52 protein-coding genes and 3 pseudogenes (1 of these 55 cut by a window edge) are annotated in these 56,290 nt (G+C 70.3%); 20 read left to right on the top strand and 35 right to left on the bottom strand.

Going from position 1 to position 56,290, the window contains the following annotated elements; genetic code table 11:
• The 4 genes from ACF1FZ_RS20155 to ACF1FZ_RS20140 all read left to right on the top strand — a co-directional run.
• Positions 1-193 carry the 3' end of an SsgA family sporulation/cell division regulator gene (locus tag ACF1FZ_RS20155; RefSeq protein ID WP_391774750.1) on the top strand. 224 nt of this gene lie to the left of the window's left edge, so the window shows 193 of its 417 coding nt (coding positions 225-417); the start codon falls outside the window, past its left edge; the stop codon is at positions 191-193.
• A gap of 221 nt (positions 194-414) precedes the next feature.
• Positions 415-2,058 carry an ATP-binding cassette domain-containing protein gene (locus ACF1FZ_RS20150; protein ID WP_391774749.1) on the top strand — a complete coding sequence of 548 codons (1,644 nt, stop codon included), beginning with the start codon at positions 415-417 and terminating at the stop codon, positions 2,056-2,058.
• 155 nt (positions 2,059-2,213) lie between these two features.
• Entirely contained in the window at positions 2,214-3,191 is a 978-nt protein-coding gene (locus tag ACF1FZ_RS20145) for an acyl-ACP desaturase (RefSeq protein ID WP_391774748.1), read from the top strand.
• 138 nt (positions 3,192-3,329) lie between these two features.
• Complete coding sequence (locus tag ACF1FZ_RS20140; protein ID WP_391774888.1) at positions 3,330-4,217, top strand: chitosanase; 888 nt, start codon at positions 3,330-3,332, stop codon at positions 4,215-4,217.
• Between the two features lie 66 nt (positions 4,218-4,283).
• Here the strand turns inward: ACF1FZ_RS20140 and ACF1FZ_RS20135 are convergent, their stop codons facing one another.
• The 3 genes from ACF1FZ_RS20135 to ACF1FZ_RS20125 all read right to left on the bottom strand — a co-directional run bounded on the left by ACF1FZ_RS20135 (position 4,284) and on the right by ACF1FZ_RS20125 (position 6,653).
• Positions 4,284-4,526 carry a WhiB family transcriptional regulator gene (locus ACF1FZ_RS20135; RefSeq protein ID WP_391774747.1) on the bottom strand — a complete coding sequence of 81 codons (243 nt, stop codon included), beginning with the start codon at positions 4,524-4,526 and terminating at the stop codon, positions 4,284-4,286.
• A gap of 100 nt (positions 4,527-4,626) precedes the next feature.
• Positions 4,627-5,424 (bottom strand): VOC family protein, encoded by a 798-nt coding sequence (locus ACF1FZ_RS20130; RefSeq protein WP_391774746.1) that lies wholly within the window; start codon positions 5,422-5,424, stop codon positions 4,627-4,629.
• 239 nt (positions 5,425-5,663) lie between these two features.
• Positions 5,664-6,653 (bottom strand): multicopper oxidase domain-containing protein, encoded by a 990-nt coding sequence (locus tag ACF1FZ_RS20125; protein ID WP_391774745.1) that lies wholly within the window; start codon positions 6,651-6,653, stop codon positions 5,664-5,666.
• 232 nt (positions 6,654-6,885) lie between these two features.
• Between ACF1FZ_RS20125 and ACF1FZ_RS20120 the strand changes: the two genes are divergently transcribed.
• Together ACF1FZ_RS20120 and ACF1FZ_RS20115 are read left to right on the top strand one after the other, a co-directional pair.
• The gene (locus ACF1FZ_RS20120; RefSeq protein ID WP_391774744.1) at positions 6,886-9,384 is read left to right on the top strand and encodes a ThuA domain-containing protein; all 2,499 of its coding nucleotides are present in this window, start codon (positions 6,886-6,888) and stop codon (positions 9,382-9,384) included.
• Positions 9,381-11,615 (top strand): OmpL47-type beta-barrel domain-containing protein, encoded by a 2,235-nt coding sequence (locus ACF1FZ_RS20115; protein WP_391774743.1) that lies wholly within the window; start codon positions 9,381-9,383, stop codon positions 11,613-11,615. The genes ACF1FZ_RS20120 and ACF1FZ_RS20115 overlap by 4 nt, the downstream gene beginning before the upstream one ends.
• A gap of 14 nt (positions 11,616-11,629) precedes the next feature.
• Here ACF1FZ_RS20115 and ACF1FZ_RS20110 read toward each other — a convergent pair whose 3' ends face one another.
• Positions 11,630-12,709, bottom strand: coding sequence for an ABC transporter permease (locus tag ACF1FZ_RS20110; protein ID WP_391774742.1), 1,080 nt, complete (start codon positions 12,707-12,709; stop codon positions 11,630-11,632).
• Positions 12,706-13,713 (bottom strand): non-homologous end-joining DNA ligase, encoded by a 1,008-nt coding sequence (gene ligD / locus ACF1FZ_RS20105; protein WP_391774887.1) that lies wholly within the window; start codon positions 13,711-13,713, stop codon positions 12,706-12,708. Before ligD ends, ACF1FZ_RS20110 begins: the two co-directional genes overlap by 4 nt.
• 94 nt (positions 13,714-13,807) lie before the next feature.
• On the opposite strand from ligD, the gene ACF1FZ_RS20100 reads away from it, so the two are divergent.
• The gene (locus ACF1FZ_RS20100; RefSeq protein WP_391774741.1) at positions 13,808-14,869 is read left to right on the top strand and encodes an ATP-dependent DNA ligase; all 1,062 of its coding nucleotides are present in this window, start codon (positions 13,808-13,810) and stop codon (positions 14,867-14,869) included.
• Between the two features lie 4 nt (positions 14,870-14,873).
• Here ACF1FZ_RS20100 and ACF1FZ_RS20095 read toward each other — a convergent pair whose 3' ends face one another.
• From ACF1FZ_RS20095 to ACF1FZ_RS20010, 18 genes are all read right to left on the bottom strand, one after another.
• The gene (locus tag ACF1FZ_RS20095) at positions 14,874-16,100 is read right to left on the bottom strand and encodes a lytic transglycosylase domain-containing protein (protein WP_391774740.1); all 1,227 of its coding nucleotides are present in this window, start codon (positions 16,098-16,100) and stop codon (positions 14,874-14,876) included.
• A gap of 19 nt (positions 16,101-16,119) precedes the next feature.
• The gene (locus ACF1FZ_RS20090) at positions 16,120-16,854 is read right to left on the bottom strand and encodes a hypothetical protein (protein ID WP_391774739.1); all 735 of its coding nucleotides are present in this window, start codon (positions 16,852-16,854) and stop codon (positions 16,120-16,122) included.
• Between the two features lie 38 nt (positions 16,855-16,892).
• Positions 16,893-17,420 carry a hypothetical protein gene (locus tag ACF1FZ_RS20085; protein WP_391774738.1) on the bottom strand — a complete coding sequence of 176 codons (528 nt, stop codon included), beginning with the start codon at positions 17,418-17,420 and terminating at the stop codon, positions 16,893-16,895.
• A 12-nt stretch (positions 17,421-17,432) separates the two neighbouring features.
• The gene (locus ACF1FZ_RS20080; RefSeq protein WP_391774737.1) at positions 17,433-18,014 is read right to left on the bottom strand and encodes a hypothetical protein; all 582 of its coding nucleotides are present in this window, start codon (positions 18,012-18,014) and stop codon (positions 17,433-17,435) included.
• Complete coding sequence (locus ACF1FZ_RS20075; RefSeq protein WP_391774736.1) at positions 18,011-18,532, bottom strand: hypothetical protein; 522 nt, start codon at positions 18,530-18,532, stop codon at positions 18,011-18,013. The genes ACF1FZ_RS20080 and ACF1FZ_RS20075 overlap by 4 nt, the downstream gene beginning before the upstream one ends.
• A complete protein-coding gene (locus tag ACF1FZ_RS20070; protein ID WP_391774735.1) occupies positions 18,529-19,764 on the bottom strand; it encodes an MCE family protein in 1,236 nt (411 codons plus the stop codon). The genes ACF1FZ_RS20075 and ACF1FZ_RS20070 overlap by 4 nt, the downstream gene beginning before the upstream one ends.
• Positions 19,764-20,906 (bottom strand): MCE family protein, encoded by a 1,143-nt coding sequence (locus ACF1FZ_RS20065; RefSeq protein WP_391774734.1) that lies wholly within the window; start codon positions 20,904-20,906, stop codon positions 19,764-19,766. Before ACF1FZ_RS20065 ends, ACF1FZ_RS20070 begins: the two co-directional genes overlap by 1 nt.
• Positions 20,903-22,045 carry an MCE family protein gene (locus ACF1FZ_RS20060; RefSeq protein WP_391774733.1) on the bottom strand — a complete coding sequence of 381 codons (1,143 nt, stop codon included), beginning with the start codon at positions 22,043-22,045 and terminating at the stop codon, positions 20,903-20,905. Before ACF1FZ_RS20060 ends, ACF1FZ_RS20065 begins: the two co-directional genes overlap by 4 nt.
• A gap of 1 nt (position 22,046) precedes the next feature.
• On the bottom strand, positions 22,047-23,066 hold the full coding sequence (locus ACF1FZ_RS20055) for an MCE family protein (RefSeq protein ID WP_391774732.1): 1,020 nt from the start codon (positions 23,064-23,066) through the stop codon (positions 22,047-22,049).
• On the bottom strand, positions 23,063-24,094 hold the full coding sequence (locus ACF1FZ_RS20050; RefSeq protein ID WP_391774731.1) for an MCE family protein: 1,032 nt from the start codon (positions 24,092-24,094) through the stop codon (positions 23,063-23,065). Before ACF1FZ_RS20050 ends, ACF1FZ_RS20055 begins: the two co-directional genes overlap by 4 nt.
• Complete coding sequence (locus tag ACF1FZ_RS20045; RefSeq protein WP_391774730.1) at positions 24,091-25,398, bottom strand: MCE family protein; 1,308 nt, start codon at positions 25,396-25,398, stop codon at positions 24,091-24,093. Before ACF1FZ_RS20045 ends, ACF1FZ_RS20050 begins: the two co-directional genes overlap by 4 nt.
• The gene (locus ACF1FZ_RS20040) at positions 25,398-26,201 is read right to left on the bottom strand and encodes an MlaE family ABC transporter permease (RefSeq protein ID WP_391774729.1); all 804 of its coding nucleotides are present in this window, start codon (positions 26,199-26,201) and stop codon (positions 25,398-25,400) included. Before ACF1FZ_RS20040 ends, ACF1FZ_RS20045 begins: the two co-directional genes overlap by 1 nt.
• 3 nt (positions 26,202-26,204) lie before the next feature.
• The gene (locus ACF1FZ_RS20035; RefSeq protein WP_391774728.1) at positions 26,205-27,053 is read right to left on the bottom strand and encodes an MlaE family ABC transporter permease; all 849 of its coding nucleotides are present in this window, start codon (positions 27,051-27,053) and stop codon (positions 26,205-26,207) included.
• Positions 27,050-28,033, bottom strand: a complete 984-nt coding sequence (locus tag ACF1FZ_RS20030) for an ABC transporter ATP-binding protein (protein ID WP_391774727.1) — start codon at positions 28,031-28,033, stop codon at positions 27,050-27,052. Before ACF1FZ_RS20030 ends, ACF1FZ_RS20035 begins: the two co-directional genes overlap by 4 nt.
• 696 nt (positions 28,034-28,729) lie before the next feature.
• Entirely contained in the window at positions 28,730-29,683 is a 954-nt protein-coding gene (locus ACF1FZ_RS20025; RefSeq protein WP_391774726.1) for a hypothetical protein, read from the bottom strand.
• Between the two features lie 71 nt (positions 29,684-29,754).
• Positions 29,755-31,239: a DUF6801 domain-containing protein gene (locus tag ACF1FZ_RS20020; RefSeq protein ID WP_391774725.1), complete on the bottom strand. Its 1,485-nt coding sequence runs from the start codon at positions 31,237-31,239 to the stop codon at positions 29,755-29,757.
• A 112-nt stretch (positions 31,240-31,351) separates the two neighbouring features.
• Positions 31,352-31,660, bottom strand: coding sequence for a hypothetical protein (locus tag ACF1FZ_RS20015; protein WP_391774724.1), 309 nt, complete (start codon positions 31,658-31,660; stop codon positions 31,352-31,354).
• A 449-nt stretch (positions 31,661-32,109) separates the two neighbouring features.
• Positions 32,110-32,751, bottom strand: coding sequence for a hypothetical protein (locus tag ACF1FZ_RS20010; protein WP_391774723.1), 642 nt, complete (start codon positions 32,749-32,751; stop codon positions 32,110-32,112).
• A 661-nt stretch (positions 32,752-33,412) separates the two neighbouring features.
• Between ACF1FZ_RS20010 and ACF1FZ_RS20005 the strand changes: the two genes are divergently transcribed.
• The 5 genes from ACF1FZ_RS20005 (at position 33,413) to ACF1FZ_RS19985 (ending at position 38,038) form a co-directional block, all read left to right on the top strand.
• The gene (locus tag ACF1FZ_RS20005; RefSeq protein ID WP_391774722.1) at positions 33,413-34,627 is read left to right on the top strand and encodes a helix-turn-helix domain-containing protein; all 1,215 of its coding nucleotides are present in this window, start codon (positions 33,413-33,415) and stop codon (positions 34,625-34,627) included.
• 199 nt (positions 34,628-34,826) lie between these two features.
• Positions 34,827-35,090, top strand: a complete 264-nt coding sequence (locus ACF1FZ_RS20000; RefSeq protein WP_391774721.1) for a hypothetical protein — start codon at positions 34,827-34,829, stop codon at positions 35,088-35,090.
• Positions 35,091-35,162: 72 nt separating this feature from the next.
• On the top strand, positions 35,163-35,636 hold the full coding sequence (locus ACF1FZ_RS19995; RefSeq protein ID WP_391774720.1) for an SCP2 sterol-binding domain-containing protein: 474 nt from the start codon (positions 35,163-35,165) through the stop codon (positions 35,634-35,636).
• Between the two features lie 4 nt (positions 35,637-35,640).
• The gene (locus tag ACF1FZ_RS19990; protein WP_391774719.1) at positions 35,641-36,855 is read left to right on the top strand and encodes an acyl-CoA dehydrogenase family protein; all 1,215 of its coding nucleotides are present in this window, start codon (positions 35,641-35,643) and stop codon (positions 36,853-36,855) included.
• A 355-nt stretch (positions 36,856-37,210) separates the two neighbouring features.
• Positions 37,211-38,038: a hypothetical protein gene (locus tag ACF1FZ_RS19985; RefSeq protein ID WP_391774886.1), complete on the top strand. Its 828-nt coding sequence runs from the start codon at positions 37,211-37,213 to the stop codon at positions 38,036-38,038.
• 221 nt (positions 38,039-38,259) lie between these two features.
• Here the strand turns inward: ACF1FZ_RS19985 and ACF1FZ_RS19980 are convergent, their stop codons facing one another.
• From ACF1FZ_RS19980 to ACF1FZ_RS19965, 4 genes and pseudogenes are all read right to left on the bottom strand, one after another.
• Positions 38,260-38,709 carry a YchJ family protein gene (locus ACF1FZ_RS19980; protein ID WP_391774718.1) on the bottom strand — a complete coding sequence of 150 codons (450 nt, stop codon included), beginning with the start codon at positions 38,707-38,709 and terminating at the stop codon, positions 38,260-38,262.
• A 247-nt stretch (positions 38,710-38,956) separates the two neighbouring features.
• Positions 38,957-39,283 (bottom strand): annotated as a pseudogene (locus tag ACF1FZ_RS19975) (hypothetical protein); the annotation flags it as partial.
• Positions 39,283-39,519: a DUF397 domain-containing protein gene (locus tag ACF1FZ_RS19970; RefSeq protein WP_014049581.1), complete on the bottom strand. Its 237-nt coding sequence runs from the start codon at positions 39,517-39,519 to the stop codon at positions 39,283-39,285. The gene ACF1FZ_RS19970 and the pseudogene ACF1FZ_RS19975, both read right to left, overlap by 1 nt.
• Positions 39,519-40,379 carry a helix-turn-helix domain-containing protein gene (locus ACF1FZ_RS19965; RefSeq protein WP_391774717.1) on the bottom strand — a complete coding sequence of 287 codons (861 nt, stop codon included), beginning with the start codon at positions 40,377-40,379 and terminating at the stop codon, positions 39,519-39,521. The genes ACF1FZ_RS19970 and ACF1FZ_RS19965 overlap by 1 nt, the downstream gene beginning before the upstream one ends.
• Positions 40,380-40,584: 205 nt before the next feature.
• Here ACF1FZ_RS19965 and ACF1FZ_RS19960 point away from each other — a divergent pair, with 205 nt between their 5' ends.
• A complete protein-coding gene (locus ACF1FZ_RS19960) occupies positions 40,585-41,043 on the top strand; it encodes an ATP-binding protein (protein WP_391774716.1) in 459 nt (152 codons plus the stop codon).
• A complete protein-coding gene (locus tag ACF1FZ_RS19955; RefSeq protein WP_391774715.1) occupies positions 41,037-41,474 on the top strand; it encodes a hypothetical protein in 438 nt (145 codons plus the stop codon). The genes ACF1FZ_RS19960 and ACF1FZ_RS19955 overlap by 7 nt, the downstream gene beginning before the upstream one ends.
• Before the next feature lie 3 nt (positions 41,475-41,477).
• Here ACF1FZ_RS19955 and ACF1FZ_RS19950 read toward each other — a convergent pair whose 3' ends face one another.
• From ACF1FZ_RS19950 to ACF1FZ_RS19915, 8 genes are all read right to left on the bottom strand, one after another.
• Positions 41,478-42,824 carry a 6-phospho-beta-glucosidase gene (locus ACF1FZ_RS19950; RefSeq protein WP_391774714.1) on the bottom strand — a complete coding sequence of 449 codons (1,347 nt, stop codon included), beginning with the start codon at positions 42,822-42,824 and terminating at the stop codon, positions 41,478-41,480.
• A gap of 82 nt (positions 42,825-42,906) precedes the next feature.
• Entirely contained in the window at positions 42,907-44,430 is a 1,524-nt protein-coding gene (locus ACF1FZ_RS19945) for a cytochrome P450 (RefSeq protein ID WP_391774713.1), read from the bottom strand.
• A gap of 80 nt (positions 44,431-44,510) precedes the next feature.
• On the bottom strand, positions 44,511-45,125 hold the full coding sequence (locus ACF1FZ_RS19940; protein WP_391774712.1) for an ATP/GTP-binding protein: 615 nt from the start codon (positions 45,123-45,125) through the stop codon (positions 44,511-44,513).
• Complete coding sequence (locus ACF1FZ_RS19935; RefSeq protein ID WP_391774711.1) at positions 45,106-45,474, bottom strand: DUF742 domain-containing protein; 369 nt, start codon at positions 45,472-45,474, stop codon at positions 45,106-45,108. Before ACF1FZ_RS19935 ends, ACF1FZ_RS19940 begins: the two co-directional genes overlap by 20 nt.
• Positions 45,471-45,878 (bottom strand): roadblock/LC7 domain-containing protein, encoded by a 408-nt coding sequence (locus tag ACF1FZ_RS19930; protein WP_391774710.1) that lies wholly within the window; start codon positions 45,876-45,878, stop codon positions 45,471-45,473. Before ACF1FZ_RS19930 ends, ACF1FZ_RS19935 begins: the two co-directional genes overlap by 4 nt.
• Entirely contained in the window at positions 45,875-47,479 is a 1,605-nt protein-coding gene (locus ACF1FZ_RS19925) for a sensor histidine kinase (RefSeq protein ID WP_391774709.1), read from the bottom strand. The genes ACF1FZ_RS19930 and ACF1FZ_RS19925 overlap by 4 nt, the downstream gene beginning before the upstream one ends.
• A 628-nt stretch (positions 47,480-48,107) precedes the next feature.
• Positions 48,108-48,617 (bottom strand): MarR family winged helix-turn-helix transcriptional regulator, encoded by a 510-nt coding sequence (locus ACF1FZ_RS19920; RefSeq protein WP_391774708.1) that lies wholly within the window; start codon positions 48,615-48,617, stop codon positions 48,108-48,110.
• Complete coding sequence (locus ACF1FZ_RS19915; protein WP_391774707.1) at positions 48,614-50,317, bottom strand: FUSC family protein; 1,704 nt, start codon at positions 50,315-50,317, stop codon at positions 48,614-48,616. Before ACF1FZ_RS19915 ends, ACF1FZ_RS19920 begins: the two co-directional genes overlap by 4 nt.
• Before the next feature lie 288 nt (positions 50,318-50,605).
• Between ACF1FZ_RS19915 and ACF1FZ_RS19910 the strand changes: the two are divergent.
• The 6 genes and pseudogenes from ACF1FZ_RS19910 to ACF1FZ_RS19885 form a co-directional block, all read left to right on the top strand.
• Positions 50,606-51,162 (top strand): annotated as a pseudogene (locus ACF1FZ_RS19910) (4-carboxymuconolactone decarboxylase); the annotation flags it as partial.
• A gap of 346 nt (positions 51,163-51,508) precedes the next feature.
• Positions 51,509-51,940: a hypothetical protein gene (locus ACF1FZ_RS19905; RefSeq protein ID WP_391774706.1), complete on the top strand. Its 432-nt coding sequence runs from the start codon at positions 51,509-51,511 to the stop codon at positions 51,938-51,940.
• 117 nt (positions 51,941-52,057) lie between these two features.
• Positions 52,058-52,708 (top strand): DUF3105 domain-containing protein, encoded by a 651-nt coding sequence (locus ACF1FZ_RS19900; RefSeq protein ID WP_391774705.1) that lies wholly within the window; start codon positions 52,058-52,060, stop codon positions 52,706-52,708.
• A complete protein-coding gene (locus ACF1FZ_RS19895) occupies positions 52,705-53,352 on the top strand; it encodes a DUF305 domain-containing protein (RefSeq protein WP_391774704.1) in 648 nt (215 codons plus the stop codon). The genes ACF1FZ_RS19900 and ACF1FZ_RS19895 overlap by 4 nt, the downstream gene beginning before the upstream one ends.
• Before the next feature lie 161 nt (positions 53,353-53,513).
• Positions 53,514-54,845 (top strand): phytase, encoded by a 1,332-nt coding sequence (locus ACF1FZ_RS19890; RefSeq protein ID WP_391774703.1) that lies wholly within the window; start codon positions 53,514-53,516, stop codon positions 54,843-54,845.
• A gap of 53 nt (positions 54,846-54,898) precedes the next feature.
• A pseudogene (locus ACF1FZ_RS19885) lies at positions 54,899-56,140 on the top strand (ROK family protein); the annotation flags it as partial.
• Positions 56,141-56,290: the final 150 nt, after the last annotated feature.

The raw sequence follows: 56,290 nt of genomic DNA, 5'->3' as shown, positions 1-56,290 counted from the left end.
GGTCCGGCCGTTCGGGTACGACCGTACGGTGCTGGAGTTCCACGCCGTGGAGGGTGTCGCGATGGTGCACGTCCGGACGTCCGAGCTGCGCCGCTTCCTCGAACGGGCGCAGGAACTGGTCCCGGTGGGGGACGAGTACCGCTTCATGGATCTGGACGGCGATCTGAGCGATCTGCTGGGCGGGGCCTCCTGAGCGTGTCCGCCCCGGGCAGCAGGACGGCCGTAATTCGATTGCGCGGCGGCGGGCCCCGTTCGTAACGTCGCCCGTGTCCTTGTTGTCGTCGGATCGGAGAAGGACGTTGCTCCACGTCTGAGGTGTCCGCACACCGTGCCGCGTGACTGGCACGCGTGCCCCTGTGCCACCTCGGTGTCCGAGCCGTTCTCCGTGATTCCCGACGCGACCGGGAGGCCCTTGTGCCCGCATCCACCCCCCATGTCCTCTGCTCCTCCCTCTCGTTCGCCTGGCCCGACGGCAGCGAGGTCCTCGACGGTTTCCAGCTGGCCGTGGGCCCGGGCCGGACCGGGCTCGTCGGGCTCAACGGCTGCGGTAAATCGACCCTGTTGCGGTTGATCGCCGGGGAACTCACCCCGACCGCCGGACACGTCACGACGTCCGGAGACATCGGGCACCTCCCGCAGGACCTGGTCCTGGACACCGCTCTGCGGGTGGACGAGGCGCTGGGTGTCGCCAGGACGCGCGTGGCGCTCCACGCCATCGAGGCGGGCGATCCCGCCGAAGAGCACTTCGCCGTGGTCGGGGACGACTGGGACGTCGAGGAACGCGTCCACGCCGTGCTCGGCCGGCTGGGCCTGGCCGGTGTCGGGCTCGACCGGACCATCGGCGAGATGTCCGGCGGCGAGTGCGTGCTGCTGCGCCTGGCCGCCCTGCTGCTGGCACGGCCTTCCGTCCTGCTGCTGGACGAGCCGACCGACAACCTCGATCTGCACGCCCGCAGGCGGCTGTACGACGCCGTCGAGGCCTGGACGGGAGTGCTGGTCGTGGTCAGTCACGACCGGGAGCTGCTGGAACGCGTGGACCGGATCGCCGATCTCCGCGACGGCGCGGTCACCTGGTACGGCGGCAGCCTGTCCGCGTACGAGGAGGCGCTGGCCGTGGAGCAGGAGGCGGCCGAACGGGCGGTGCGTGCGGCGGAGGCCGACGTGCGGCGGCAGAAGCGTGAACTGGCCGACGCGCACATCAAGCTGTCCCGGCGCAAGCGGTACGGGCAGAAGATGTGGGACACCAAGCGTGAGCCGAAGGCCGTGATGGGCCAGCGCAAGCAGACCGCTCAGGAGTCGGCCGGCAAGCACCGCGTCATGCACACCGAGCGGCTGGCGGACGCGGAGGACCGCCTGGACGAGGCGGTCCGGGCGGTACGGGACGACGAGGCGATCCGGATCGAACTGCCGGGCACCCGGGTGCATCCGGGCCGAGGTGTCCTGGTGCTCCGCGATCTCGAGCTCGCCCACGGGGCACGGGTACGGGGCGAGTGGGAGCTGCGCGGCCCGGAGCGGATCGCGCTGATCGGCCGTAACGGCGCGGGGAAGACGACGCTGCTGCGCACGGTCGCGGGCGAGCTGGATCCTGTCTCGGGCGAGGCGGCCGCCCGGGTGCCGGTGGGCTTCCTGCCACAGCGCCTCGATGTCCTCGACGACGCGCTGTCCCTGGTGGGCAACGTCGCACGTGTGGCGCCCGGCGCCACCGACAACGGCATCCGGGCGAGGCTGGCGCACTTCCTTTTCAAGGGCTCGCGTGCGGACCGCCCGGCCGCCGCCCTCTCGGGCGGTGAGCGTCTCCGGGCCACACTCGCGGCACTGCTGCTCACCGAGCCGGCCCCCCGGCTGCTGATGCTGGACGAGCCGACGAACAGCCTCGACCTGTCCGGCGTCCGCCGCCTGACGTCGGCACTGGAGTCGTACGAGGGGGCGCTGATCGTGGCGAGCCACGACACGCCGTTCCTGAAGTCGCTGGGGATCACCCGGTGGATGCTGCTGGACGGGGAAGGACTCCAGGAGATCGCTCCTGGGCAGCTGCCGGACGCGAGGGCGGGGGGCTGACTCACCCCTCCGGAAGGCGCCTGTGACCTGCGTGGATGACTGCGGGTGAGCACACGCCGCAGGGAGCGGACTTGGCTACGCCCTTACCGCCGCCTTAACCTACGGTCACGTAACCTACGAAGCCGTAGGTAATTCTCCCGTCCCCAGGAGCCCCCGTGACCCTCACCTCTCCCCATATCGGCAGTTCGAAGGCGTGGACAGACGCCCAGCTGCTGTACGCACTGGAAGAGGTGGTGGAGAAGGAACTCAACCGCCATCTCAAGGTCGCCAAGGACTGGATGCCCCACGAGTACGTACCGTTCTCCGACGGCCGTAACTTCCCCGGCCTCTTCGAGGACGGCGAGGCCTGGGAGACCGGCCAGTCCAAGGTCACCGACATCGGGCGCATCGCCCTCGTCGTGAACCTGCTGACCGAGGACAACCTCCCCAGCTACCACCACGAGATCGCCTCGCTCTTCGGCCGCGACGGCGCCTGGGGGACCTGGGTGCACCGCTGGACCGCGGAGGAGGGCCGGCACGGCATCGTGATGCGTGACTACCTGCTCACCTCGCGCGCCGTGGACCCGGACAAGCTGGAGCAGTTCCGCATGGCGCACATGGCGGAGGGCTTCGAGTCCGACAACCGCCACTCCATGCTGCACTCGGTCGCCTATGTCGCCTTCCAGGAGCTCGCGACCCGCGTCTCGCACCGCAACACCGGTCACCAGTCGGGTGACCCCGTCTGCGACCGGATGCTGGCCCGGATCGCGACCGACGAGAACCTGCACATGGTCTTCTACCGCAACCTGCTGGGCGCCGCCTTCGACCTCGCCCCGGACCTCACGATGCAGTCCGTGCGCGATGTCGTCGTCAACTTCCGGATGCCCGGACACGGCATGCCCGGCTTCGAGCGTGCCGCCGCGCAGATGGCGATCGGCGAGATCTACAACATGCGCATCCACCACGACGACGTGCTCCAGCCCGTCCTGCGGTACCTGAAGGTGCTCGACATCGACGGCCTCGGCCCGGAGGGCCTCAAGGCGCAGGAGGAGCTCGGGCTGTACATGAACGGCCTGGACAGCGAGGCGTCGAAGTTCGACGAGAAGCTGGCCGCCCGCAAGGCCCGCGTGGCCGCCCGGGCCGCCCAGGGCTGATCCGCTGGAAACGGCGGGCTCGGGATCCGCTCCCCGACCCGCCGGAACAGGGGCGGCGCACGCATGACGCGTGCGCCGCCCCTCCGTTTCGGGCTTACCGCACTGCTTCACGGAACGTACTCTGTGCCCGTGAAACCTGTGACGCGTCTTGTTCTTTTCGGTGCACCGATCGCCATCGTCGTTTCGATCCTCTTCAGCGGTGACGGCTCCGAGCCGCCCACGGTCGTCCCGGCAGCCGGGTCCGGGAAAACCGGCTCGACAGAGCCGGAGCCGGTCGGACAGGCCGACGAGCAGGCAGAGGAGACCGACGCGCTGCCGCCCGGCCTCGCCGCACCGGCGATGAAGGAGATCGCGTCCCGTCTGGTGGCCAGTGCGGAGGCGTCCACCCTGGACTGGCGCAGCCAGTACGGTGCGATCGAGGACGTCGGCGACGGCACCGGCTACACCGCGGGCATAGTCGGCTTCTGCTCCGGTACGAACGACATGCTGCAGCTGGTCGAGGCGTACACCGAGCAGCATCCGGGCAATCCGCTCGCCCCTTTCCTCCCCGCCCTGCGCGCGGTGGACGGCACCGACTCGCACGAGGGTCTGGATCCCGGCTTCACCGACGCCTGGCGCGAGGCCGCGGAAGACCCGGCCTTCCGGAAGGCCCAGGACGCGACGCGCGACAGGCTGTACTTCGAACCGGCGGTCCGGCTGGCGAAGACGGACGGCCTCGGCACTCTGGGGCAGTTCATCTACTACGACGCGATGGTCCTGCACGGGCCCGGTGTCGAGGCGAACGGCTTCTACGGCATCCGCGACGCCGCGATGGGGTCGGCGGACACGGCCGCGGAGGGCGGCGACGAGACGGCGTACCTGAATGCCTTCCTCGACGAGAGCCGGTCGGCGATCAAGGCCAGGAAGGTGCAGCGTGATACGACCCGGATCGACACGGCGCAGCGGGTGTTCCTGCGTGAAGGCAATCTCGCCATGCGGAAGCCCCTGGTGTGGCAGGTGTACGGCGAGACCTTCCGGATCACGTGACGGGAACGCCCGCCGCGCGCACCTGACGGGTTCACCCGCCGGGGACGGGGGTCGCCCGTCCCCGCTTCAGCACCGGCCTCTGCGCAGCCGGTCCCGCTCCTTCTCCGAGAGACCGCCCCAGACGCCGAAGCGCTCGTCATGGGTGAGTGCGTACTCCAGGCAGGCCACCCGGCCCTCGCAGGCGTTGCACAGCTGTTTGGCCTCGCGGGTGGAGCTGCCCGGCGCCGGGAAGAAGAATTCGGGCCCGGCCTGCGCACACAACGCTGTCTCCTGCCAGGCGAGCTCGTCGGTCATGGTGTTGATCGGCATGGTGCACACGGTGCCGGGTCGCGATAAACGAGTGATCAACGATCGGTCAACGCTCCGGCCGGCTGGGAGCCCCGCCCGCCGGCCGGCCCTTTCACGCAGATCAGCCCTGGGGCATCGGAACGGGCCGGATCACCGCGAAGGCCGCACCCGCCGGGTCGGTGAAGGTGGCGATCCGGCCGACCTCCGGCACATCCGTGGCGGCCATGGTCGTCCGGCCACCCAGCCGCTTCGCCGCGGACACCGCGGCATCGGTGTCGTCCACGGCGACATAAGGCAGCCAGTGCGGCCCGGCGGCGGCCCCGCCGGGCACCTGGTCGAGGGGCACGAGGCCCCCGAAGGAGGAGGTGTCGTCGTCGCTGTCCGCGGGGCGCACCAGCGTGTACGAACCACCGGGGAAATCCATCTCACCCGTCTGCCAGCCGAAGACCGTGTGGAAGAAGGCGGCTGCCGAGGGGACGTCCGGGGTGTACAGCTCGGACCAGATCAGCGAACCGGTTTCCAGGATCATGCCGAGGCCCGGGTTCGTCCCGGGCTGCCAGACGCCGAAGTACGCGCCGGTGTTGTCGGTGAAACCGCCCATGCGCCCGTAGTCCAGCACGTTCATCGGCGGGAAAGCGGCGGTGCCGCCCGCCTTCTCGACCGTCCGTGCGGTGGCGTCGGCGTCGGGGGTATGGAAGTAGACCGTCCAGGCGGGCTTCCCCTGGTCCTCCGGCACGGTCATCACGCCTGCGACGGTCCTGCCCCGCAGCCGGTACATGCCGTAGCCGCCGGTCTCGGGCCCGCCGGGCACCAGGTCCCAGCCGAAGAGACCGTGGTAGAAGGTGGTGGCCGCGTCGACGTCCGGGGTACCGAGGTCCATCCAGTTGGGGGCGCCGGTGACGAAAACTGGGTCGAGCATGGTGCGCTCCTTCAGCGAGGCCCGTTGTCCCGCCCGTCTCGCAGGACAGGGAGATGCCGCGTTCCTCCGAGTCTTGCACCAGGCACCGGCCCCCGCAGTTCGCGCCGTGCGGGGCGGCACGGCGTCATGCGACGACGAGGCCGCTCATGGCGGGCTCGCGGACACGACCGCGACCGGCACCGCAGGAGGACAGGGGAGGAACGGCTGCGGCTCGCCGCCGAGGTCCTGCCGGTGCGGCCTCAGTGCTCGTGCGTCCCGGCCGGGCCTGCCGCGTGGTGCGGCGGGTCGTACCCCGGGACGGTGCCGTCCGCCTTGGCGACGAGCAGCAGACCGGCCATCCCCATGTCGGAGTGACTCTGGACATGGCAGTGGTACATCCATGCCCCGGCCCCCACCTGTTCTCCCGCGATGATCTGGAAGCCGAAGGAGTCGGCGGGCCCGCAGATCTTCGTGTCGATCACACGGCTGGGGTCGTCGGGGCCGGTGAGCAGGCCCGTCCTGTTGTCCGCCCAGCGGTGCCCATGGATGTGGAACGTGTGGTAGTACTCACCGTGCGTGATCATCACGACCTCGACCCGGTCGCCCACGGTGGCCTCGAAGTTCGGACTCTCGTGGGCCGCCCTGTTGTTGATGGTCATGTCGTTGAAGACGATCGTGATCGTCCTGTCGGGCAGGACATCGCCCTTGCGGCGTACGACGAGCGGCCCGTACAGGCCCTTGCGGATGCCGCCCGTGCCGTGGTCCGTGCCGACGACGTGGTCGTGGTAGTGCCAGTAACCGGCGCTGCCCTCCTGCCAGGTGCCGTCCTTGCGGCGGCCAGGTCTGTGGGTGCGCCAGGTGTACGTGCGGGTGCCGCCGGGTTCGACATGACTGCGGTTCATCCGGGTGCCGTCGCTCGCGATGTCGTAGTCGACGCCGTGGACATGGAGGCTGGCGTCGACGTCCGTGGTGTTCTCGAACTCGATGTGCAGCGTGTCGCCCTCGGTGATCTCGATGAGCGGTCCGGGAATGGACGCCTTGCCCTTCTCGAAGCCGTAACCGAGCTGACCGTCCGCCAGTTTCTCGGCGTACAGCTTGAGATGGCGGACAGCTCCTCCGGCGGGTGCCGTCCTCGCCGGGCTTTCCGCGGAGGCGGCCTGCACCGCGCCGAGCGACATCGATGTCACGCCGGTGGCAGCCGCCACTCCCCCGCCCACCAGCATCCTGCGGCTGAAGGTCCTTCGGTCCATGTCGAACTCCCCACTGCGAGAGGGAAACTGACGTGCTGCTCCCCTGGACGGCCCACACGGTAGCCGGGGGCCGTTGGTTTATCCACACTCAGGACAAAGTTCGTTCGATTGCTGCCATACCTATTGGCGAGTCACGAAAAGAGGTCTAGCTTCGTGCGCTGTCGCAGTGACCACCAAGGCGCGGTGACGAGTGAAGTGACCAGAGGAGTGACCAAGAGGGGTGGGTGACCACATGCAGCGCACACCACATCACAGGTCCAGATCGCACCGCGGCATCGCGGCGGCCGCGGCGGCAGGCGCTCTGACCGCGTCCCTGCTGGGCGGCAACGCGGCCACCGCCAGCCCCTATCCGGAGCCAGGGCTGAAGGAGCGGATGGTGACAACGATGTCTCTTCCCTCGCCTCCCGGCGGGGCCGACGTCAAGGTGCTGGTGTTCCACGCCTCGGCGGGCGAGGAGCCGCCCACTGTGGACGCGGGCATCGCGGCCATCGAGAAGATCGGGCTCAGCGGCCCGGAGGCCGGACGCTTCGAAACCGTCGCCACCGACGACGCCGGGGTCTTCACCAACGGCAGGAGGCTCGGCAAGTTCAACGCGGTCGTCTTCCTGACCGGCGGTGGCGATGTGCTCGATCCGGAGCAGGAGGCGGGTCTGGAGGCGTACATGGAGGCCGGAGGAGGATTCCTCGGCATCCACGACGCGGCCCGCGCCGAACCGTATTCCGACTGGTTCACCGGTCTGGTGGGCGCGCGTCCGGCGGCGGACAGCCCGACGGCCGTCCAGCGCGCCACCGTGGAGATCGGCGACCGGCAGCACCCGGCGACGAAGAACCTCCCGCTGGAGTGGAAGCGACCGGACAAGTGGCTGAACTGGAAGGACAACCCGTCCGGCGACGTGCACACCGTGGCCCGTGTCCGCGAGCTCACCTACACGCCGGGGAAGAGCGCCAACGGCTGGGACCACCCGGTCTCCTGGTGCCGTGACTACGACGGCGGCCGCTCCTTCTACACCGCCATGGGCGGTACGGCGGCCGGCTTCGCCGAGACCGACTTCAGGGATCATCTGCGCGGGGCGCTGGCCTGGACGAGCCGCATCTCGCAGGCCGACTGCAGGGCCACCATCGACTCCAACTACACGGCCGAGCGGCTCACCCAGCCCAACCAGCCGGGGCAGAACGACCAGATCGGCGAACCTCACGGCCTGGTGACCGCGAAGGACGGGCGGGTCTTCTACATCGGGCGTGGCGGCACGGACAGCAGCGTGCCGGTGGTCACCGACTGGAACGACCCGGACGTCGGCAGGGGTGAGGGCGAGATCCATGTGTATGACCCCTCCACCAAGAAGGCCACCCTCGCCGGAAAGCTGAGCGTCTTCGGCAACAAGGGCGGCGGCGACGAGCTGGTCAAGGTGGAGGAGGGACTGCTCGGCATCGAGCTGGACCCGGACTTCGCCACGAACGGCTGGGTGTATCTGCACTACACCCCGCACGCGAAGATCGACCGTGACAAGCGGATGGCGGTGCGCCAGGTCTCGCGCTTCGCCTTCGACCACGCCACGAACAAGCTGGACCTGGCGTCCGAGAAGGTGCTGCTGGACTGGCCGGTCCAGATCCACAGCTGCTGCCACGCGGGCGGCGGGATGGCCTGGGACTCGAAGGAGAACCTCTACATCGCGACCGGTGACAACAACTCCTCCGGCTTCAGCGACGGTTATTCGGGCAACAACCCGCGGCCGAACTACAAGGGCGTGTCCTTCGCGGACGCCCGCCGCACCGCGGGCAACACCAACAACCTCAACGGCAAGATCCTGCGGATCCACCCCGAGGACGACGGTACCTACACCCTGCCCGCGGGCAACCTCTTCACCGGCAAGGAGCCGGACGAGGGCGGCGGCAAGACCCGTGGCGAGATCTATGTGATGGGTGTGCGCAACCCGGCCCGCATCTCCGTCGACACGTCGACCGACACGCTCTACGCGGGCTGGGTCGGCCCCGACGCGGGTGCTCCCAGCACCACCTGGGGTCCCGCCAAGTACGACACGTTCGCGGCGATCACCGAGGCCGGCAACCACGGCTGGCCGTACTGCATGGGCAACAAGCAGCCCTACCGGGACCGCAACCTGCCGGACCCGTCCGAGCCGCTCGGCTGGTACGACTGCGACGCTCCCAGGAACGAGTCGCCGAACAACGACGGCCTGGTCGACCTGCCGCCGGTGACCGGCAACACCATCTGGTACTCGCCCCAGGGCGGCGGCGTCGACTACCCGCGCGACGCGGACGGCGTCCCGAGCTACGAGGTGGAGGACCAGAAGGAGCTCCTGCCCTGGCTCAAGGGCGGCGGCCAGGCCACGATGAACGGCCCGGTCTACCGCTACGACGCGGTGAGCACGAGCGAGGCCAAGTGGCCGGCGTACTGGGACGGGAAGTGGTTCGTCGGTGACTTCTACGACGACACCCAGCCGCGTCACGCCGTGCTGACCGACCCGAAGACGGTCGGCAAGGGCGGCCTGCCCACCCACGCCGAGTCGCTGAAGAAGATCATCCCGGTCGGCGCGGACGGCATCCGCAACCTGATGGACTGGAAGTTCGCCCCGGACGGATCGCTCTACGTCCTGGACTACGGGCGGGGCTTCTTCACCTCCGACTCCAAGTCCGCGCTGTGGCGCGTGACGTACAAGGGCGGCGGCCCGACCCCGGCCGCCGCGGACCTGGCCAGGAAGGCGGCAGCGCAGTGAGACACCCTTCACTCCTCGCGCGACGGCGGTACGGGCCCGCCCGGTGGTGGCTCGCCCTGCTCGGTTCGTTCCTGATGGTCCTGGGGCTGGCGTCGACCGCGGCGTACGGCCGCGACGACGACCGGGCGGCGGCAGCGGCCGGCCAGGTCCTCACCTGGACCGCCGGCGATCCCATCGACCACTATCTGACGGCCCCCGAGACCGCGGTGGCCGGAGCCGCGACCATCGTCTTCGAGAACAGTGAGGCGACGGGCAACACGACGAGCATGCCGCACACGCTGACGTTCAGCGTCTCGGACCCGGAGTACAACAGCGACGTCCAGGTGAACATCCTGGCCAACCCCGGTGACAGCGCGGGCGGCAAGCACAGCGTCGAGGTCACCCTCACCCCCGGAAAGTACTTCTACCACTGCACCATTCCGGGCCACGGTTCGATGCAGGGCGTTCTCACCGTGACCGAAGGCGGCGGCGAGGACACCACCGCTCCCGAGACGTCGGCGACGGTGGACGGTGACAGGAACGCCGACGGCGCGTACATCGGCCAGGCATCCGTGACCGTGGCGGCGACCGACGCGGGATCAGGCGTCGGAACCGTCGAGTACGCGCTCGGGGCGGACGGCGCCTGGCAGCCGTACACCGCACCCGTCGTGGTGAACGAGGTGGGGACCCACACCGTCCGCTACCGCGCCACCGACAGGTCCGGCAACACGGCGGCGGAGAAGTCCGTCGGCTTCGCGGTCGCCGCACCGCCCACGGATGACGGGACCCCGCCGGAGACCTCGGCGACCGTGGCGGGTGAGAAGGACGACGCGGGTGCCTATCTCGGCATGGCCACGGTCACGGTGACCGCGTCCGACACCGGGTCCGGCGTCAACACCATCGAATACGCGCTCGGGGCGGACGGCGCCTGGCAGCCGTACACCGCACCGGTGATGGTGCACGAGGTGGGGACCCACACCGTCCGCTACCGCGCCACCGACAGGTCCGGCAACACGGCGGCGGAGAAGTCCGTCGGCTTCACCGTCGTCGAACCGCCGTCGCAGGACAAGACCCCGCCGGTGACCTCCGTGGTGGTGGCGGGCGACAAGAATTCGGACGGCGCGTTCATCACCAGCGCCGAGGCCACGGTCACCGCCGTCGACTCGGACTCGGGCGTGGACAAGATCGAGTACTCCCTCGACGGCGGCCCGTACCTGGCCTACTCCTCCGCCGTCGTCATCGACCGCGTCGGCCGCCACACCCTCGCCCACCGGGCGACGGACAGGGCGGGCAACACCTCCGAGGCGAAGCAGACCTCGTTCACCATCGCCGAGAGCGGCGGTGTACCGGCCCCCAACTGCCCTGAGCACGACGAACGGCTCACCGTCATCGTCGGCACGGTCGACACGGGTGTTCCCAACCGGCTCACCGGCAACCGCTGCACGGTCAACGAGCTCATCGAGGACGAGAAGGACTGGTCCTCCCACGCGCTCTTCCTCAAGCACGTCGACAAGGTCCTGGACAAGCTGCTCACCGACGGGGTCCTCGACACCCGGGAGCACAAGAAGGTCTACCGGGCGGCCAAGCAGTCCGGCATCGGCAAGCCGGGCCAGGACGAGGGCTACCGCAAGCTCTTCGACGGCACCGCCGAGTCCCTCGCCAAGTGGCAGCACGTCGGCGGCGGGCAGTTCGGGCTGAACGAGGAGGAGGGTTCGATCACCAGCTCCACCACGGTGGACGGCATGGGGATGCTGTGGTTCCCCGCCCGGCAGTACGGGGACTTCTCGCTGAAGCTCCAGTGGCGCGACGACGCCCCCGGGACGGGCAACGCCAACGGCGGAGTGTTCGTCCGCTTCCCCGACGTCCACGACCACCCGGAGGAGAGCCGCCCGGAGTGGGTCGCCATCAAGTACGGTCATGAGATCCAGGCCAACGACCGGCCCGACGGCGACATCTACAAGACCGGTTCCGTCTACGGGTTCGACAGGGTCGGGCTCGGTGGCGCCGGGGTCACCCCCAAGGGCACCTGGAACGACTACGAGATCCGGGTGGTGGACCAGCACTATTCGGTCTACCGCAACGGTGTCCTGATCAACGAGTTCGACAACAACGGCGGTCAGCTCTTCGAGCCGCCCCGGGGTGACGACCCGGGCACCGACGGCCGGCGGTACGCCTCCGGCTACATCGGGCTGCAGGTCCACGGTACCTCGGACGTGATCTCGTACCGCGACGTCCGTATCCAGGAGTTGTAAGGAGCGAGGCACACTCACGAGGCCGTGGCGGCATGCTCAGGCATGCGGTCACGGCCTCCCGGGTGTCGGTGGCGCCATACCCAGAAGACCGTGCACGAGACCAGCGACCAGGCCGCCAGGACCAGGAACGGAAAGGCGTACTGGTGTCCCTGGTAGTAGACCGCGGTGTGCTGGGCGTTGACCGAGGCGCCGGGGGGCAGCCAGCGTCCGATCTCGCCGAGCGCCGACGGCAGCAGCGGCCAGGACACCGCGCCACCGGACGAGGGGTTGCCCAGCAGCACCATCAGCCCCCAGGTCGGGAGCATCGCCCAGCGCCCCATGAGGGTGTTGAACATGGTGAAGACCATGCCCGAGGTGAACATCGTGAGGGACAGGATCAGCCAGGACTCGACGAACGGCAGATCAAGCGCACCGAGCAGCCAGTCCACCACCGCGGCGATCGCGAAACCGCCGAGCAGGGCGTAGGCGAGGGTGAAGAGGATCCGCTCGAACGGGTTGAGCGCTCGCGCGTGCACGCTGAGCTGGATGGCTCCGACGAATCCGATGATGACGGCGGCGAGCGAGATGTAGAAGAGTGCCAGCCCGCGCGGGTCGCCCTCCTGGAGCGGCTTGACGTCCGTGACCGTCACGGGGACACCGGTGGCCTCCGCGACCTCCGCCCCGGTCTCGGCGAGCAGTTGGGCGACCGTGGCCCCCGCTGCTCCGGCGATGTCCATGGCCACCCCGCGTCCGCCCGGCCGCAGGGTCACGAAGACCCTCTGCTCCTCCATCGCCCGGCGCGCCCCTGCGCGGGTGGCGTACGGGTGCAGCCGGAGAGAGGCGTCGAGGGCCTTCTCCATCCCCGCGATGAACTTCTCCCCGCCCCGCGCCTGGACGTCGCCGACCACCGCCGCGGGGATCCGGCGCGGTGTCGGATCGGCCATGGTGTAGGTGTACGACCCGGCGAACAGCCCTGCCGCGGCGGCAAGGATGAACAGCAGCACGAACGCGGGGACGTACGGCGACTGTCTGTACGACGCCCACTTCTCCGTCCGGGTCGGGGGCCTGCCGTGCGCCCCGTGCGCGGGAGGCCTGGTCCCGTCGTCGGTGCTCATGCGTCGCCCCCCTCGTGCCGGGCACGGCTGGGCTGCACACGCTTGGGTTCGCCGGGAGTCTTCGGGTACTCCGGCGGATAGGGCAGGTCGCCGAGCCCGTACTCCTGTTCGTCGCGCCTCGCCAGCTCCAGCAACTGGTCGAGCCGGAACGCGTGGCCGTCCATGTCGGCGTGCAGGTCGCCCACCTCGGCGTAGCGTCCGGGCATGGTGCGGAGGTCGAAGTCGCGGGGTTCGGCGTCGTCGATCTCCTCCCAGCGGAGGGGGGCGGAGACCGGGGCGTGCGGGAACGGCCGTACGGAGTAGGCGGAGGCCATCGTGCGGTCGCGGGCCGTCTGGTTGTAGTCGAAGAAGATCCGCTCGCCGCGTTCCTCCTTCCACCAGGCGGTGGTCACCCGGCTCGGCATCCTGCGCTCCAGTTCCCGCCCCACTGCGATGGCGGAGCGCCTGACCTGGGTGAACGTCCACTCCGGGACGAGCGGGACGAAGACGTGGATGCCTCGCCCGCCGGAGGTCTTGGGCCATCCGCGCAGTCCGTGGTCATCCAGGACCGAGCGCAGTTCGTGGGCCGCTCTCACCGCATCGGCGTAATCGGTGCCGGGCTGCGGGTCGAGGTCGATGCGCAGTTCGTCGGGGTGGCCGGTGTCCGTCCTGCGCACCGGCCAGGGGTGGAAGGTCAGGGTGCCGAGGTTGACCGCCCAGAGGACGGCCCCCAGTTCCGTGGGGCACATCTCGTCGGCGTGCCGGCCGCTGGGGAACTCGATCCGGGCGGTGGGGATCCATTCGGGAAGGTTCTTCGGTGCCCGCTTCTGGTAGAAGAAGTCACCGTCGATCCCGTCGACGAAGCGCTGCAAGGTGGTGGGCCGCCCGCGCAGGGCGCGGAGGATGCCGGGTCCCACGGCCCGGAAGTAGTCGGCCACGTCCTTCTTGGTGTGGCCCCTCTCCGGGAAGTACACCTTCTCAGGGTTGGACAGCCGTACGGCCCGTCCGCCCACGTCCAGCTCCACCGCTGCTCCTGCTCCCATGTCGGACACCGTAGGACGGGGCCGCATATGCCGCATATCGGAGGACGCACTCCGTGCGGTGCGCGAGAATCGGCCCATGGACCTGCCGGTGATGCCTCCTGTGAAACCGATGCTCGCCAAGTCCGTGTCCGCCATTCCCCCCGGTATGCAGTACGAGGCGAAGTGGGACGGATTCCGGGCGGTCGTGCACCGGGACGGCGACGAGGTGGTGATCGGCAGCCGGACGGGGAAACCCCTCACCCGTTACTTTCCCGAGGTGGTCACCGCCGTGCGGGAGAACCTTCCGCCCCGCTGTGTGGTCGACGGTGAGATCGTCCTGCCGCACGAGGGACGGCTGGATTTCGGCCGGCTGAGCGAACGCATCCATCCGGCCGGTTCCCGGGTGCGGATGCTGTCCGAGCGGACGCCGGCCGGTTTCGTGGCCTTCGACATCCTCGCGCTGGACGACACGTCCCTGATGGCCACCCCGCAGGCCGAACGGCGGACGGTGCTGGAGAGGACCCTGGCCGGCTCCTCGCCCCCGGTCCATCTCGCCCCGTCCACCACGGACCCCGAACGCGCGCGGGAGTGGTTCGAGCGCTACGAGGGGGCGGGGCTCGACGGGGTGGTCGCCAAACCGCTCGATCTGCCGTACCAGCCGGACGCGCGCGTGATGTACAAGATCAAGCACGAGCGGACCGCCGACTGCGTGGTGGCGGGCTACCGCTCCCACAGGAGCGGGCCGGTGGTCGGGTCCCTGTTGCTCGGGCTGTACGACTCGCAGGGCACGCTGCAGCACGTAGGCGTGTGTGCCGCCTTCTCGATGAAACGGCGCGCGGAACTCCTGGACGAGCTGGACCCGTTGCGCATCGACCCCGCCGCACACCCGTGGGCGGCCTGGGCCGACGCGGCTGCGCACGGGAGGGCCCGGCTGCCGGGCGCCCCGAGCCGCTGGCCGGGCAGGAAGGACCCGTCCTGGACCGCTCTCGCGCCGGAGCGGGTCTGCGAGGTGGCGTATGACCACCTGGAAGGCGACCGTTTCCGCCACACCGCCCAGTTCCGGCGGTGGCGGCCGGACCGCACCCCTGCCGGCTGCACCTTCACGCAACTGGAGGAGGCGGTGCGGTACGACCTGTCCGAGGTGCTCGGCGCCGGCTGACCCGTCAGGCGCTGGGGGTGGGGCAGGGCTCGTCCGACGGGGTCTCCGTGGGATCGCTGCCCCCGGAGGGCGGGGTGCAGTCCGGGGCCGAGGTGCTGGGGTCCGGGTCGGGCGTGGTGGTGGGGTCCGGTGCCGTGGTGGGGCCGGGGGTGGGTGTCGGCTCCGCCGAACCGCTGCCGGTGGGACTGGGGCCCGGGACCGGGTCGGTGGGCATCGGCGAACCGCTGGGGTCCGGGCTTCCCGACTCCGGGGGTGTGGGGGTGGGAGAGGGGGTGGCGCTCGGCGGGGTCGGGGGAGACGGCTTGCCGCTGGGCTGCGGGCCGATGACGATGCCGCCACCGCCCGTGCCGGCGCCGCCCGTGCCGGGACGTCCGACCGGGGCCTTCGGCGCGTGCGCGCTCCCCGCACCGGGACTTTTCGGAAGCACGCCCCTGCCGTCGGCGACGGGGTGGGCGCCCTTGCGGTAGAACTCCAGCCAGGACAGGACCGTGCGCAGATAGGTGTCCGAGTGGTTGTAGCTGAGGACCGCCTTGTCCAGGTCGGCCGCCACGGACAGGTCGCGGGTCCCGGCGCAGAGGTAGTGGCCGGCGGCGAGAGCCGCGTCGGTGATGTTGCCGGGGTCCTTGCGCCCGTCGCCGTTACCGTCCTTGCCCCAGTGCGCCCAGGTGGACGGGATGAACTGCATCGGCCCGACGGCCCGGTCGTACCGGGTGTCGCCGTCGTACGCGCCGTCGTCGGTGTCCGGGATGTGGGCGAATCCCGCGCCGTTGAGGACCGGTCCGAGGATCGGGGTGACCGTGGTGCCCGCCGCGTCGACCCGCCCTCCTCTCGCGTGGCCGGACTCCACCTTGCCGATCGCCGCGAGTAACTGCCAGGGGAGGCGGCAGCCCGGGTCGGTGCGGCCGAGGACGCTCTGCGACTTGCGGTAGGCGGCGAGGACGGTGGCGGGGATGCCCGCCTCGGCCCAGGACTGCACGACGGCGGGGCCGGCGGGCTTCCTGCCGGCGTCCTTCGGCGGCTCGGGTGACCTCAGGGGCGGCAGCTCCGTGTGGTAGCTGTCGTCGTTCGGGACCTCGGTCCAGACGACGTCGTCCGATGCCACGCTCTTCAGGCCGCCGGCGGCGCTGCCGTCCGCGATCCCCGGGGCCTGGGACGCGGTGAGCGCCGCCATGGCGGCGACCGCGGTCGCCGTACCGCCGAGCCCGCGGCGCATGGTTCCGTTGAACCTCATGTCTCCTCCTTCTCCAGGGTCATCGCGTGAATGTGTCGATGGCGGCGATCCGCCAGGTGTCACCGCGGTGGACGGCGTCCACGGCGAACATGGCCGCCGCGTACGTCGTCTCCTCCTCCTTGCCGGTACGCGTGTTGCTCTGGTCGGCGAAGATCAGCAGCCTGGCCCGGTCACCGTCGAGCAGCTCGACGCCGCTCTGGGTGACGGTCGTGGTGAGGACGAGCTTCTGCTTCGGCGCCTGGGCGCGTACGTCGGCGAGCATGTCCTCGTGCTGCCGGACGGCCTTGCCGGTCAGGTGCTTCCGGGCGGCCGCGTCGGACTTCCCGGGTGAGGCGTAGTCGTAGGAGAAGACCGCGCCGACCGCCTCGCCGATCTGCCCCTTGACCTCGCTGGTCCGGCCGATGTCGGTCAAGGCCGTGTTCTGCCGGGCGGGTTCGTCGCGCAGCGTCCCGGCCGAGGCGAACGCCCAGACGGCGAAAGCGCCGAGGAGCAGTGTGGCGGCGCAGAGGATCGCGGGCAGCCGGATACGCAGACGGGGCAGTCGCCTGCGCGGGGCTCCGTCCCCGGTGGGCTTCTTCTCCGCGTCGGCCCCGTCCGCGACGGTTTCGTCCGCGGGGGCCGCTTCCGTCGCGGTCCGGTCCTCCGGCGTCTCGGGGTCCGGTCCGGGGCCCGCTTTCGTACGCGCCGGTGTGGTCGTGGCACCCACGGTGGCGAGCCGGCGGCGGCGGTTGACGAGGTGTCGGGTCGTCGACATGTTCGTGGTCCTCTCGAAGGCGGGGCGGTCGGGCGGGCTCAGCCGGCGGCGTTGCCGACGGGCGCCTGTCCGAGGGCGCTGAGCTTCCACCCGTCGGAGGTGCGGGTGAGCTGCCCGAGCATCCGGCTCTCCTTGGCGACGGGCTTGCCCTCGGGGGCGGTCACGGTCACCCGCAGTGCCACCATCACTCCGGCCTTGCCCGCCCGGTCGTCCAGTTCCGTCACCGCTCCGGACAGGATCTCGGCGGTGCTGACCGTCTTGGCCGCCTCGATCTGCTTGACGAACGCCTCCCTCCCGTCGACGAGTTGCTTGTGCAGGTCGCCGGTGGTGGAGTCCTCCCAGTTGTCGAGACCGGCGTCGAGCTTCGTGTGGTCGAGCGTGTTCATGTTCTGCACCGCCTGCTCCCCCGCCGCGAGCGCCGCGTCGCGTGCCTGTGCGTATGCCGCCGAGTCGTCGTGCCCCGCCTCGTAGCGCGACCAGCCGCCCCAGCCCGCTGCGACGGCCGCCACGGCCGTCAGCGCGACCGCTGCCGCCAGCAGAGGATTCCTCGTCCGTACCCGTGCCATCGGTGCTCTCCCCTACCTGGAGGTGATGTCGACGATCCGCCAGTGCCCGCCCCGCATTTCCGCGGTCACGGACAGCTGCGCAGCCGCCGTGGTGGCGGTCTTCCCCTCGCGCTCGTAGACCTGGTCGAGGAAGACGAGGAGGTGGGCGCTGCTGTCGCTGAGCCGGGTGACCCCGGTGCGGACGGCCTGGGTGGTGAGGGTCAGTTTCTGGTCCGCGGCCTGCTTCTCGACCTGGCCGAACAAGGACGCGTACTGCTGGAGCGCCCGGCCTGCGAGCAGTTGCTTCGCCGACTCCTTGGTGGCGGCGGTGGACCGCGGGTTGTACGAGAAGACCTTGCCCAGCGCGCTGCTCACGTCTCCGGCGACCCGGGTGGTCGCGGCGGAGTCGGTCAGGGCGCGGTTGGAGGTGGCGGGTGTGTCGCGCAACTGCCGGCCCTGGACGAACAGGGTGACGCCCACGCCCAGCAGAGCGAGGGCCAGCAATGCGGCCGCGGGCCGGATCCACCGCCGCCGGGCGGAGGCGTCCTCCGGTCCGGGATGCGGTTCGGGCCGGAGGCCCGGCTGGACCGTCGCTGTTCCCGTGCTCGCGTTCATGAGCCGCTCCCGACCGGTAGCGCGTCAAGCGCCTTGATCTTCCAGCCGTCCCCGGTCCGGGCGAGCGTCGCCTCGAAGCGCTTGCGCTCCGTACCGCCCTTGCCGGTGCGCGGGGTGACCTCGACGTCGACGGTCGCGATGAGTGCCGCCGTGCCGGCCCGGTCGTCGAGCGCGGTGAGTGCGGCGTCGGTGACCTTGCCGCGCGCGGTGGCTCCGGACTCGGTGAGCTCGCCCTCGTCCTTCTTCCGGGTGTTCTCCAACTGGTCGTGCAGCGGCCCGGTCGAGGCGTCGAGCCAGTTCGTGAGGCCGGACTCGACGCTCGCGGCGTTCTTGCCGTCCATGCTCGTCAGCCGGGTGAGGTGCCGCTTGCCGTCGGCGAGCGCGGCGTCGCGGCTCTTCGCGTACGCCAGTGTGCCGTCACCCCGTGCCTGGGCGTACGACCAGGTGCCGAGCGCGCAGACCAGGACTGCTGCGAGCAGTGCGGCCCAGCCGAGCCCTGTCCTCGTACGGTTGTTCATGAGCCGTCTCCCAGGCCGAGCAGTCCGGCCATGCCCTCGGCCTGTGGCGTGGCGGTGCCTCCGGTGGCGCCGGGTGCGCCCGGGAGGAGGCCCGAGCCCGGTTTGAAGGGCTGGGGCACGGGGCCTCCCTTCGGGGCGTTCGCGCTGCCGCGGACGTTGATGCCGCTGCCCGGCGAGGAGGCGCAGCGGGCCTTGGTGTTGACTGCGGGGGCCTTCGAGAGGTCGGTGCCGGTGCGGTAGGCGGTGGAGCCGTATCCGGCGGTGCAGGGCAGCGGTTCGAAGAAGGTGACCGACATCCCGAACCTGGCCCCGTCCCCGTCGATCGCGCTCGCGCCGGCCGCTGCGACGGCCGGGACCTTCACCAGGAGTTCCTCCAGTCCGCGCTGCCGGGTCACGGCGACCTCCGAGGTGGTGAGGAGGTTGGCGACGACCACGCCGAAGGCGGGATCGAGGTCGCGGAGCAGTCCACTGATCTGTTCGGTGGCGTCGGGTGCCGCGGCGATGAGCCGGCGCAGGTCGGTGTCGGAGCCCTTGAGTTCGGCGGCGAGTTCCTCGGCGCCGGAGGCGAACCCCTTGAGCGCTTCGCCCTGTTCGACCTGGGTACGCAGCACGGTCTTGCCGTCGGCCATCAGTTTCGTGGTGGTCGGCAGGGCCTCGTCGGCGGCCTGGACGAATTCGCTGCTGGTGTCCAGCAGGACCTGGAGGTCGTCGCCGCGCCCGTTGAACGCCGTGCCGAATTCGTCGACGACCGTACGCAGGGCTTCCGTGTCGACTGAGGCCGTCAGGTCGTTGACGCTGGTGAGGACGTCGGTGACGGGTGCGGGGATGGTGGTGTCGGCCTGGTCGATGACCGAGCCGTTCTCCAGGAAGGGGCCGTCCGAGCGGGTGGGCCGCAGGTCGATGTACTGCTCGCCGACCGCGGAGAGGCTGGCGACGACGGCCTGCAGGCTGTCGGGGATGCTCGGCGCGTCCTTCTGGATGCGCAGTTCGGCCTCGACGCCGTCGTCGGTGAGCTCGATCGGGCCGACCCTGCCCACGGAAACGCCCCGGTAGCTGACGTTGGAATGGGTGAACAGGCCGCCTGTCTGCGGGAGTTGCACCTTGACGGTGTAGTAGTCGCGCAGTCCGACGTAGTGGCCGAGGTCGGCGTACCGCACGCCCAGGAAGCCGAGGACGAGTACGGCGATGACGAGGAAGGCGATGTTCTTGAGCCTGATGGCAGGAGTGATCATCAGCGGGTGCCCTCCGTTACCGGTGTGGTGACCGAGGGGAGCGGCAGGGGCAGTGCCGCCCCCGGCTTCTTCTGGGTCCCGGATGTCTCGGGCGGGGTGAGCGCGGGGATGACCTGGGTGCCGGGCGCGGCCGTGAGGTCCAGGTAGACGTTGAGGTAGTCGCCCTTCACACCACGGAGCACCTCGTCGGTGAACGGGTAGGTGAGCAGTACCTGGAGGGAGTCCGGCAGGTCGTTCCCGGAGTCGGCCAGTGCGGTGAGCGTGGGCGCGATGGCCTTGAGGTCGGCGATCATGTCGGCCTTGCTCTTGTTGATCGTGTCGACGGCGACGGTGGAGAGCGTGTCGAGCGAGCGCAGCATGGTGAGGAGCGAGCCGCGCTGCTTCTCCAGGACCTTCATGCCGGGACTGAGCCCGGTGAGGACCGTACCGACGTCCTGTTTGCGGGTGGCGAGGGTGGCGGAGAGCCGGTTGACGCCGTCGAGCGCCTGGGTGATGTCCTCCTTGTGGTCGTCCAGGTCGGTGACGAGCGTGTCGACCCGCTTCAGCATCGAGCGGATCTCGGGTTCCTGTCCGGCGAGGGCCTTGTTGAGCTCGGTGGTGATGGTCTTGAGCTGGGCGACCCCGCCCCCGTTGAGGAGCATCGACAGGGCGCCGAAGACCTCTTCGACCTCCGGGTTGCGGTTGGTGCGGGCGAGCGGGATCCGGTCGCCGTCCGTGAGGGCGCCCTGTGCGGTGCCGGCGCTCGGGGGTGAGAGCTGGACGAACTTCTCGCCGAGGAGGCTGGACTGTTCGAGGTGGGCGTAGGCGTTGGCAGGCATCCTGATCTTCCCGTTGACCCGCATGGTGACCCTGGCGGTCCAGCCGCCCGGGGTGAGGGAGATCTTGGTGACCCGGCCCACGGCCACGTCGTTGACCTTGACGGAGGACTGCGGGGCGAGGCTGAGGACGTCCCCGAACTCGGCGGTGATCTCGTACGGGTGGTCGCCGAGGTCGGCGCCGCCGGGCAGCGGCACCTGGTCGAGGCCTGAGAACGACGGCAGGCCGACGGTCGTGGCGACGAGCACGAAGCCGACGCCGACGGCGACCAGGGCGCCGAGGCCCGTGACCGCACGGGTGCCGGGTTTACGCGGGGCGCGGCTCATGGGGTCGCCTCCTTCTTCTCGTCCGTCCCGGTCTTCCTCGTCCCGGTCTTCTCCGGGGTGCCGTAGACGGTGCCGACGGCGGGCAGCGGCAGGGCGGGCAGTTCCTTCTGCCGGGCGGTGTCCGCGGGCGTCAGCCCGCTGAGGCCCGAGGCCGCGGGCCCGGACCGGGTGAGCGGCCCGCCCATCGACAGCTCGTTGAGGTTGGTGCGCCCGTTGAGGGTGCGGTTGGCGGGGTCGTAGGCGTTGAGGACGTTGCCCGCCGCGAGCGGCAGCGTGTCGAGGGACTCGGCGAGCGAGGCGCGCTGGTCGACCAGGGTCTGGGTGAGCGGCACCAGGAGGTCCACGTTCTCCTTGAGGGCGCCGCGGTTGTTCTGGATGAAGGTCTTGACCTGGCCGAGCGCCTTGCCCAGCTCCTTCAGGGCCGCGCTGAGGTTCTTCTTGTCGTCGGCGAGGAAGCCGGTGACGGAGTTCAGCTGCTGTTCGGCGGCCCGCACGTCGCCGTCGTTGTCCTTCAGCATCGTGGTGAAGGACTGCAGGTAGGAGAGTGTGTCGAAGAGGTTCCCGCTGCTCCTGTCGAGTGTCTTCGTCGCCTTGCCGAACTGTTCGATGGAGTCCCCGATGGCCTTGCCGTTGCCGTCGAGGTTCTTCGCCCCGGTGTCGAGGAGTGCCGCGAGCGCCCCGTCCTTGTTGGCGCCCTCCGGGCCGAGGGCCGTGGAGATCTCGGTGATGGACTCGTACAGCTGGTCGACCTCGATGGGGGTGGCGTTGTTCGCGGCGGGGAGTACGGCGTGGTTCTCGAGCCGCGCTCCCCCGGTGTAGGCCGGCGCGAGCTGTACGTACCGGTCGGCGACCAGGCTGGGGGCCACGACGACGGCGTGTGCCTCCTTGGGGACCTTGACGTCCTTGTCGAGCCGCAGGACGACCCTGACCTCCTCGCCGTGCGGCTCGACGGACTCGACGGTGCCGACCTTCACGCCGAGGATCCGCAGGTCCGAGCCGGCGTAGACGCCCGTGGCCTGGTCGAAGTAGGCGGTGACGGTGGTCTTCCCCCGGTCGTCCAGCGCCATGACGCCCGAGGTGGCGGCGACCGCCACGACGGCGAGCCCGGCACCGATCCCGGTGACGCGTGTACGTCTCATGTCAGCGCCCTCCCTGCTTCGGTGGCATGCAGTCGCCGTTGGCGGGGGGTGTCCCCTCGGGCAGGTAGTTCTTGGGGACGACGCCGCAGACGTAGTTGTCGAACCAGCGGCCGTTGCCGAGGGTGTTGCCGACGAGGCGGTTGTAGGACCCGGCCATGGAGAGCACCTCGTCGAGGCTCTTGCGGTTCTTCACCAGGACCGTGGTCACCCTTCCGAGCGAATCGAGGGTGGGTTTCAGCTGCTTGTTGTTGTCCGCGACGAGCCCGGTGAGCTGGATGCCGAGGCTCCGGGTGCCGGTGAGCAGCAGGTGGATGGAGTCGCGGCGTGCCTGGATCTCGCCGAGAAGCAGGTTGCCGTCCTCGAGGAGGGTCTCGAAGCTGCTCTTCTTGTTCGCGAGCGTCCTGGTGAGCTGCTTGCTGCCCTTGAGGAGGGTGGCGAGCTGGGCGTCACGCTCGGAGACCGTCTTCGACAGCGCGGACAGCCCGTTCGCGGCGCTGCGCACGTCGGGCGGTGAGTCCTTGAAGGTCTCGGAGATCGTCTCGAAGCTCTTGGCGAGCTGGTCGGTGTCGATCTCGTCGATCGTCTCGCCGAGTCCGTCGAACGCCTGGGTGACGTCGTACGGGGAGGTGGTGCGGCTCGTCGTGATGCGGGAGTCCGGGTCCTGCTCGGCGGTGCCGAGCGGGTCGACCGCCAGATACTTGTCGCCCAGGAGCGTCTTGATGGCGATGCCCACGGTGGACGAGTCGCCGATCCAGGCGTCCTTGACCTTGAAGTCCACCTTCACCTTGGCACCGTCGAGCGTGACGCCGGTGACCTCTCCGACCTTCACTCCGGCGATCCGCACCTCGTCGCCCTCGTCGAGGCCGGCGGATTCGGTGAAGTCGGCGCTGTAGGTGGTGCCGCCGCCGATGAAGGGCAGTGCGTCGGAGCGGTAGGCGGCGAGGCCCAGGAGGGCCAGGACGAGGAGGCCGACGAAGCCGATGGTGACGGGGTTGCGGTCCCTCACGGGTCTGATTCTCATGCCTGGCACCTCGGTTGGCCGATCGTGACGCCGGTGGGCGGCGCGCTGCCGTCCTCGGTCGTCACTCCGCTGACCCTGGCTTCGCAGAGGTAGAGGTTGAGCCATGACCCGTACGAGGTGAGGCGGGTGATGGCCTCCATCTTGGCCGGGGTCTTCTGCAGGAAGCTCTCGATCGTGGGGGCGTTCTTGTCCAGCTGGCCGGTGAGCCGTCCGAGCTGGGCGATGTCCTCCTTGAGCGGCTTGCGCCCGTCCTCGAGGAGGCCGGCGGTGACGGTGGTGAGCGCGCCCATCGCCGTGACCGCCTCACCGAGCGGTTTGCGGTCGCCGGAGAAGCCCGTGACGAGCTTCTGCAGAGTGACGACGAGGTCGTTGAAGCCCGCCTCCCGGTCGTTGACGGTCTTCAGGACCGTGTTGAGGTTCTTGATCACCTCGCCGATCACCTTGTCCTTGGCCGCGACGGTGCCGGTCAGCGATCCGACGTGGGCGAGGATGCTGTCGACGGTGCCGCCCTCGCCCTGGAGGACCTGGACGATCGAGCCGGCGAGCTGGTTGACGTCCGGTGGTGACAGCCCTTCGAAGAGCGGCTGGAAGCCGTTGAAGAGCTGGGTGAGGTCCAGCGCGGGCGTGGTGCGCGAGAGCGGGATGGTCGATCCCGACCTGAAGCTCTCGCCGACGGGCCCGGCGCCCTGGTCGAGGTCGATGTAGCGCTGGCCGACCATGTTGAGGTACTTGATCGACGCGGTCACCGAGGCGGGCAGCTTGCGGCCCTTGCGGACGGCGAAACCGACCTCGGCCTCCCGCTTGTCGGCGACCTCGACGGATTCGACCTGACCGACCTTGACACCGGCGATCCGGACGCTGTCGCCGACGACGAGGCCGGTCGCGTCCGTGAACCGCGCCTTGTACGAAGTGGTGTCACCCACGCTCGTGTCGGCGATGGACAGTCCCAGCACGGTGGTGGCCAGGGCCGTCACCACGACGAAGACGATCGACTTGACGAGGGGTCCCGCGAGGGAGCGACGCTTCACTTGAGCTTCACCTCCGCACCGCGGAAGGCCGGACCGATGAGCACGCTGCTCCAGTCGGGCAGGGCCTGCGGCTGGACTTTCAGGGAGGGGGCGACCAGCTCGTTGACGAGCCGGCTCTCCTCGGGTGAGTTGGGCATGCCGAGGGCGGTCTCGGCGGTGTCTGCGGTGTCGGTCTCCTGGACCTCCGCGGCGGGGCTGCTCCCCGTGGAGGAGGCGGTGCGGGCGTCGGCGGTCGGTACGGACCTGCCGGTGTAGGGCACCGAGTAGCAGTGGGGGCCGCCGGTCGCGCCGTAGGACGGGGTGTCCCTCCCCGCCACGTACTTGCCCTTGGACTCCACGGCCTTGACGGTGACGTGGAGACCCGGCTTGTCCGTGCCCTTGCCGAGCGCCTTGTCCATGGCGGGGACGAAGCCCGCCATGGTGCGCAGGGTGCAGGGGAAGGCGTCCGAGTACTCCGCGAGGAGTTCCAGCGTCGGCCGGCCCGAGGCGGAGAGGTGGATGAGGTTGTCCTTGTTCTTGCGCAGGAAGGAGGTGACGTCCTGGGCGGAGGCGGTGGTGGAGCCGTACAGGTCGGCGAGTTCCGCCTGCTGTTCGGCGATGGTGCCGCTCGTGGTGGTGAAGTCGGTGAGCGCGTCCAGGACGTCCGGCGCGGCGTCCGCGTAGAGGTGGCTTACCTTCACGAGTTCCTTGATGTCCTCGTTGAGAGTCGGGAGGTGCGGGTTGAAATCCTTGAGGTGGCCATCGAGGGCGACCAGCGTGTCGCCGAGCTTGTCACCGCGTCCTTCGAGCGCCTGGGACACGGCGTTGAGGGTGGCGGCGAGCTTCTCGGGCTTGACGGCGGTCAGCATCGGCAGGACGTTGTCGAGGACCTCCTCCAGCTCGATGGCGTTGGAGGAGCGGTCCTGCGGGATCACCGCGCCGGCCTGGAGGGTCCGCGTGGACGGGACGGGGGGAGGTACGAGGGCGACGAACCGCTCGCCGAAGAGGGTGGTGGGCAGCATCTGGGCGGTGACGTCGGCGGGGATCTCCCCGAGTCTGTCGGGCCGGATGGCGAGGGTCAGTCGCGCCCCGTCCCCGGCCGCCTGGATGTCGCGCACCTCTCCGATCACGACGCCGCGCAGCTTGACCTCGGCGTTGTCGTGCATCTCGTTGCCGACGCTCCCGGTGTGCACGGTCACGGTGGCGTCGTCCCTGAAGTCCTTCTCGTACACGGAGACCGACAGCCACACGAGCACGGCGGGCACGAGCACGAAGGCCACCCCCGCGGTTCTGCGGCGCGCTGTCTGCGCCTTGGAGGAATGCATCAGCCGGCCACCTTCACCGTTGTCGTCGCACCCCAGATGGCGAGCGAGAGGAAGAAGTCGGTGACGCTGATCAGCACGATGGCGTTACGCACCGACCGGCCCACGGCCACACCCACGCCGGCCGGACCGCCGGTGGCGTGGAAGCCGTAGTAGCAGTGGGCGAGGATCACCAGCACGCTGAAGATCAGCACCTTGAGCACCGACAGGAGCACGTCGTCCGGGGAGAGGAAGAGGTTGAAGTAGTGGTCGTAGGTGCCCGCCGACTGCCCGTTGAACAGGACGGTGATGTAGCGGGACGCCAGGTAGGAGGAGAGCAGCCCGATCGCGTACAGCGGGATGATCGCGACGACGCCGGCGATGATGCGCGTGGTGACCAGGTAGGGCATGGACCGGATGCCCATGGCCTCGAGGGCGTCGACCTCCTCGTTGATCCGCATCGCGCCGAGCTGGGCGGTGAAGCCCGCTCCGACGGTGGCGGAGAGGGCGAGGCCGGCGACGAGCGGGGCGATCTCACGCGTGTTGAAGTACGCGGAGATGAAGCCGGTGAAGGCGGAGGTGCCGATCTGGTCGAGGGCGGCGTAGCCCTGGAGGCCGACCACCGAGCCGGTGGCCAGCGTCATCGCGACCATCACGCCGATGGTGCCCCCGATGACACCGAGGCCGCCGCTGCCGAAGGCCACCTCGGCGAGCAGCCGCTGGACCTCCTTGAGATAGCGGCGCAGGGTGCGCGGGACCCAGAACAGGGCGCGCACGTAGAAGGTGAGTTGCTCACCCGAGCGGTCGAGCCAGCCCAGCATCGACATCGGTCAGCCCCCTTTCGGGGGAACGATCTGGAGGTAGATCGCCGTCATGATCATGTTGACGGCGAACAGGAGCATGAAGGTGATGACGACGGACTGGTTGACCGCGTCGCCGACGCCCTTCGGGCCGCCGCGCGGGTTGAGTCCCCGGTAGGCGGCGACGATGCCGGCGATGAACCCGAAGATGAGCGCCTTGAGTTCACCGATGTACAGGTCGGGCAGCTGGGCGAGGGCGGAGAAACTGGCGAGGTAGGCGCCGGGGGTCCCGCCCTGCATGATGACGTTGAAGAAGTAGCCGCCGAGCGTGCCGACGACCGAGACCAGCCCATTGAGCAGCACGGCGACGAGCATGGTGGCCAGGACACGCGGCACGACCAGACGCTGGATGGGTGAGACGCCCATGACCTCCATGGCGTCGAGCTCCTCGCGGATCTTCCGCGAGCCGAGGTCGGCGCAGATGGCGGACCCGGCGGCCCCGGCGATCAGCAGCGCCACGATGAGCGGGCTGGCCTGCTGGATGACGGCGAGGACACTGGCGCCTCCGGTGAAGGACTGGGCGCCGAGCTGCTCGGTGAGCGAGCCGACCTGGAGAGCGATGACCGCGCCGAAGGGAATGGAGACGAGGGCCGCGGGCAGGATGGTGACGCTGGCGACGAACCAGAACTGCTCGATGAACTCCCGTAGCTGGAAGGGCCGCCGGAAGACGGCCCGGCCGACGGCCAGCGCGAGGGCGAAGAGCTGCCCGGTCTGGCGCAGCGGGGCGAGGAGCCGCGAGGGCTGCCTCTGCGGCGGCGCCTTCTCCCGCGCTTCCTCGGTGGCCGGCTCGGGCGGCCGGACGGGCAGTGGTGCCGTCATCGGCGCCCACCGTCCAAGGTCGGCGTGTAACTGTGCATGATCGCCGTACGGGCGGCCTCCGGCAGCTGGCCCATCATGGAGATGACCCGTTCCCGGCGTCGCAGGGCCGCCTGTCTCACGGGCAGTCCGGGTGAGGGCTCCAGTTGCGGAACGACGGTGCGGGGCCCCGGGGAGTAGGCGGAGCCGTTGGTCTGCTCCGCGGCGAGAGTGGCCGCGTCCTTCTCCTCGGACATGCCGATGGGGCCTTCCCGGCGTCCGGCGAGGAACTGCGACACGACGGGCATGTCGCTGGTGAGCAGCACCTCGCGCGGGCCGAAGGTGACGAGGTTGCGGCAGAACAGCATGCCCATGTTGTCGGGAACGGTGGCCGCGATGTCGAGGTTGTGGGTGACGATGAGCATCGTGGCGTCGATCTGCGCGTTGAGATCGATGAGCAGCTGCGAGAGGTAGGCGGTGCGGACCGGGTCGAGCCCGGAGTCCGGCTCGTCGCAGAGAATGATCTGCGGGTCCAGGACGAGGGCACGGGCGAGCCCGGCCCGTTTGCGCATCCCACCGGATATCTCCCCGGGGAGCTTTCCCTCCGCACCGAGCAGTCCGACGATGTCGATTCGCTCCATGACGATGCGGCGGATCTCGGACTCCTTCTTGCGGGTGTGTTCACGCAAGGGGAAGGCGATGTTGTCGAAAAGCGACATCGACCCGAACAGTGCACCGTCCTGGAACATGAGCCCGAACAGTTTGCGGGTCTCCATGATTTCCCGCTCGGGGCTGTTCACCATGTCGACACCGTTGATGAGCACACGACCCTTTTCCGGCTTCAGGAGCCCGATGATGGATTTCAGGAAGACGGTCTTTCCGGTACCGGAAGGACCGAGCATCACACTCACCTCCCCGGCCGGCAGCGTAAGGCTGACGTCCTCCCAGACGTTCTGTTTACCGAAGGACTTCGTCAGGCCCTCGACGACTACTTCGATGCCCATCGGCCCTCCTGCGCAGTGGTGGTGAACGACGTCATCTGTCAGCGCTCCGACTCCGGTAAATCCAACGGCGGCTCGTCACACATGCACCGGGAGGCGCACGCTATGTCCGCCGAAACCGCTTGGACAAGCCGTTGAGCAGCGGAATCGTCGGACATCGATCTCTTCGTGGGTCACTTGTCACCGATTGACAAACTCGCCGTTCGGCTTTGTCGCCATCTGAGCAAGCACTCCAGGTGCACCGGAGCCCCGAGGCCCTCGGGGGCGGCTCCACGGGACCCCGACGGCTGGGAAACCCCGGCCGGCAAAACCCCTCCGGGGCCCGGGCCAAGGGGGGCGCGACCAGGGCTCCACGTGCGTCCAACGAGCAGGTACGGACGCGTTTCCGAGCCGCTCAGGTGGGACGTTACGGGCCAGTAACCTGAGTCCGCAACAGTGATTCACCAATTTTCTCCGCCGCAATCGAGCACCATCGTTTTTTTGTTTCGAGGTGAGTGATCGACGCGCGAAACCTATCGAAAAGTGAGGACTCAGGAATGAGGCGACGGGCTTCACGACACCGGTTCGGACACGCTTTGGACACGCAGAAGCCCGCCCCGACCAGGGTTCATTCGTGGTCGGGGCGGGCTCATGGCCCCTCGGGGGGCAGGCGCAGGAAGTGACAAGAATCCGGGGCGCCGCACGTGCGGCGCTTTACGGTTACTTCACCGCGGAGTGCCAGTTCTCGGCGAGCTCCTTGCCGGCGTCGGGCGCCGACAGGCCCGGAGCCGTGAGACCTATCGTGGAGGTCTTGGCGTCGTTCAGGACGAGGTTGCTGGCCCCTGCCGCCGCAGGCAGCCCGACCTTGAGGTCGATCGCCCAGCTGAGGATGCCGCCGAGACCGCAGCCGCTGGCCTTCGGCACGGAGAACTGGCTGTCGCCCTGGCCGGCGCCGGACAGGGCGAACTGGATCAGTTCGCCCTCGTCGTTCGCGGTGCCGTCACCGCTGAACCTGGAGACGGCCAGCGCCGGCATGCTCAGGTTTCCGGGGTGCAGGACCACGGGGTTGCTGTTGCTGCCGATGTAGCACTTGGAGCCGAGCAGCGGGTTGTCCAGCCGGATCTTGACGGGGAGTGTGACGATCGACCCGGAGGATATGCCCGCGACCAGGCTGAAGTCGGTCGGCGTACCGGCCGATTCGACGGTGGCGGTCACCTTGTTGAGGGTCCCGTTGGTGATCTGGTCACACACGGCGGAGACGACCGGCACCTTGCTCGGGCACATGATGCCGAGCAGACCGCCGGGGATCGTGGTCCTGCCGCTGACGAGGGATCCCTCCGGGGGCGGGACGACCGTGTAGGTCTCCTCGGCCGGGTGCTGGATGACGCCGAACTGCAGGTTCGTCGAGCCGGTCGTCGCCTCGGTCTTGCCCAGCTTGATCGACCCGTTGGGCGAGGTGGAGGTCACACACAGCGGGACGTCGGTCTCACCGTCCGCCGCGAGCATGGCGGGGGCGTCCACCGGGCACCGGTCGAACGGGGCCCAGGCTCCGTTGAGCTGGGGCGCGGCGGCGGTGGCGGCACCGGCCGGCGACGCGGTCAGGGGCATGACCAACGCGGCGGACGCGGCGACGGCGCCGGCGGCCTTGATCCAGGTCTTCGAGGCAGATCTCATTGTTCCCTCAATTCGTTGGCAGCTCGGGATACGTACGTGCTCGGTCGTACTTGACGGTGCGGCAGCGGGGGTCATCGAGTCGCTTCGGGAATGTCCACCGGCTGGTTGTCGGGCGTGCATCTGGGGTCTTCCGCACCCGAAGGCGTACAGGGTGCCCCTTGCTTCTGCTTGACGAATCCCGGGGCCCCGGACAGTGACGCGGTGAAGATGTCGTCCAGGTCCTCACCGACACCACACCCCTTGAAGGGCGGTATCGTCGCCGAACCTGTCAGTTCCCCTCCCGTCACCACGGTGTAGCCGATGTTGCCGTTCACCCCGTCCCAGGTCCCTTCGCCGGCGAGTGAGAGCCGGAAAGGACGCTCTGTCCGGCAGTTCTTCCCCACATCCAGCGCGACGCCGTTGACCTCCACGTCATACAGCCTGAGGACGAAGTCCATATCGACGGTGGTGGTGGTTTCGGTGGCACCTGCGTTGGTGAGGTCGATGACGCCGTGGGACACCACGTTGCGGTCCTCCGGCGAACCGGCCTCGGGCGGGATCTGTGTCATCTCCAGGGTGGCTGTCGTCGGCATGAAGCCGAAGGTCAAGAACGTCCCCGTGGTGGGCGGCAGTTGCGGTTTCCCCATGTAATCCAGCACGATTGCCGCGTTCAGGTACGTGTGCATGTAGGGATACCCGGGGACGGTTTCGCCGTCATACGTATGGATCCGCGCGCAGGCAGGGGGGAATTTGGTGGCACCGTCAAGTTTGGTCACGTTCGCGTAGCCGGCTACGTAGGTGACCATGTCACGGCCTTCCTCGTTCACCGGATCCCCGACGCACGGCGGCGCAGAAGCTGATGCAGACTCCTCAGCTCTCGTCCCGACCTCAGGAGCGATGGATCTCTCCTGCTCTTCATCGCCATCGGGCCACTCGTCGGACGCGGACGGCTCGGGCGCGGGCGTCCCGGCGTCACCACCGGCGTCGACCGTCACCAGGGTCGTCTCCTGGTCCGCGTCCACCGCGCACTTCACGGAGACACTCGGCGGCTCGGCCGAGGTTCCGTCGGCCTTCCTCACTGCCAGTTCCACCGAGAGGACGGAGGCCTTGAACGACAGGTCACCCGGCACCCCGGGTTTCACATAGGGAACACTCCCCGCCGTACTCAGTGTCAGGTCACCCGACTCGGGAACCGGCACCGGCTCGGCAGCCGTCCCGATCCACTCCGTCCGGGCGTGCCGGCCCCCCTGAGCCACATCGACCGAGAGATGCGTCTTCGCGCTCACGGTCGCCGCTCCGGCTCCGGCGAGTCCGGCCGACGCGTCCTCGGGGAGCGTCAGGTCCAATCCCATGTCCTCGGGCTGTATCACCTGCCCGACCTGGACCGACTCGGGGATTTTCGCCGTGATCCCGACCTTCACCGGCTGCTTCCCCTCAGGGAAGTCACAGGTGTAGGCAAGCTCCGCGTCGATCTCCTGCGTACCGGACGCGGCCTGCGCACCGGGGATCAGCCCTCCGAGCAGCACAGCAGTGGCTACTGCCGCACCGCGTGCCGTGCGCCTGCGCGTTCCTGTCATACGACTGCCCTTCACTGACGAGGTCCCCTTTCCGAACGGACCGGACGTGCGTCGCGTGGCGACCGGCCTCACCACGGATTCCCTGCTCACTCAGGACCGGTGCACGACCGGATCAGGGGCTGTACACGATGCTCGGCCTGGTGGTGCCACCGCTCGGCGTGACCACGTTGTACGTGGCGTTGCAGAGCGGCTTCTGACCCACGGCCGCGATGCCGGCACACCCCGCGGAGGCGGTCGCGACAGTCAGCGGGTAGGGGGCCACGGCCCTGGGGGCCTTCAGCTTGCCGGTGCTGTCGGCATAGGCGGCCGGGACGCTACCCGTCACCGTGGAGGTGCAGGTGAGAATCTTCAGGGCGACCTGCACGCCGGAGAGGTATCCGTCGGTCGTGCCGGAGGCGTAGGAGTTCGCCTGATGCCCCACGCCGGGATGGTGGTGGCGACCGGCAGAACGGGGTGGCTGAACCATGTGCAACCGCTCCAGGCCGGCGAAGTGATCGACCCGGCCTGCACGGACGGACCGCCGGGAACAGACGGCAGGTTGCCCTGGGCCGTGGACGACACACATGTGATCGGGGCGCCGTCGAGCGTGGGAGCAGGGTTGCCGGCGAGGGCGGAGAACGTCTCCGGTGACACGGGTCCGACGGTCCAGGCCGGTGCGGTGGCACGTGCCGTGGCAGTGGGAGCCGCGACGACGGCGGCTGCCATCGCCACCAGTTTTCTCACAGGACGACCCACAGCGGATTCCTCCACTCGGCGATACGCGTCGGCGATACGGAGCGCCATTACCTCCGGGTGATCCGGATGCGGATCGCACGGCGGGCCGGCCCGCCGTGCGATCCGTCGTTCACCCGTTACCGGCGCAGGGCCGGATCAGGGGGTGTAGACGATGGTCGGCTTGGTCGTGGTGCCGCTCTGGACCACGTTGTACGTGGCGGTGTAGAGCGGGTTCTGGCCCACGGCCGCGATGCCGGCGCAGCCCGCGGAGGCGGTCGCGACGGTCAGCTTGTAGGTGGACGCCGTGGTGCTGGCGGCCTTCAGCTGACCGGTGCTGTTGTTGTAGGTGGCGGGAACGTTGCCCGTCACCGAGAAGGTGCAGGTGAGAACCTTCAGGGTGGCGTTCACCTTGGAGATGTAGCCGGTGGTGACGCCGGAGGCGTAGGTGTTCGCCACGATGCCCCACGGGGTGGTGGTGTTGGCGGTCGGTGTCACCGGGCCGAACGGACTGGTGCACCCGCTCCAGGTCAGCGGGGCGATGGTGCCGACCGTCACCCCAGTGGTACCGGAGGCGGTCTTCAGAGCGGCTGTGGCCGCCGATGTCGTGCACGTCAGCGGGATGCCGTTGAGGCTGAGCGTGACGGTGCCGGTGGAGGCGGCCGAGGCCGTCAACGGCGAGCTGGGGCCGACGGTCCAGGTGGGCGCGGCGACGCCGGCGGTGGCGGTGGTGGCTCCGAGGGTGACGGCGGCAGTGGCAGCGCCGGCTGCCACTGCGATCTTCTTGAAGGAGTTGCGCACAGTGATTTCCTCCGATTCGACAGTGCAGGAGCACTGTTGCGGGGACAGCACCCGGGATCCTGCAAAGGCGCAGGGAGTGCCGCGGTGAATCGCCTTGCGTGGGGGCCGTGCTGCTCTTTCAGCCACATATGCTCTGTGACAGGGCGTGACGTTACTCGCGGGAAACTTCGAGCACAATCCCGTCGGTCAAGGTTGGGTTCGGCAAGTTTTTTCCTCGTCCCTGGGTCACTAATTCACGTGCTGCACTTGTCACTTGGTGCGCAATATTTCGCGGTTGTTTCATGAGGCACCCGGGGCCCCGCCCCGTCACGCAGCTCGCCCGGACCCCCGGAGCGGGACGGAACCGTGCCGACCGGGGGCACGACGAACACAGCGGTGCGGCCCGGGGGCCCGTCCGCCGGCCACCGTGCGGGCGTCCTCGGTGCCGCTCACGGCCGAAAACATTGTCCGGAAGTGAGCATTTCCCGTCCCACCTGCACCGGAGCCCCACCGCGGGGCCACACTACGTGCCCCTTACACTTCGATCTTGTCCAGACAGTGTGCACCTCGCCCGGCTTGGTCTATCTTCGGCGCCGATGTCGGTACACACCTGTCGGTCCGCGGAGCGCCCTCCCCCACGCCGCTCTCCCCGCACCGGGCCCGGGAAAGCAAGGGGACGGCCATGCCCAGACTTATCCAGCCGCTGGACACCGGGGACCCGCTGGGGCCCCTCCCCCAGGAGTTCGCCGCGATCATGCGGCCCGAACTGCCGAGCCTGATCAAAGAGATAGGCATGGAAGTGACCCGCGCGTATCCGGAATACGCGCGCCTGCTGAACGGCCCCAACGGCCAGGCCATCCGCGTCGGCGTGGAGCAGAGCCTTTCCTCGTTCGTCGACCTGGTCGCCGAGCCGTCCACCTCCACCCGGCTCCGCGACGACATGTGCCGGAGATTCGGCCGTTTCGAGGCCTACGAGGGCCGTGGCATGGACGCCCTCCAGGGTGCGTACCGGCTGGGGGCGCGCATCGCCTTACGAAGAGCGAAGAAGGTGGGGCGGAGTTACAACTTCTCACCGGCGCTGATGCTCAGCTTCGCCGACGCGCTCTTCGCCTACGTCGACGAGCTGGAGTCGCTGTCCCGTGAGGGGTACGGCGAGGTGCTGGCCCAGTCCGACCAACAGGGCGAAGCCATGCGCCGCCGGCTGCTGCACCTCGTCCTGGCCGGACGGCCGACTCCCCGTACCGCCATCGCGGAGTTGTGCGAGCAGACCGGCTGGGCGCTGCCGGAGCAGGTCACGCTCGTCGCCGTACGTTCCCCGGTCGGGGTGGACCCCGCCGCCCTGCCCGGAGACGTGCTGGCCGACCTCGGCGATCCGCAGCCGCACCTGCTCGTCCCCGGGCCGCTGGACGGCCCCCGGCGGGAGATGCTCGACCGCGCCCTGGCCGGCACCCGCGCCGCGGTCGGGCTGACCGTACCGACCACGAACGCGTCGCACTCGATCAGATGGGCCCGGCGGGTGGTCGAGCTCGTCGAATCCGGTGTCATCGAGGACGCGCCCCTCATCCTGTGCGAGGACCACCTCGTCACCCTGTGGCTCCTCTCCGACCTCGCCCTCCTCGACCACCTCGCCGAGCGCGAACTGGCCCCCGTCGCGGGGATCAGCGCCACACGACGCGAGCGACTGGTCGAGACGCTCCGGATCTGGCTCGACACCCGGGGCACCGCCGCGCAGATGGGCGAACTGCTGGATGTCCACCCCCAGACGGTCCGTTACCGGATGCGCAGCCTGGAGGCCATCTTCGGCGACCAGCTCACCGACCCGGAGAGCCGCTTCGCCATCGAAGTCGTGCTGCGCGCCACGCAGCTGCGGTCCCGGAGCGGGCAGGCCCTCAACTGAGGCGGCATCACACGCGGTACATGAAATCAACTTACCGCCAGGTAACGCGAAATAGACGGTCAGTCCCAAACGGTTGCGACACGGAGACGTTCTCAACGAGAAACCAGGAACTGCGTCCCGTTACATAGGGAGGAGCGGCGGCCCGCCGGCCGTCGCGGAGCTCCACCTCCTGGCCGACCATCCGAGAGGGAACCCCCCCATGACCGCTTCGCACCTCCTCGTCCCCGTGCCGATCCCCGACCGGGTCGCCGCGCTGATCGGCTCCTGCACCCCCCAGCACATCCTGCAGGCGGAGTTCGACGCCGACTGCGCCGCCCGCGAGGTGCGCAGGTTCCGGGGACCGAGGCTCGGCATCGAGGACCAGGCCGACCGCGAGCAGGCGCTGTCCGAGCTGGCGTGGGCCAACAAGGTGCTCTCCGCCCATCACCCGCATCTCGCGGTGCATCCGGACGGGGCCTGGTGACGCTTCTTGCGCACCGGCGGCGGCCGCCTTACCTTACTCAAAAGTAAGTTTACTTTGGAGTAAGGATTTGGTGTGTCCGACAACAGCAACGGTGACCTCGTCGATGAACTGTCCGGGCTCGACTTCGCCGTAGTCTCCCCGGAGGAGTTCGCGCGGATCGTCAGGAGTCTGTCCGCCGGGCAACTCGGCGAGATCATGCGCGGGGACCTGCGAACCCGGGTGCTGAGCGAGGTCTTCGGCCGGATGCGGCAGCAGTTCCGTCCGGAAGCAGCCGGTCAGTTGAAAGCCCTGATCCGCTGGAAGATCACTGGGGAGAGCGAGGAGGTCTACGAGACCTCCATAGCCGACGGCACCTGCACGGTGAGAGCGGGCCGGTCCGACGCCGAGCCCCGTACGACGCTGGTGATGGGCGACGCCGAATTCCTCAAGCTGGTCTCCGGCAACGGCAATCCCGTGACGATGTTCATGATGCGCAAGCTGAAGGTCGCCGGTGACGTCGGCCTGGCCTCGGGCCTGACCCGCTACTTCGACATCCCGAAGGCCTGAGCCCGTGAGCTACTTCTCCCTCGCCCTGACCGAGGAACAGCAGGACCTGCGGAACTGGGTGCACGGCTTCGCCGTCCAGGTGGTGCGCCCGGCCGCGGCCGAGTGGGACGCACGCGAGGAGACGCCGTGGCCGGTCATCCAGGAGGCGGCCAGGATCGGTCTGTACGGATTCGAGTCGCTCGCCGAGATGTACGGGGACCCGAGCGGGCTCTCCCTGCAGATCGCCAACGAGGAACTCTTCTGGGGTGACGCCGGGATCGGCATGGCCCTCTTCGGTACTTCTCTCGCGGTCGCCGGGATCTTCGCCTCCGGCACCCCCGACCAGCTCGCCGAGTGGGTGCCCCAGTGCTACGGCGACGAGGACGACCCGAAGGTGGCGGCCTTCTGCGTCTCCGAGCCGCAAGCCGGTTCCGACGTCTCCGCGATGGCCACCAGGGCCCGGTACGACGAGGCCAGGGACGAATGGGTGCTCTCGGGCCGGAAGGCGTGGATCACGAACGGCGGGATCGCCGGGATCCACGTGGTGGTCGCCTCGGTCGACCCCGCGCTCGGCGCCCGGGGGCAGGCCGCGTTCATCGTGCCACCCGGCACGCGGGGCCTGGAGGCGGGCCGCGCGATCAAGAAACTCGGCCTGCGCGCCTCGCACACCGCCGACCTCTTCCTCGACGACGTGCGCGTCCCGGGGCACTGCCTGCTCGGCGGGAAGGAGAAGCTGGACGCACGGCTGGCCCGCGCCCGGGAGGGCGGCGACGCCAAGGGCCAGGCGGCGATGGCCACCTTCGAGGTCAGCCGCCCGACGGTGGGCGCGCAGGCCCTGGGTATCGCGCGTGCCGCCTACGAGTACGCACTGGAGTACGCCGGACAGCGCGAGGCGTTCGGGCGGCCCGTCATCGAGAACCAGTCGATCGCCTTCGCCCTGGCGGACATCCGTACGGAGATCGAGGCCGTACGCCTGCTGATCTGGCAGGCCGCGTGGATGGCCCGCAACGACCGGCCGTTCGACGCCGGCCAGGGCTCCATGTCCAAGCTCCGCGCGGGTGAGCTCGCCGTCTCCGCGACGGAGAAAGCCGTTCAGATCCTCGGCGGCGCCGGGTACAGCAGGGAGCACCCGGTGGAGCGGATGTACCGCGACGCGAAGATCTACACCATTTTCGAGGGCACGAGCGAGATCCAGCGCCTGGTCATCGCCCGGGCCGTCTCGGGGCGTCACATCCGCTGACACCGGACACCAGGCGCCGGACGCGGCACGCTCGTCCGGAGCGGCAGGCCGTACGGGGAAACTCTCCGCCGTGCCGGTCGTGCCTCCCCGGCAAAGGCCCCGCCCGGGGCGACGGGTGCTCCCTGCCGTGTTCGTAGCCGTGGCTCCGGGGCGGCCTCCTCGTCCGCACCGTCCGGCAGGCCCCGCAGGGACCGGCGACGGAGACGGACGAGAGAATGCCCGGCGGTGACGACAACCGGAACACGTACGCCTCCTGCGGAGCAGGGACCAGGATGGTCCATGACGCCGAACGGGCGAAGCCGGTGAAGCTGATGACCGCCATCCGACAACACCCCTGGGAGCATTCTTGATCGCCGTGTCCGCCGCCTCCCGTCCGTCCGTCCTGTTCATCACCGACCTCGCCTACGAGGCGCGAGGACGGCGCTACTGCGACGAGGACATCTTCCTGACGTCCCGGCTGCGCGAGACCTTCGATGTCGCCCTCTGCCACCCCCGGGACGCGGTGGCGCTGCTGGACGGGTTCGACGCGGCCGTCGTCCGCAACAGCGGTCCGGTCCTGCACTACCAGGAGGCGTACGAGGCGTTCCGGGCCCGGGCGCGGGAATCAGGGACCCGGGTGTACAACACGCTCGACGGCAGCGGCGACATGGCGGGCAAGCAGTATCTGGTCGATCTGAGCCGGGCCGGATTCCCGGTGATCCCGACCGTGGACCGTGCGGCCGACCTCGGGCTGCTCCCCCGGTCGGCCGGCTATGTGGTCAAGCCCAAGCTGGGCGCGGATTCGGTGGGCCTGCGCTACACCGAGGAGCCGGAGCTGCCCGAGGGAGCCGACGGCGCCCTGCTCGTCCAGCCGAGGATCGACTTCCGCTACGAGGTGTCCTTCTACTTCGTCGACCACGACTTCCGGTACGCCCTCCACGCACCGCATCCGGACAGGCGCTGGGTGCTCGAACCGTACGCACCGACCGCTGTGGACCTGGCCTTCGCGCGCCGCTTCGTCGAGTGGAACACCCTCACGCACGGCATCCAGCGGGTGGACGCCTGCCGGACCCCGGAGGGCGGCCTCCTGCTGGTCGAGCTGGAGGACCTCAATCCCTACCTGTCGCTCGACCGGGTTCCGGAGGAGGTCCGCGAGGCGTTCGTGGCCCGGATGCGGGCGTCCCTGCGGGAACTGCTGGCCTGAGCCGTGCGGCCCGCGCGCAGCTCGTACAGGAACCGGGCCGGACGCGGCCTCGTGCCGGCCACCGGATCGGAGCGCCGGCCCCGGGCCGGCTCGGCGTCCTCGGTCTCCAGCGGGTGTGAAGGCCGTGTACCTGCCGCGCCGGCAGCGTGCCCCTTCGGTGTACGGCTCCGCCGCGTCCTCGCCCACGCCCGCGTCCCGAGGCGTACCCGTACCGCGGATTCTCAGTCGGCGAAGACCGCCGTCTCGTACACCCACGTACCCTGCTCGCGGACGAACCGGCTCTGTTCGTGGAGCGAGCCGGGCCGGCCGTCGTCGGTGTAGTGGGCGCGGAAGGTGACCGTTCCGGTGGTGTGGAAGGCGCTGCCCTCGGTGGTCGCCAGGATCTCCAGCCCCTCCCAGCGCATCGCCGGGTCGAAGTCGATGGCCGACGGGCGGGTCGCCGGGTGCCAGCTGCGCAGCAGGTAGCCGGCGTCCTGGGCGACGAAGGCCGCGTACCGCGAACGCATCAGCGCCTCGCACGTCGGGGCCGCGGCCGTACCCGCGTGCAGTCGGCCGCAGCAGTCTCCGTAGGACGCCGGCAGACCGCACGGGCACGGTGTCGCCGAGGTGATCCGCGGGGGGCCCGCCTGCGGAGCGGCCGGCCGACGGGAGCGTGAGGTGCGTCGTGACATGGGCCCATTGTGACCTGTCGGCCACGGGCCGCCCGCGGGCGTGTCCCGCACCGCTCAGCGCTTGCGCGCCACGCCCGCGTAACCGGGGATCGGTTCGTTGCCGGGGACCCCGGTGATCTCGCCGAGTTCCGGCCGCCGGTCCGCCGGGAGCGGGACGCCCGGCTCGACGAGTCGCGGCGCCGCCGTGTGCGTCCGGAGCGGTCCGCTGGGCGATCCGGTGGAGGTTCGGTTCGGTGGGTGTACCCGAGCCGATGCCGGGGGGACTGACGTATGCCGCTCTCGACGAGCCGGCGGGGGCCCCGGTGCATGAACGCCCGGTCGGCCCGCGCCATGTCACGGCCTCCGGAGTCCAGGGGGAGCAGCTGCTGGCCGTCTGTTCGTCGACCGGGCAGGTGTCCTTGCCGCCGAGGAACCAGCCGTACGTCCGCGCCGGACGGGTGTGGTCGTGCCGGTCTCGACGGCCCGGGCCTCCTGCCCGGTCGTGACGCGCGCCGACGGTCGGGGGCTTCGGCGAACGGTGTGCGGTGGCAGGTCGTGTGACCGGTGGGGTGGTGTGCCAGGAGGTGCGGTGCATCAGGTCAGAAGGAAATCGGCCTGTCCGGCTTTGGCGCCCTGGATGAAGGCGGCGATCTCTCCGTTGGAGTAGATGAGTGCGGGTCCGTCGGGGTCCGCGGACTGGCGGACCGCCACCCTGCCGTCCGCCAGCTTCATGGCCTCGATGCAATTGCCGCCGTTACCACCGCTCCACGGCTTGTACCAGCCTTCGGTGCCGAGGTCGGCGGCCGGCATGCCGTTGTATATGTGGTTCATCACAGCTCCTTGCGGAAGTCCCTGAGGATTTCCTTCGTGCGTTGTGCAGTTGCGGCCTGAGCCGCCATTCGGTCCATGACCTCGAGGTAGGAAGCCACCTCGGGACGCGCGTCGAAGTAGACGGCGCCGGTCAGGTACTCGCTGTAGACCATGTCGGGGAGTTCGGGGACCGCGAAGCGGAAGAGGACGAACGGGCCGTACGTTCCCGGGTGGTGGCCGCTCGCGAACTCCGCGATCTGCAGGGTCACGTTGGGCAGGTCGGTCGCCTCGAGCAGGCGGTCGACCTGGGCCCGCATGGCGTCGGGACCGCCGACGGGGCGTCGCAGGACGGTCTCGTCCATCACCACCCACAGCTTCGGCGCCTCCGCCTTGGTGAGCAGTGACTGCCGCTCCATCCGCAGCGCCACATGACGCTCGATGTCCGCGGGCCGGGTCTGGCCGACCGCACCGGTGCGCAGGACGGAGCGCGCGTAGTCCTCGGTCTGCAGCAGGCCGGGGACGAAGTGCGGCTCGTAGGTGCGCAGGAGGCTCGCGGCGCCTTCCAGGCTGACGTACATGCTGAACCAGTCGGGCAGCACGTCGTGGAAGCGCTGCCACCAGCCGGGCTTGTTGGCCTCTTCGGCGAGTTCGACGAAGGCTTCGGTCTCGTCGTCGGCGATGCCGTAGGCCTTGAGGAGGAGCTGGACGTACGGGATCTTCAGCCCGACCTCGGCCGTCTCCATCCTGCGTATGGTCCCCGGGGCGACACGGAGCACCTTCGCCGCCTGGTCGCGGCTCAGGCCGACGCGCTCCCGCAGATCCTGCAGGCGCTTGCCGAGAACGACCTGGCCCACGGTCGGGGCGGACCGCGGTTCGCTCACTTCAGACCTCCCGATGCACTGTGTGCCAGCAGTGTGCCATGCGCACGGCTCCAGGGACACAGCCACTCTGAATTTTTCAGAGTGCCTCTTGCCAAGTGTTCCCGTCAGGGGGAGAGTTGGTGACCGAACCAAGTCCGCGTGATCGCGTCCGCCCTTTCCTGGGCGGTGCGAGGCGTGACACAGCCCCCACTGTGAGGAATCGGTCGTGGCACCTGGCAGTGCGCTCATCCCCCGGCTCATGGACCTCAGCCCCGGGGCGGAGGCGCTCCGTTACTGCTTCGCGCTGCCGGCGCACCCCGAGTCGGTGGCCGGCGCCCGGCGTCTCACGCGCGCCCGGCTGGCGGACTGGCGGCTGACCGGGGACACCCACGACGCGGCTGTGCTGATCGTCTCCGAGCTGTTCACCAACGCGGTGGTACACACCGTGAGCACACGGGTCGTCTGCGAGCTCCGCTGCGAGGGCAGCCGGTTGCGCGTCTCCGTGCAGGATCAGGGCCATCAGCCCGCAGGCCCCCGGCTGTCCCTCACCGCCGAGGGGGAGCACGGGCGCGGGCTGCTGCTCGTCGACTCCATGAGCGCCGCCTGGGGCTCCCACGCCGCGGGGGACCACTCGGGGCGCATCGTGTGGGCCGAGTTGCCGTACGGCCCGGAGCGGACATGCTGAGGCACGCCCTGTCCCAGTTGCTCGGCGCGCGCCGCGCCCGCCCCGTGGAGGGGGGCGCCCCCGGCAGGATCCGGCTGCCGCTGCCGCCCGCTCTGTCGGCGAGCCTCGGCTACGACGCGGTGGGTGTACCGGCGCGGTACGGGTTCCGGTTGATGTCGCATCTGCCGCGCGCCGGATGCGTGTTCGCCGACGCCGACCGGTGGTGGTGGATCGTGCCGTCGGGTTCGGACCTCGATCTGGACTGGCCGGAGCAGGCCTCGTACGCAGCCGGGGCCTACGTCCCCGCCGGACGGCCCCGGCTGATCCACGCGCCGGACAGCCGTACGCCCTACACTCCGCCCATTCCCCTCTTCCTCATGGTGTGCCAGGTCACCGGTGTGGTGCCGTCCTGGGGTCCTTCCGGCCGGCCGGGGGCCGTGCCCACTCGCTGACGGTCACGGCCGGTCGAGATAGGCGAGCCCCGGGTGGACCCTGGTGTATCCCTCGACCAGCCGGCGGGCCACGGAGACGGAGTCGACCAGCGGGTGCAGGGCGAAGGCCCGCACGGCCGCCGCCCGTGATCCGTTGCCTGCGGCTTCGAGCACGGCCCTCTCCACGGCTTTGACCGCCGTGACCAGTCCGACCGCGTGGTACGGGAGCGGGTCGACGGCGACGGGATGCGCGCCGTTGGCGTCGACCAGGCACGGCACCTCGATGACGGCGTCCGCGTCGAGTTCCGGGAGGGTGCCCCGGTTGCGGACGTCGAGGATCAGCGAGGTGCGTTCGTTGCGGGCGACCGCGCGCATCAGGGCGAGGGCCACCTGTTCGTAACCCCCGGACTCCAGATCGCTCTCCTCGCGTTCCCCGGCCCCGGCCACGTCCCGGTTCTCCGACATGTACGTCGCCTCACGTTCGGCGCGTGTACGGTCCCAGGTGGCCAGCGGCGGTGCGGCCGGGTCCTTCATCCGGGCGTAGAAGCCCTCCTGCTGTTCGCGGAGGAAGGCGCCGCGGGTCTGCTCGGCGTCCTGGTAGGCGCGGACCGCCTCCCGGTTGAAGTAGTAGTAGTGCAGGTACTCGTTGGGGATCGCGCCCAGCGAGCGCAGCCAGTCGGGACCGAAGAGCCTGCCCTCCTCGAAGGAGCCGAGCAGCACCGGATCCGCGAGCAGGCGCGGGAGTTCGTCGCGGCCCTCGACCCACAGGCCTCGGACCCATCCGAGGTGGTTGAGCCCGACGTAGTCGATCCGGGCCCGGTCCGGGTCCGCGCCCAGGACCCGGGCGATCCGGCGGCCGAGTCCCACCGGGGAGTCGCAGATACCGATGACCCGGTCGCCGAGGTGCCGGGCCATGGCCTCGGTGACCAGGCCCGCCGGATTGGTGAAGTTGATGACCCACGCGTCGGGGGCGAGCCGGGCGATGCGCCGGGCGAGGTCCATGGCGACGGGAACGGTGCGCAGTCCGTAGGCGATGCCACCGGCCCCGACCGTCTCCTGGCCCAGGACCCCTTCGTCGAGCGCGATCCGCTCGTCGGCGGCGCGGCCTTCCAGACCGCCGACCCGGATCGCTGAGAAGACGAAGTCCGCGCCTCGCAGGGCCTCTTCGAGGTCGCCGGTGGCGAGGACGGCGGGTGCGCCGTCGATGCCGGCCGCCTGTTCGGCGAGGACCCGGGCGACTGCCGTGAGCCGGTCCGCGTCCGTGTCGTACAGGGTCACCCGCGAGACGCGGCCTTCGGCGTGGTCCCCGAGCAGTGCCCCGTACACGAGAGGGACCCGGAACCCGCCTCCGCCAAGAATTGTCAGCTTCACGCTGCCCGATGGTACGGGGCGAGGGGCCGGGTGCCCCGGACCTCGGGGCCCGGGGCACCCGGCACGCCGCGGGCTGCCGGTGTCAGTGGCCGTTCCACCAGCGCACGACGGCGTGCCAGAGCCCCGCCGGCCCACCGCGCTGCGCCGGGACGGCCACTCCCGCTCCGGGCGCCGTGTGCGGCTCGGCGGTGTCCGCTCCGGCCGGGGCGGGGGCCGCCGGGGCCGCGGAGCCGCGCCGGGGGGCGGGGGGCGACGACACCTCCCAGTCGGCCTGCGGCCGGGACCGGGCCACCGCCGGCAGGGGCTCCGCGTCGATCTCCTGCTGCGGGCCGGGGGTGAAGCTGGCCGGCAGGTCCACCAGGTGCCGTGACACGAAGTTCCCGGTCCAGCTCAACTCGCTCTCGTCGACGCTGAGTTCCAGGTCGGGAAGGCGCATCAGCAGGGCGTCGACGCCTACGTCGGCGATGGCACGCCCGATGTCCTGGCCGGGGCACTCGTGAGGGCCGCTGCTGAACGCCAGATGGGCGCGGTTTCCCTCCATGCCGGCGGTGAGGTCGGGCCGGACCGCGGGGTCCGTGTTGGCCGGCGCGATACCGACGATGAGGGCGTCACCGGCCTTGATCTGCTGCCCGCCGAGCTCGGTGTCCCCCACCGCCCAACGGCCCAGGACGGAGGTGAACGGCGGCTCGTCCCACAGCGTCTGCTCGACGGCCTCGGGCACGGTCATGTGCCCGCCGCTGAGCCTGGCCCGGAACCTCGGGTCCGTGAGAACCATGCGCAGCACGTTGGCGATCAGGTTGGTGGTCGTCTCGTAGGCGACGATGAGAACCACCCGCAGGTGCTCGCTGACCTCCTTGTCGGTGAGTCCGGCGGGGTGTTCGACCAGCCAGGTGGCGAAGTCCTCGGCGGGCGCCTCCCGGCGGCGGCTGACCAGCCGGTCCAGCGCGCCGATCACGTAGGCGTTGCTCGCGACCGCGGTCTCCGAGCCTCGCGTCATGTCACGCGCGGCCTGCACCAGGCGGTCGTCGTACTCCTCCGGCATGCCGATGATCGCGCACATCACCATCATCGGCAGCCGCTCGGCGAACTGGCTGACCAGCTCGGCTCGGCCTTCCTGGCAGAAGTCGTTGACCAGCCGGTTGCTGTAGCGGTTGATGTGACGGCGCACGCCACGGGTGTCGATGCGCGCCATGCTGTCGGTGACCGCGCCGCGCAGCCGTTCGTGGGTGGCGCCTTCGGCGAACGAGCACACCGGCTGCCAGGTGAAGACGGGTGCGAGCGGGTGGTCCGGGCCCACACGGCCCTCCTGCAGGGCGCGCCAGCGGCGCGAGTCGCGGGAGAACTGTGAGGGGGTGCGGGTCATGTGGAGGTTCTCGCTGTGTCCGAGCACCAGCCAGGCGGGGACGTCCCCGTGCATCAGGACAGGTGCGACCGTGCCGTGTTCGGCGCGCAGCTTCTCGTACAGACCCGCGGGGTCCGCCTCGGCTTCGGGACCGTACAGCCGGCGCAGCCCGCCGGGCCCGGTGCCCGTGCCGTGCGCGGGGCATTGCGGGGGCGGAACCGGACCTGTGGGCGATCCGGGTTCATCGTGGAAGGGGGTTGTCACTGTGGCTCCAGGAAATAAGGCGTTCCGAGTCCGGGCGAGTGGGGACAGAGCCCGTTCAGAGGCGGAGGTGCGGGCCGCCCTCAGGTGAGCGGCACGGCAAGGCTGTGCAGGTAGCGCATCAGGGTCATCAGCACGTCGCGGCTGGAGGCGCGCAGCCGGGCGTCGCAGTCGATCATCGGTACCTCGTCCGGCAGGTCCAGGGCCCTGCGCAGGGCCTCCACGGGGTGATGCGGCGCCCCGGGGAAGGTGTTGACGGCCACGACGAACGGCACCCCGCGCTCCTCCAGCCTGCCGATGACGTCGAAACTGACCTGGAGCCGCCGGGTGTCGATGAGGACGACGGCTCCGAGCGCTCCTTCGAACAGGCCGTTCCACAGGAACCAGAAGCGTTCCTGGCCGGGGGTGCCGAACAGGTAGAGGATCAGTTCCTCGCTGAGGCTGATCCGGCCGAAGTCCATGGCCACGGTGGTGGCGGTCTTGGACTCCACCCCCGCGTTGTCGTCCACGCCGACGCCGGCCTGGGTCATGGTCTCTTCGGTCGTGAGGGGCCGGATCTCGCTCACCGAGCCGACCATGGTCGTCTTTCCGACCCCGAACCCGCCGACGACGACGACCTTCACCGCGGCCGTGGCCGTGTCGGGAAGGACGTCCTCGCTGCGGGGACCCGTGATCGTGTCAGAGCTTCTGAAGTCCATGCATCACCGCTTCGAGGAGGGACCGGTCAGGGAGTGTGGCGCGGACGATGGGCGCGCGCGACTCGATCAGTTCGGTCGCCAGGAGTTCTGTCAGGAGCGAGGTGACCACGCTGAAGGGGAGACTCAGGTAGGCCGAGATCTCGGCGACGGACAACGGCGCCTTGCAGAGCCGCAGGATCGCGGCCTGCTCGGGCTGGACCGTGGGCGACGGCTCCGCCTGCGCCACCACCATGGTGACGAGGTCGAGTTCCGCTCTTTCGCCGTCAGGGGCCCCGGTGATCACATACAGCCGTTCCGGGTCGCTCACCGCCGGGTCGGCCTTTCGGCGTTCTCGTCGGGGGGGACTCATCCGGACTGCCCGCCGTGGCGTGGAGGACTCGTCAGGTGCGCTCCGATGCGGACGACCATGTCCCGCATGCGGGCACCGACCAGCCCGGCGTCGACCGTCTCACCGGCCAGGACCGCGAGGTAGGCGCCGGTGCCCGCGGCCATCAGGTAGAAGAACCCTCCGGTGACCTCGATGACGACGAGCTTCATCAGGCCGTCGCTGTAGGGGATCTCGGTGGCGACGGCTGCGGCCAGGCTCTGCAGTCCTGCACATGCCGCCGCGAGACGGTCGGCGACGTCGGGATCACCTCCGTGCCGGGCGATCCGGAGTCCGTCGGCGGAGAGCACCACGATCTGATGGATGCTCGGTACGTCGTCGGCCAGTTCCTTGAGCATCCAGTCCATGTTTCCCCGTTGCTGGATCACTTCTCGTCTCCCTTGTCCCACGCGTCGTCAGAGTCTGCGGCGGTCTTCGGCTCCTCGGGCACCCCGTTGACGGCCTGTGTGAAGGCCTCCAGCCAGAGACCGGGAGGCGCCGAGCCGCCGCCGTGCCCGTTGCGCGCGACGGGCTCCGCCGCCGGCGCGGACTGCTGCGGGAGGTTGTGCGAACCGAGGGGTGCGCGTCCTCGGCTGCGGCGCTGCGGGAGCCCTCCCTCGGTCCACTCGGTCACGACGATCTCGTCGTCTCCCATGGCTGCCGCCGCGGACGCGGGCCGTGCGGCGGACGCCGCCGGGGCGGGGGAAGCGAGTGACGGGACGGGCCCGGTGGCGGTGGGGCGTGCCTTGTGCTTGCCCCGCGGGGGGACGACGTGCTGCATCTGCGACATGTCGAGCGAACTCTGGGGGCGCGAGGTGGCGCCGATGCCGTGCGCGATGCCGGGGGCGGGCCCGGTGGTGATCATGTCGCGCGGCACGATGAGTACGGCGCGGACCCCTCCGTACGCGGACTGCCTCAGGGAGACCTGGAGTTGGTACATGCGGGCGAGCCGGCCGACCACGGCCATTCCGAGGCGTGGGGACTCCCCGAGGTCGTTCATGTTGATGCCGGCCTGGGCCTGGGCGAGCATGTTCTCGGCCCTCGCCCGGGCCTCCTCGCTGAGGCTGACGCCGCCGTCCTCGATCTCGATGGCGATGCCGGTCTGCACCTCGACCGCGGTGACGTGCACCCGGGTCTGGGGGGGTGAGTAGCGCGTCGCGTTGTCGAGGAGTTCGGCGCAGGCGTGGATGAGCGGTTCGACGGCGGTTCCGACGATGGCGACCTTGGCGATCGAGTGCAGATCCACGCGCTGGTACTCGAGGATCCGGGACATCGCACCGCGCAGCACGCTGAAGAGAGGTACGGCCTTGGGCCACTGGCGGCTGGGGCGGGCGCCGCCGAGTACGGCGATGGAGTCGGCGAGCCGGCCGATCAGCGCGGTGCCGTGGTCGATGCGGAGCAGGTCGTCGAAGACATCGGGGTTACGCCCGTGGTGGTCCTCCATCTCCCGGAGCTCACTGGCCTGCCGGTGGACGATGGCCTGGACGCGGCGGGCGACACTGACGAAGGCGCGCTGCGCGGAGTCACGCATCGCCTCCTCGTTGTCGACGATGTCGAGGACCTGGAGGACCAGGGCGCGTTGCGCCCTGGGGAGGTTGCGGTAGGACTCGTCCGCGTCGACGATGTCGCGCATCACTTCCTGCGGCGAGTTGCTGGCACGCAGCCGGCGGATCGCGGCGGGCAGGAGCTCCTTGCTGAGCCGCTCGGTCTCCCGGTCGTACGTGGCGATGCGGTGTTCCAGGTGGGCGATGCGCTGTTCGTACTCGACGCGCTGGACATGCGCCGCCCGGCGTCGGCGGCGCAGCACGACGGTGAGCGAGGCGACCACGACTGTGGCGAGCGCACCGCACCAGATGACTGCCGCCCGTGTGGCGCCGGTGACCGGCACCGCGCCGGCGGCGGTGGCGCCGGCCATCAGCACGACGGGCAGGAGCGCGGCGCGGACTACGGGGATGTCTCTGTTGGTCGGCGGTGATTCAACACGGACCATCTAAACCCTCTGGCGGTTGATTCGGGAAGGCATTCGGGAAGCACGGCACTTGCACGGACAGTTGTGAACAAGTGCTCGAATTCATATCAACTCGACTTCACTGCGCGTGAGCCTAGCCAGATCAGAACAGTGCTTCGGCATATTCGCCCAACCCCCTGCGCGAACCCGTCGGCGGTAATACACTCGCCAGTTTTCGCACTCACCGGCGTCGAGCGTGCGCGGGGAGTGACGTCATGCGGGAATCAGGAGAAAGCGGGCCGCAGCGTCCCCTTCTGCGGGACACCGGACGCGAGGGCTCTCTCCGTGAGGTATCGAATACCCTGCAGAAACAGAAAAGTATTCGCACTCAAGATCGAAAATCGTCAGAAAAGACGAATATAACTGCACCGCAGAACGGGACGAGGGCACATGTGATCGAACCGGATCGAAAGGCGCAGTTTCCTGAGCGACGGACAGGCGTACGAATACTCAGGCGCACAGTCGGCGGGGTGGTACCGCCGGATCGCCGGAGTCCCGCCTGCCGCCCTCGCGGCCGTCCTCACCTCGCGCCGCCCTCACCGTCGGTGAGGGCGGCCGGCCGCGCGGCAGCCGCCCGGCCCTGCCCGCCCGTCCGCGGGCGGGTGTCTCCTCAGCGGCGTCCGCCGCCGCCGAGCCGGCCCTCCAGCTGGACCAGCAGCTCGCCGAGCTGTCCGCTGAGGGCGCTGCGGGTCTCCTCGCCGAGCCCGGAGAGCACCGCCCGCTCATAGGCGAGCTGTTCGGGCAGCAGGCGGTCGACCAGGTCACGCCCCGTCTCCGTGAGCCCGACGTGGGCGACCCTGCGGTCCCTGGCGTCACTGCGGCGGCCGATCAGGCCGGACTCCTGCAGGACGCGCAGCCGCTTGGTGACGGCGGCTCCGGACGAGAAGGTCTCCCGGGCCAGCTCGCCGGGGGTCAGTTCGTGGTCGGTGCGCCGCATCGCGCCGAGCAGATCGAATTCGGCGCGGGTGAGTCCGGCTGCCCGCAGAGGGGCGTCCTCGGCCTGCTGGAGAAGGGCCGCGCAGCGGTTGATGCGGCCGATGAGTTCCATCGGTCCGGTGTCCAGCTCCGGGTTGACGGCTTGCCACTGCCGCACCACCGAGGCCACGATGTCGTCGCTCACGCCGCTCCGTTCTCCGGGGGCAGGGTGGTCAGCCCCTGCCTTCGTGCTGTCGCCGCGAGCGTACGGTGCCCTGCCTGTTCGGCCGCCAGCAACTCCTCCTCGGGCAGGGCGCGCTGCCACCACTCGCCCGACGCGACGTCACTCGCGTCGCGCAGTTCGACCAGGGAGGCGGTCAGCCTCCTGCGGGCTGCTTCGAGTACCGGGGCGTCGGCCGTCGGGGCGGCGGCCGCCCGTTCGGCGCGGTGGCGGGCCTCCGCTGCCGCGGCGAGGGCCCGCTCCACGCGGCCGGACGCGCGGCGGTTGGTGACGGCGATCGCGGCCAGGAGGCCGACCGTCACTCCGACGAGGGTGTCCAGAGCGCGGTCGGCGACGAGCTCGCCCGCCGGCTGGAAGCCGCCGAATTCCAGGATCAGCAGGGCCATCGGAGTGACGGCGACGGAGCCGAGCCAGTAGTTGCGGGTGATCAGGGCCTCTGCGGCGAAGTCGAAGAACAGGACGCACAGGACGAGGACGAGCGGGCCAACCCGGGCGAACGGGATGACGGCCGCGAAGACCAGAACACCGAGAAGGTTGCCGACCGTCCGCTGCAGGGCCCTGCTCCAGGAGAGGCTGAGGTTGGGCTGGTAGACCGAGGCCGCGGTGACGAGAGCCCAGTAAGGGTGGCCGGCCCCGAGCGCCGAGGACACGTATCCGGCCAGGGCGCACCCGACGAGGGTGCGGAAGGCGACCGGCAGCACCGGGGAGCCGGGGCCGAGTGCGCGCAGCAGCCTGCGCCGGGCCTCACGCCGGCCGCGCCTCATCCGCTGTCCGGCCCGTTCGGCGTCGATCCCGAAGAGCTCTTCGACGGTGCCTGGCGCGGGCGGCGGGCCGGGGACGGGGCCGCGGGCCCGTGTCGCCGCCGCCCAGCGGCGCAGTTCGCCGGGGCCGGCGCCGGAGAGGTGACCGTCGGCCGCCGTGGCGGCGAGGGCCCGTTCGGCGTGGACGACGAGCCGCTCGAGCCCCTGGCGCACGGGGGTGGGGCGCCCGGCGGCCAGCAGTGACTGCCAGGCGGCCTGGACCGCGGCGGCCGCGGCGTGCCGGGTCCGGGCGTCGGGTTCCGCCGCGTACGCCGCGGCCGCGTCGAGCGCCCGGGCGGTGGCCAGGCGCTCGGGCCCCTCCCGGTGCCACAGGACCGGGCCGACGGTGACCAGCCAGGAGAAGGCACCCGTGGCCAGCATCAGGGCCATGTGCCCGGGCAGCTGTCCGGGCTCCTGCGGGACGAAGAGTGCGGCCGAGGTGACGAAGGCGAAGATCACGTTGCCCGGCGGGCCGATGCGGGTCGCGTCGCAGAAGGTCTTCTGCACGGCCGCGAGCAGCGCGCCGACCGCGATCAGCACGGCGGTCGAGCCGGTGGCCGAGGCGGTGACCAGAGCGACGGCGAAGCCCGCGGCCATCCCCAGGATCACGCGCAGGACGGTGTGTGCCCTGCGGGCGTAGGGCAGGTTGTGCCCGTAGAGAGCGCAGAGCGATCCCGCCATGGTGTACATGACGAGGTCGAGGCGGTCGAGGGAGTACAGCAGCAGGTTCGGGACGCCCGAGGCGACCACCACGCTCAGCGCGGGCTTGTACCAGGTCTCCGCAGGGCTCTTCAGCCGCAGGACGCCGGCGACCGGCAGTTTGTGGACGGATGACTTCCGGGGTCGCACAGCTGTATCACTCACCTATTTATCTTAACAGGTGTTACACATGTAAAATATTCCATGGGCGCACCGCACACCGCCGGTCCCCCGCGCGGCCATGACGTGTTGCACGACAGCCCAGGAAAGGGCCGGGCCGTACACCTCGGGAGGAATCGGAGGAAGACCGCGGGACCCAGGGCGCGAGCCGGTGCCCGACGGCCGCTGCCGGGCCCGCGACGAGGGCAGACCCCTCGCGGGCGAGCCCGCGTCCGACGGCACGGACCTCGTGGAACCGACCGGTCCCGCCCGGTACACCGGCTGCGCTCCGGAGCACCGACGCCGGTCGTCGCGGGCCGCGAGGACCCGGCGGCACCGCCCGCACACGCCCGGGAGACCGCCGACGCGATCCCGGACACCACGCTGACCGAGCTGCCACGCGCCTTCCGTCCGGCTCCCGCCGGACGTCCGGAGGCCGTGCGGGAGGCGCTGCGCGCCCACTTCGCCCTCCGGGAGCGCGGGGGCGGGGCGATGGTGCGCCGAGAGGTCCTGGGCGATGCGCACGTGGACCGGGCGCAGGCCGCGACCACGGAGTTCACCGCACCCTTCCAGGACTTCGTCTCCCGCTACACCTGGGGCGAGATCTGGACCGACCCGACGGCGTCCCGGCGCGAGCGCAGCCTGTCCGCCCTGGTCGCGCACGTCCGTGCGGCGGTACGCAGCGGTCTCAGCCCCGCGAGATCGGCGCGGCCTTCCTGCGGGCGGGGGTCCACCGCGGGGTCCCGGCGGCGAATTCGGTGTTCGCGACGGCCGAGCGGGTGCCGGCGGAGACGGGCGAGGCGGAGCGGCCGGAGCAGGGGCGGGACGCGGGTGGGAGTCAGACCGGCTGACCGCCGGCCCGCACGCACGCGTGGACGTGCACACCGGCCGTCCACCGGCGCGCGGCTTCCCCGCCCGCCGATGCCTTCGAGGGGGGACCCGGCCTCGGCCGCGACACGGCAGGACGCCTCGTTCAGCACCGGGCGGACGAGTTCGAGGCGTCCGAAGCCGGTTTCCCCGTCGAAGGCCCACCGCCCGGGCGAGGCCGGGGCCCCGGCCCGCGGGGAGGACCGGGTAGGCGCACTCCGCGTATCCGACGGCCGGAATCAGGTCGCGCAGCGCGATGCGGCCGAACCGTGCGTCGAAAACCCGCCGAACGGCGGGCTGAACTCATTGAACGTTCACACATCCTCTACGATGGTGCCGATGACCGGAGTGAGCGGGCGGACGGACCGGCGACGGGGTGGCTCCGGCCTGCCCTCCGCAGTGGTCCGGGCGCTGGTGCTCGCGGCGGTGTTCCTCTGCTGCTCCCCGGCCGGTACGGCTTCCCTCTCCGCTGGCCCTCCTTCCGTGACAGCCCTCAGGGCCTTCACCCCGGCCCCCGCGACCGCTGTGGCGGTCGTCGTGGCCGACGCCCCGGACGAACGCGGGATCGGCAGCTCGTGTCACGGAACGACGGATCACACGACGGCCGTCGTGCTTTCCGGCCACCCCGCTCCCGTAGCCCTGCCCTGTTCCTCGGCGGCGCACCGGGCCGCCCCGCTCACCGGCGCCGCGGCCGTCCGGGGCCCCGCGAACGACTCGGTGGGCGCTGTCGACCGGCTACGTCTGCAGGTCCAGCGGATCTAGGCCCGCCCGGGTCCGCCCTCCGCGCCGTCGATGCGCCGGGGGCCGGCCGTCCGTGCGCCTTCGCCCCCGTGCGGCGCGCCTTCCGCGCCCGCGACCCGCTGAACCCGAGGACCTGACATGGCTTCCGCCAAGAACCAGAACAACCCTGCCGCCGCGCGCCGCGCCAAGCTCGAGGAGGCCCGCCGCAAGGAGCGCGCCCGGGAGCGCCGCAGCCGTCTCATCACCATCACCGCGGCCGTCGTGGTGCTCGCCGGCCTGGTCGCCGGGGGCGGCTACCTGGTGTCGGCCGCGGACGAGCAGGACAAGGCCGAGGAGAAGGCGAGGACCTCGCCCGTCACAGGTGAGAAGTCCTGGGACGACCTGGCCCAGGACCACGTGCAGACACCCGTCGACTACCCGATGAACCCGCCGGTCGGCGGTGACCACAACCCGGTCTGGATGAACTGCGACGCCGACGTCTACACCGAGGCGATACCGAACGAGAACGCCGTCCACTCCCTGGAGCACGGCGCCGTCTGGGTCACGTACAACGACAAGGCGAAGGAGGCGGACGTCAAGGCGCTCTCCGAGCGCGTCTCGAAGACGCCCTACTCCCTGATGAGTCCCGTGGCCGGCCAGAAGGACCCGCTGATGCTCAGCGCCTGGGGCAAGCAGCTCACCGTGAAGAGCGCCACCGACGCCCGCGTCGCGCAGTTCTTCACCAAGTACGTCCAAGGCGCGCAGACCCCGGAGCCGGGCGCCGCCTGCTCCGGCGGGGTCGCCCGGTGACCCCCTCCGCGCGGGCTCCCCGTTCGCTGGTGTGGGCGGGGGCCGTGGTGTTCGTCGTGGCCGCGGGGCTGATCCTGCTGATGGTCGTACGGCCTTCGGCGGCCTCCTCGTCCGGCTCCGGGAAGTCCGGTGCCGTCCCCGCGGAGAACTCCGCCGATGTGGGCTTCGCCCGGGACATGTCGGTCCACCACCAGCAGGCGGTGGAGATGGCGTTCCTCGTGCGGGACCGCACCGACGACGAGGACGTGCGCCGGCTCGCGTACGACATCATCAACACCCAGGCCAACCAGCGGGGCATGATGCTGGGCTGGCTGGAGTCCTGGGACAGGCCCAAGAGTTCGGACCGGCCGCCGATGGAGTGGATGGGCCACCCGGCCACCCCGTCCGACGGCTCGCTCATGCCGGGCATGGCGACGGACACGGATCTGGACGGGCTGCGCGCGGCGGCGGGAAGGGAGGCCGAGGTGCTGTTCCTGCGGCTGATGACCGCCCACCACCGCGCCGGGGCGGACATGGCCCGGGCGGCGGCCGGGACGGCGGGCACGGACGAGATCAGGGGCCTGGCGGCAGGGATGGCCCGGGCCCAGGAGTCGGAGATCTCGCTCATGACCGGCATGCTGCGGGCCAGGGGCGCCCGGCCCTGAGCCCTTCGGGGCCGCCCTGCGCCGGGCGGGTCCGGTGGCGCGTGCCGCCGGACCCGCCCGCCTTCGCGGCACCGCGAATTCACCTGGTGCCCGTGTCCCCCTCATGGACACGACACCCCGGCAGCGCTCCGTCGCCCGACACTTCCTGATGAGCCATGGACATGTCCCTCTCACGACAGGAAGCCTTCGTGCGCATGCACCGCTCCCCCCGCCTGGCTGCCACCGCCCTCCTCGGTACGGCACTGATCACCCTGGTCCCGTTGTCACCCGCGCACGCCCGGCCACTGCCCTCGGTCGGCGCGACGGCCGAGACCGCCGCACTGTACGACGACGAGGCGGGTGGCAACGCGAACGCCGACGACCCGGCGATCTGGCGCAACGACGCGGATCCCGGCCGCAGCCTCGTCGTCGCCACCGCCAAGGAGGGCGGGCTGCGGGTCTACGGCCTGGACGCTTCCCTGGTCCAGACGATTCCCGCACCGTCCCCCGCGACGGAGGACGACGCTCCCGGCAGGTTCAACAACGTCGACCTGGTGACCGGGCTCCGGACCCCGTCCGGCCGTGCCGATGTCGCCGTGGTGAGCGACCGGGGCAACGACCGCCTCCGCATCTACCGTGTCGACCCCTCGCAGCCCGGCGGCCCGCTGAAGGACGTCACCGACCCCGGTGCCGCCCCGGTCTTCTCGTCCGGCCAGGCGGAGATCAACGAGCAGCGGACCGCGTACGGTCTCGCCACCTGGCAGGACCGCTCCACGGGGCGTGCGTACGCGCTCGTCAGCCGGCGCAACACCACGGACGTCGCGCTGCTGGAGCTGCGGCCGACGGCTGCGGGCACGCTGGGCTACCGCCTGGTGCGCACCCTCTCGCTCCCCTCGTCCTTCCGGCTTCCGGACGGCACCTCGTGGACGCCGTGCGGTGAGCCGGGTGAGCTGCCCCAGGTCGAGGGCATGGTCGTCGACCCGGCGGACGGCACGCTCTACGCGGGCCAGGAGGACGTCGGCATCTGGCGGCTGCCCGCAGGACTGGGCGGACGCCCGGTCCTGGTGGACAAGGTCAGGGAGTACGGCGTCCCCGGGACGTACGACCCGGAGACGGAGGAGTGCGCGCCCGGCGCCGACCCCGGCTTCGGCGGCAAGCGGCTGGCGGCCGACGTGGAGGGGCTGACCCTCCTCCGTGAGTCCGGCGGCGACGGTTACCTCATGGCGTCGGGCCAGGGTGACGACAGTTTCGTCCTGTACGACCGCGAGGTCTCCGAGGGCAACGAGTACGAAGGCGGCTTCCGTGTCACCGCCGTCTCCGCCGACCTCGACGGCAGCGAGGAGTGCGACGGTGCCGCCGTGCTCGGCGAACCGCTGGGTTCCCGTTATCCGCACGGGCTGCTCGTGGTCCAGGACGGGCACGAGACCTCCGCGTCGGGCGACGAGGAGGGCCGGGAGGCGACCGGCTTCAAGTTCGTCGACCTGCGGGCGGTGACGGACGCGGCGGACTTGTAGGAGGCCCCGCGGGAGCCGTCTCCCGAGGGGCATCGCATAGGCTCGTCACCCATATGAAGAGCTACCTCGCGCCCCTGGGGTCCAAGGCCGACAAGGACACCGTACGACGCCACAACCTGAGCCTCGTGCTGCGCGCCGTACGGGACGAGGGCGAGGCCGGCGAGGCGACCCGGGCCGGGGTCTCGGCCCGGGTCGGACTCACCCGGGCCGCGGTGTCCTCGCTGGTGGAACAGCTGCTGGACAGCGGTTTCGTCACCGAGTCGGGCAAGACGTTCAGCGGGCAGGCCGGGCGCCCCGGCACGGCCCTGAAGGTGGCGCGCACTGGGCCCGCCGGGCTCGGCGTGGAGGTCAACATCGACTACGTGTCGGTGTGTGTCGTGGATCTGGCGGGCACCGGCCGGGTGCGGCAGACCGAACACCTGGACAACCGCGGTGCCCCGCCCGAAGAGGTCCTGGCCCGGGCGGCGGGGATCGCCGCCCGCACCCTGGAATCCGCGCGGGAGCAGGATCTCTGTCCGGTCGGTACGGCGCTCGCCCTACCGGGTCTCGTCTCGGGCGGCTCGGTACGCCAGGCGCCGAACCTGGGCTGGAACCAGGTCGCCGCCGAGGAACTGTTCGCTCAGGCGCTCGCCGGCCTGCGTCCCGGCACCGCGCCGCTGCCCGTGCGCTCGGAGAACGAGGCGAACCTCGCGGCGCTGGCCGAGCTGTGGTTCGGTGGGCTCGGCACGGTCCGCAGCTTCCTCTATCTGACGGGCGAGATCGGTGTCGGTGGCGCCCTGGTGCTCGACGGTGAACTGCTGCGCGGCGCGCACGGTTTCGCCGGGGAGATCGGACACGTGGTGGTGGACCCGGCGGGCCCTGAGTGCAGATGCGGTTCGCGCGGCTGTCTGGAGCAGTACGCCGGTCAGTCGGCTCTGCTGCGCGCGGCCGGCATCGGCGAGGCCGCCGGCGGGGCCGCGGGGGTGATGGAGCTGGAGCGGCGGGCGCAGGCGGGTGACCCCGTGACGCTGGCCGCCGTGGCCGGCGCCGGCCGGATGCTGGGGCGGGTGCTGTCCGGCGCGGTGAATCTGTTCGATCCGGATGCGGTGGTGCTCGGCGGTATCTACCGCGGCCTGATGCCGTGGCTCTCGCCGCCCGCCGACGAGGAGCTCACGGGCCGCGTGGTGTCCGGCCTGTGGTCCCGGGGCGGAGGCAGGCTGCGCGCGTCGTCCGTCGCGGGCGACGCCGCGCGGGGCGCGGCGGCGCTGGTCGTCCAGGACGTGCTGGCCGACCCGGCGGCGTACGCCCGGCCCACGCCGGCGGACGTCCGAGAGCCAGGTCCTGGGTGCCCGGGGGTCCACCGGGCACCCAGGACACCCGGGGGTGTCAGCGGACGTTGAGGAGGTGTTCCATGGCGAGCTGGTCGAGGGCTTCGAAGGCCATGGAGCGTTCCGCCGCGGCGGTGG

Source organism: Streptomyces sp. NPDC014623 (assembly GCF_043088245.1).
Taxonomy (GTDB): Bacteria; Actinomycetota; Actinomycetes; order Streptomycetales; family Streptomycetaceae; genus Streptomyces.
The sequence above is the reverse complement of the archived record's forward strand: the minus strand, read 5'-3'. Positions and strand labels throughout refer to the sequence as shown.

Coding starts and splice junctions, on each gene's coding strand:
- ACF1FZ_RS20135 (WP_391774747.1), bottom strand. CDS start 4,526: ATGCCGATCAACACCATGACCGACGAGCTCGCCTGGCAGGAGACAGCG.
- ACF1FZ_RS20130 (WP_391774746.1), bottom strand. CDS start 5,424: ATGCTCGACCCAGTTTTCGTCACCGGCGCCCCCAACTGGATGGACCTC.
- ACF1FZ_RS20125 (WP_391774745.1), bottom strand. CDS start 6,653: ATGGACCGAAGGACCTTCAGCCGCAGGATGCTGGTGGGCGGGGGAGTG.
- ACF1FZ_RS20120 (WP_391774744.1), top strand. CDS start 6,886: ATGCAGCGCACACCACATCACAGGTCCAGATCGCACCGCGGCATCGCG.
- ACF1FZ_RS20110 (WP_391774742.1), bottom strand. CDS start 12,709: ATGAGCACCGACGACGGGACCAGGCCTCCCGCGCACGGGGCGCACGGC.
- ACF1FZ_RS20100 (WP_391774741.1), top strand. CDS start 13,808: ATGGACCTGCCGGTGATGCCTCCTGTGAAACCGATGCTCGCCAAGTCC.
- ACF1FZ_RS20095 (WP_391774740.1), bottom strand. CDS start 16,100: ATGAGGTTCAACGGAACCATGCGCCGCGGGCTCGGCGGTACGGCGACC.
- ACF1FZ_RS20090 (WP_391774739.1), bottom strand. CDS start 16,854: ATGTCGACGACCCGACACCTCGTCAACCGCCGCCGCCGGCTCGCCACC.
- ACF1FZ_RS20085 (WP_391774738.1), bottom strand. CDS start 17,420: ATGGCACGGGTACGGACGAGGAATCCTCTGCTGGCGGCAGCGGTCGCG.
- ACF1FZ_RS20080 (WP_391774737.1), bottom strand. CDS start 18,014: ATGAACGCGAGCACGGGAACAGCGACGGTCCAGCCGGGCCTCCGGCCC.
- ACF1FZ_RS20075 (WP_391774736.1), bottom strand. CDS start 18,532: ATGAACAACCGTACGAGGACAGGGCTCGGCTGGGCCGCACTGCTCGCA.
- ACF1FZ_RS20070 (WP_391774735.1), bottom strand. CDS start 19,764: ATGATCACTCCTGCCATCAGGCTCAAGAACATCGCCTTCCTCGTCATC.
- ACF1FZ_RS20065 (WP_391774734.1), bottom strand. CDS start 20,906: ATGAGCCGCGCCCCGCGTAAACCCGGCACCCGTGCGGTCACGGGCCTC.
- ACF1FZ_RS20060 (WP_391774733.1), bottom strand. CDS start 22,045: ATGAGACGTACACGCGTCACCGGGATCGGTGCCGGGCTCGCCGTCGTG.
- ACF1FZ_RS20055 (WP_391774732.1), bottom strand. CDS start 23,066: ATGAGAATCAGACCCGTGAGGGACCGCAACCCCGTCACCATCGGCTTC.
- ACF1FZ_RS20045 (WP_391774730.1), bottom strand. CDS start 25,398: ATGCATTCCTCCAAGGCGCAGACAGCGCGCCGCAGAACCGCGGGGGTG.
- ACF1FZ_RS20040 (WP_391774729.1), bottom strand. CDS start 26,201: ATGTCGATGCTGGGCTGGCTCGACCGCTCGGGTGAGCAACTCACCTTC.
- ACF1FZ_RS20035 (WP_391774728.1), bottom strand. CDS start 27,053: ATGACGGCACCACTGCCCGTCCGGCCGCCCGAGCCGGCCACCGAGGAA.
- ACF1FZ_RS20030 (WP_391774727.1), bottom strand. CDS start 28,033: ATGGGCATCGAAGTAGTCGTCGAGGGCCTGACGAAGTCCTTCGGTAAA.
- ACF1FZ_RS20025 (WP_391774726.1), bottom strand. CDS start 29,683: ATGAGATCTGCCTCGAAGACCTGGATCAAGGCCGCCGGCGCCGTCGCC.
- ACF1FZ_RS20020 (WP_391774725.1), bottom strand. CDS start 31,239: ATGACAGGAACGCGCAGGCGCACGGCACGCGGTGCGGCAGTAGCCACT.
- ACF1FZ_RS20005 (WP_391774722.1), top strand. CDS start 33,413: ATGCCCAGACTTATCCAGCCGCTGGACACCGGGGACCCGCTGGGGCCC.
- ACF1FZ_RS20000 (WP_391774721.1), top strand. CDS start 34,827: ATGACCGCTTCGCACCTCCTCGTCCCCGTGCCGATCCCCGACCGGGTC.
- ACF1FZ_RS19980 (WP_391774718.1), bottom strand. CDS start 38,709: ATGTCACGACGCACCTCACGCTCCCGTCGGCCGGCCGCTCCGCAGGCG.
- ACF1FZ_RS19970 (WP_014049581.1), bottom strand. CDS start 39,519: ATGAACCACATATACAACGGCATGCCGGCCGCCGACCTCGGCACCGAA.
- ACF1FZ_RS19955 (WP_391774715.1), top strand. CDS start 41,037: ATGCTGAGGCACGCCCTGTCCCAGTTGCTCGGCGCGCGCCGCGCCCGC.
- ACF1FZ_RS19940 (WP_391774712.1), bottom strand. CDS start 45,125: ATGGACTTCAGAAGCTCTGACACGATCACGGGTCCCCGCAGCGAGGAC.
- ACF1FZ_RS19935 (WP_391774711.1), bottom strand. CDS start 45,474: ATGAGTCCCCCCCGACGAGAACGCCGAAAGGCCGACCCGGCGGTGAGC.
- ACF1FZ_RS19925 (WP_391774709.1), bottom strand. CDS start 47,479: ATGGTCCGTGTTGAATCACCGCCGACCAACAGAGACATCCCCGTAGTC.
- ACF1FZ_RS19905 (WP_391774706.1), top strand. CDS start 51,509: ATGGTGCCGATGACCGGAGTGAGCGGGCGGACGGACCGGCGACGGGGT.
- ACF1FZ_RS19900 (WP_391774705.1), top strand. CDS start 52,058: ATGGCTTCCGCCAAGAACCAGAACAACCCTGCCGCCGCGCGCCGCGCC.
- ACF1FZ_RS19890 (WP_391774703.1), top strand. CDS start 53,514: ATGTCCCTCTCACGACAGGAAGCCTTCGTGCGCATGCACCGCTCCCCC.